Annotated in this window: 49 protein-coding genes (2 of these 49 cut by a window edge); 23 read left to right on the forward strand and 26 right to left on the reverse strand. The window is 65.8% G+C overall.

The window, feature by feature from the left end; translation table 11 throughout:
• Positions 1–3,499, forward strand: partial view of a DEAD/DEAH box helicase gene (locus tag M1D93_RS18190; RefSeq protein WP_461172854.1) — the 3' portion only. Its footprint begins 47 nt before the window's first position; the window shows 3,499 of its 3,546 coding nt (coding positions 48–3,546); its start codon lies off the left edge, out of view; it ends in the stop codon at positions 3,497–3,499.
• Positions 3,500–3,566: 67 nt separating this feature from the next.
• Positions 3,567–4,586, forward strand: coding sequence for a family 43 glycosylhydrolase (locus M1D93_RS18195; protein WP_461172855.1), 1,020 nt, complete (start codon positions 3,567–3,569; stop codon positions 4,584–4,586).
• Between the two features lie 136 nt (positions 4,587–4,722).
• On the opposite strand, the gene M1D93_RS18200 is transcribed toward M1D93_RS18195, so the two are convergent.
• The 8 genes from M1D93_RS18200 to glnT all read right to left on the reverse strand — a co-directional run bounded on the left by M1D93_RS18200 (position 4,723) and on the right by glnT (position 14,018).
• Positions 4,723–6,012, reverse strand: a complete 1,290-nt coding sequence (locus M1D93_RS18200; protein ID WP_461172856.1) for an ammonium transporter — start codon at positions 6,010–6,012, stop codon at positions 4,723–4,725.
• Positions 6,013–6,269: 257 nt separating this feature from the next.
• Positions 6,270–6,962 (reverse strand): helix-turn-helix domain-containing protein, encoded by a 693-nt coding sequence (locus M1D93_RS18205; protein WP_461172857.1) that lies wholly within the window; start codon positions 6,960–6,962, stop codon positions 6,270–6,272.
• A 78-nt stretch (positions 6,963–7,040) separates the two neighbouring features.
• The gene (locus tag M1D93_RS18210) at positions 7,041–8,294 is read right to left on the reverse strand and encodes an allantoate amidohydrolase (protein ID WP_461175061.1); all 1,254 of its coding nucleotides are present in this window, start codon (positions 8,292–8,294) and stop codon (positions 7,041–7,043) included.
• Between the two features lie 89 nt (positions 8,295–8,383).
• A complete protein-coding gene (locus M1D93_RS18215) occupies positions 8,384–9,541 on the reverse strand; it encodes an FAD-dependent oxidoreductase (RefSeq protein WP_461172858.1) in 1,158 nt (385 codons plus the stop codon).
• A complete protein-coding gene (locus M1D93_RS18220; RefSeq protein WP_461172859.1) occupies positions 9,541–10,926 on the reverse strand; it encodes an FMN-binding glutamate synthase family protein in 1,386 nt (461 codons plus the stop codon). The genes M1D93_RS18215 and M1D93_RS18220 overlap by 1 nt, the downstream gene beginning before the upstream one ends.
• A 9-nt stretch (positions 10,927–10,935) precedes the next feature.
• Positions 10,936–11,658: a GltB/FmdC/FwdC-like GXGXG domain-containing protein gene (locus M1D93_RS18225; protein WP_461172860.1), complete on the reverse strand. Its 723-nt coding sequence runs from the start codon at positions 11,656–11,658 to the stop codon at positions 10,936–10,938.
• Positions 11,646–12,554 (reverse strand): class II glutamine amidotransferase domain-containing protein, encoded by a 909-nt coding sequence (locus tag M1D93_RS18230; RefSeq protein WP_461172861.1) that lies wholly within the window; start codon positions 12,552–12,554, stop codon positions 11,646–11,648. Before M1D93_RS18230 ends, M1D93_RS18225 begins: the two co-directional genes overlap by 13 nt.
• A 54-nt stretch (positions 12,555–12,608) precedes the next feature.
• Positions 12,609–14,018: a type III glutamate--ammonia ligase gene (gene glnT / locus M1D93_RS18235; protein WP_461172862.1), complete on the reverse strand. Its 1,410-nt coding sequence runs from the start codon at positions 14,016–14,018 to the stop codon at positions 12,609–12,611.
• Between the two features lie 270 nt (positions 14,019–14,288).
• Here glnT and M1D93_RS18240 point away from each other — a divergent pair, with 270 nt between their 5' ends.
• Positions 14,289–15,422 (forward strand): Gfo/Idh/MocA family protein, encoded by a 1,134-nt coding sequence (locus tag M1D93_RS18240; protein WP_461172863.1) that lies wholly within the window; start codon positions 14,289–14,291, stop codon positions 15,420–15,422.
• Entirely contained in the window at positions 15,422–16,171 is a 750-nt protein-coding gene (locus tag M1D93_RS18245) for a ThuA domain-containing protein (RefSeq protein ID WP_461172864.1), read from the forward strand. Before M1D93_RS18240 ends, M1D93_RS18245 begins: the two co-directional genes overlap by 1 nt.
• Positions 16,172–16,234: 63 nt before the next feature.
• Here M1D93_RS18245 and M1D93_RS18250 read toward each other — a convergent pair whose 3' ends face one another.
• Entirely contained in the window at positions 16,235–16,627 is a 393-nt protein-coding gene (locus M1D93_RS18250; protein WP_461175062.1) for a hypothetical protein, read from the reverse strand.
• 121 nt (positions 16,628–16,748) lie between these two features.
• The gene (locus M1D93_RS18255; RefSeq protein ID WP_461172865.1) at positions 16,749–18,707 is read right to left on the reverse strand and encodes a primary-amine oxidase; all 1,959 of its coding nucleotides are present in this window, start codon (positions 18,705–18,707) and stop codon (positions 16,749–16,751) included.
• 126 nt (positions 18,708–18,833) lie between these two features.
• Between M1D93_RS18255 and M1D93_RS18260 the strand changes: the two genes are divergently transcribed.
• The 3 genes from M1D93_RS18260 (at position 18,834) to M1D93_RS18270 (ending at position 21,658) form a co-directional block, all read left to right on the forward strand.
• Complete coding sequence (locus tag M1D93_RS18260; RefSeq protein ID WP_461172866.1) at positions 18,834–19,436, forward strand: TetR/AcrR family transcriptional regulator; 603 nt, start codon at positions 18,834–18,836, stop codon at positions 19,434–19,436.
• Between the two features lie 8 nt (positions 19,437–19,444).
• Positions 19,445–20,563: a D-TA family PLP-dependent enzyme gene (locus M1D93_RS18265; RefSeq protein WP_461172867.1), complete on the forward strand. Its 1,119-nt coding sequence runs from the start codon at positions 19,445–19,447 to the stop codon at positions 20,561–20,563.
• 138 nt (positions 20,564–20,701) lie between these two features.
• Positions 20,702–21,658: an AraC-like ligand-binding domain-containing protein gene (locus tag M1D93_RS18270; protein WP_461172868.1), complete on the forward strand. Its 957-nt coding sequence runs from the start codon at positions 20,702–20,704 to the stop codon at positions 21,656–21,658.
• A gap of 42 nt (positions 21,659–21,700) precedes the next feature.
• Here the strand turns inward: M1D93_RS18270 and gdhA are convergent, their stop codons facing one another.
• Entirely contained in the window at positions 21,701–23,038 is a 1,338-nt protein-coding gene (gdhA, locus tag M1D93_RS18275) for an NADP-specific glutamate dehydrogenase (protein WP_461172869.1), read from the reverse strand.
• A 201-nt stretch (positions 23,039–23,239) separates the two neighbouring features.
• Here gdhA and M1D93_RS18280 point away from each other — a divergent pair, with 201 nt between their 5' ends.
• A complete protein-coding gene (locus M1D93_RS18280; RefSeq protein ID WP_461172870.1) occupies positions 23,240–23,911 on the forward strand; it encodes an AmiS/UreI family transporter in 672 nt (223 codons plus the stop codon).
• Here M1D93_RS18280 and M1D93_RS18285 read toward each other — a convergent pair.
• On the reverse strand, positions 23,908–25,383 hold the full coding sequence (locus M1D93_RS18285) for an APC family permease (RefSeq protein ID WP_461172871.1): 1,476 nt from the start codon (positions 25,381–25,383) through the stop codon (positions 23,908–23,910). The genes M1D93_RS18280 and M1D93_RS18285 overlap by 4 nt on opposite strands.
• Before the next feature lie 296 nt (positions 25,384–25,679).
• Here M1D93_RS18285 and M1D93_RS18290 point away from each other — a divergent pair, with 296 nt between their 5' ends.
• Both M1D93_RS18290 and M1D93_RS18295 read left to right on the forward strand, forming a co-directional pair.
• The gene (locus M1D93_RS18290) at positions 25,680–27,575 is read left to right on the forward strand and encodes an amylosucrase (protein WP_461172872.1); all 1,896 of its coding nucleotides are present in this window, start codon (positions 25,680–25,682) and stop codon (positions 27,573–27,575) included.
• Between the two features lie 100 nt (positions 27,576–27,675).
• Positions 27,676–28,533, forward strand: a complete 858-nt coding sequence (locus M1D93_RS18295; protein WP_461172873.1) for a prephenate dehydratase — start codon at positions 27,676–27,678, stop codon at positions 28,531–28,533.
• On the opposite strand, the gene M1D93_RS18300 is transcribed toward M1D93_RS18295, so the two are convergent.
• Positions 28,515–30,425, reverse strand: a complete 1,911-nt coding sequence (locus M1D93_RS18300) for an FAD-binding monooxygenase (RefSeq protein WP_461172874.1) — start codon at positions 30,423–30,425, stop codon at positions 28,515–28,517. The two genes, M1D93_RS18295 and M1D93_RS18300, sit on opposite strands and share 19 nt — an antisense overlap.
• 221 nt (positions 30,426–30,646) lie before the next feature.
• Here M1D93_RS18300 and M1D93_RS18305 point away from each other — a divergent pair, with 221 nt between their 5' ends.
• The 8 genes from M1D93_RS18305 to M1D93_RS18340 all read left to right on the forward strand — a co-directional run bounded on the left by M1D93_RS18305 (position 30,647) and on the right by M1D93_RS18340 (position 40,147).
• Positions 30,647–32,107 carry a fumarylacetoacetate hydrolase family protein gene (locus M1D93_RS18305; protein ID WP_461172875.1) on the forward strand — a complete coding sequence of 487 codons (1,461 nt, stop codon included), beginning with the start codon at positions 30,647–30,649 and terminating at the stop codon, positions 32,105–32,107.
• Entirely contained in the window at positions 32,100–32,780 is a 681-nt protein-coding gene (locus M1D93_RS18310) for a GntR family transcriptional regulator (RefSeq protein WP_461172876.1), read from the forward strand. Before M1D93_RS18305 ends, M1D93_RS18310 begins: the two co-directional genes overlap by 8 nt.
• Before the next feature lie 14 nt (positions 32,781–32,794).
• Positions 32,795–34,333, forward strand: coding sequence for a 5-carboxymethyl-2-hydroxymuconate semialdehyde dehydrogenase (gene hpaE, locus M1D93_RS18315; RefSeq protein ID WP_461172877.1), 1,539 nt, complete (start codon positions 32,795–32,797; stop codon positions 34,331–34,333).
• A gap of 44 nt (positions 34,334–34,377) precedes the next feature.
• Positions 34,378–35,457: a 3,4-dihydroxyphenylacetate 2,3-dioxygenase gene (hpaD, locus tag M1D93_RS18320; protein ID WP_461172878.1), complete on the forward strand. Its 1,080-nt coding sequence runs from the start codon at positions 34,378–34,380 to the stop codon at positions 35,455–35,457.
• Positions 35,458–35,459: 2 nt separating this feature from the next.
• Positions 35,460–36,245, forward strand: coding sequence for a 2-oxo-hept-4-ene-1,7-dioate hydratase (gene hpaH, locus M1D93_RS18325; protein ID WP_461172879.1), 786 nt, complete (start codon positions 35,460–35,462; stop codon positions 36,243–36,245).
• A complete protein-coding gene (locus tag M1D93_RS18330) occupies positions 36,230–37,033 on the forward strand; it encodes an HpcH/HpaI aldolase family protein (RefSeq protein ID WP_461172880.1) in 804 nt (267 codons plus the stop codon). Before hpaH ends, M1D93_RS18330 begins: the two co-directional genes overlap by 16 nt.
• A gap of 29 nt (positions 37,034–37,062) precedes the next feature.
• Positions 37,063–38,568: an NAD-dependent succinate-semialdehyde dehydrogenase gene (locus tag M1D93_RS18335; protein WP_461172881.1), complete on the forward strand. Its 1,506-nt coding sequence runs from the start codon at positions 37,063–37,065 to the stop codon at positions 38,566–38,568.
• Between the two features lie 169 nt (positions 38,569–38,737).
• Complete coding sequence (locus M1D93_RS18340) at positions 38,738–40,147, forward strand: aldehyde dehydrogenase family protein (RefSeq protein ID WP_461172882.1); 1,410 nt, start codon at positions 38,738–38,740, stop codon at positions 40,145–40,147.
• Positions 40,148–40,204: 57 nt separating this feature from the next.
• Here the strand turns inward: M1D93_RS18340 and M1D93_RS18345 are convergent, their stop codons facing one another.
• From M1D93_RS18345 to M1D93_RS18400, 12 genes are all read right to left on the reverse strand, one after another.
• The gene (locus M1D93_RS18345; RefSeq protein ID WP_461175063.1) at positions 40,205–40,591 is read right to left on the reverse strand and encodes a hypothetical protein; all 387 of its coding nucleotides are present in this window, start codon (positions 40,589–40,591) and stop codon (positions 40,205–40,207) included.
• A 167-nt stretch (positions 40,592–40,758) separates the two neighbouring features.
• Positions 40,759–41,451, reverse strand: coding sequence for an urea ABC transporter ATP-binding subunit UrtE (gene urtE / locus M1D93_RS18350; RefSeq protein ID WP_461172883.1), 693 nt, complete (start codon positions 41,449–41,451; stop codon positions 40,759–40,761).
• Positions 41,444–42,253 (reverse strand): urea ABC transporter ATP-binding protein UrtD, encoded by an 810-nt coding sequence (urtD, locus tag M1D93_RS18355; RefSeq protein WP_461172884.1) that lies wholly within the window; start codon positions 42,251–42,253, stop codon positions 41,444–41,446. The genes urtE and urtD overlap by 8 nt, the downstream gene beginning before the upstream one ends.
• A complete protein-coding gene (urtC, locus tag M1D93_RS18360; RefSeq protein ID WP_461172885.1) occupies positions 42,250–43,410 on the reverse strand; it encodes an urea ABC transporter permease subunit UrtC in 1,161 nt (386 codons plus the stop codon). Before urtC ends, urtD begins: the two co-directional genes overlap by 4 nt.
• Positions 43,407–44,291, reverse strand: coding sequence for an urea ABC transporter permease subunit UrtB (gene urtB, locus M1D93_RS18365; protein WP_461172886.1), 885 nt, complete (start codon positions 44,289–44,291; stop codon positions 43,407–43,409). Before urtB ends, urtC begins: the two co-directional genes overlap by 4 nt.
• A gap of 35 nt (positions 44,292–44,326) precedes the next feature.
• Positions 44,327–45,592, reverse strand: coding sequence for an urea ABC transporter substrate-binding protein (urtA, locus tag M1D93_RS18370; protein WP_461172887.1), 1,266 nt, complete (start codon positions 45,590–45,592; stop codon positions 44,327–44,329).
• Positions 45,593–45,918: 326 nt separating this feature from the next.
• Complete coding sequence (locus M1D93_RS18375) at positions 45,919–46,344, reverse strand: heat shock protein transcriptional repressor HspR (RefSeq protein ID WP_387547714.1); 426 nt, start codon at positions 46,342–46,344, stop codon at positions 45,919–45,921.
• 14 nt (positions 46,345–46,358) lie between these two features.
• Complete coding sequence (locus M1D93_RS18380) at positions 46,359–47,330, reverse strand: DnaJ C-terminal domain-containing protein (RefSeq protein ID WP_461172888.1); 972 nt, start codon at positions 47,328–47,330, stop codon at positions 46,359–46,361.
• A 281-nt stretch (positions 47,331–47,611) separates the two neighbouring features.
• Positions 47,612–48,304, reverse strand: a complete 693-nt coding sequence (locus M1D93_RS18385) for a nucleotide exchange factor GrpE (RefSeq protein ID WP_461172889.1) — start codon at positions 48,302–48,304, stop codon at positions 47,612–47,614.
• Between the two features lie 2 nt (positions 48,305–48,306).
• Positions 48,307–50,184, reverse strand: a complete 1,878-nt coding sequence (gene dnaK, locus M1D93_RS18390; RefSeq protein WP_461172890.1) for a molecular chaperone DnaK — start codon at positions 50,182–50,184, stop codon at positions 48,307–48,309.
• Between the two features lie 241 nt (positions 50,185–50,425).
• A complete protein-coding gene (locus tag M1D93_RS18395) occupies positions 50,426–50,722 on the reverse strand; it encodes a hypothetical protein (protein ID WP_461172891.1) in 297 nt (98 codons plus the stop codon).
• Positions 50,723–50,802: 80 nt separating this feature from the next.
• Positions 50,803–51,540, reverse strand: a complete 738-nt coding sequence (locus tag M1D93_RS18400) for a TetR/AcrR family transcriptional regulator (RefSeq protein ID WP_461172892.1) — start codon at positions 51,538–51,540, stop codon at positions 50,803–50,805.
• A 125-nt stretch (positions 51,541–51,665) separates the two neighbouring features.
• Between M1D93_RS18400 and M1D93_RS18405 the strand changes: the two genes are divergently transcribed.
• A complete protein-coding gene (locus M1D93_RS18405; RefSeq protein ID WP_461172893.1) occupies positions 51,666–52,595 on the forward strand; it encodes an NAD-dependent epimerase/dehydratase family protein in 930 nt (309 codons plus the stop codon).
• Here M1D93_RS18405 and M1D93_RS18410 read toward each other — a convergent pair.
• On the reverse strand, positions 52,592–54,814 hold the full coding sequence (locus tag M1D93_RS18410) for an MMPL family transporter (RefSeq protein ID WP_461172894.1): 2,223 nt from the start codon (positions 54,812–54,814) through the stop codon (positions 52,592–52,594). The genes M1D93_RS18405 and M1D93_RS18410 overlap by 4 nt on opposite strands.
• A gap of 233 nt (positions 54,815–55,047) precedes the next feature.
• On the opposite strand from M1D93_RS18410, the gene M1D93_RS18415 reads away from it, so the two are divergent.
• The 4 genes from M1D93_RS18415 to M1D93_RS18430 form a co-directional block, all read left to right on the forward strand.
• On the forward strand, positions 55,048–55,554 hold the full coding sequence (locus M1D93_RS18415; protein WP_461175064.1) for a MarR family winged helix-turn-helix transcriptional regulator: 507 nt from the start codon (positions 55,048–55,050) through the stop codon (positions 55,552–55,554).
• Positions 55,555–55,574: 20 nt separating this feature from the next.
• On the forward strand, positions 55,575–56,393 hold the full coding sequence (locus tag M1D93_RS18420; RefSeq protein ID WP_461172895.1) for a methyltransferase domain-containing protein: 819 nt from the start codon (positions 55,575–55,577) through the stop codon (positions 56,391–56,393).
• A 177-nt stretch (positions 56,394–56,570) separates the two neighbouring features.
• Positions 56,571–57,194, forward strand: coding sequence for a LysE family transporter (locus M1D93_RS18425; RefSeq protein ID WP_461172896.1), 624 nt, complete (start codon positions 56,571–56,573; stop codon positions 57,192–57,194).
• A gap of 127 nt (positions 57,195–57,321) precedes the next feature.
• On the forward strand, positions 57,322–57,671 hold the 5' portion of the coding sequence (locus M1D93_RS18430) for a low molecular weight protein-tyrosine-phosphatase (RefSeq protein ID WP_461172897.1). It continues 184 nt past the right edge of the window; the window shows 350 of its 534 coding nt (coding positions 1–350); the start codon lies at positions 57,322–57,324; the stop codon falls past the right edge of the window.

Genomic DNA, 57,671 nt, shown 5'->3' on the forward strand with positions numbered 1-57,671 from the left:
CGCCATCAACGACCGGTCCCTGGCGGCCGGGCTGGCCTATGCCATGGGAAGCCGCGTCTCCGGAATCTCGTTCGACGCCGCCACCGGCCTCATGCTGGGAAAGGTCCGCGGCGGCGCTGACCTGCCGTATTCCACCACAGCCAAGCTGGTCCGCAAGGGGGGCGGCTGGAGCTGCACCGTGGGCGTGTGCAGCTGCCCGGTCCGGAAGGACTGCAAGCACGTGGCGGCACTGCTCTTCGCGGCAGAGGACAACCCCGCCACCCGTGTCCAGCTGCTGTCACCGGCCACCGCCACCCAGGTATCGCGCGAACCATCCGGTGCCGTTTCCGACTGGGAACGCGCCCTCAGCCCGCTGATCTCCCAGCCCGGTGCCGCTCCTTCGAGCAACGGCGTCCCCCTGGCGCTCCAGTTCGAGATCGAGGAACCTGCGCCGCACTTCTCCTACACAGGACGCCGCGATCCGCTCCGCAGCGTCCGCCAGCTCAAGGCGCGCCCGGTGATCATGGGTGCCAAGGGCAAGTGGATCCGCGGCGACGTCTCCTGGAACACCCTGAACTACCTGAATTTTCGCCGCGAGTGCAACGAGTCGCATGTGGAGTGGATGCAGGAGTTCCTGGCTGGGCACTCCGCCGCGGCCAGCCGCATGCACAACTCCTCGGGCCTCTGGCTGGGCCTGAACACCTACTCGGGAAAAAACCTCTGGGGCCTGCTGGGCGACGCCCGGAAGATCGGCCTGGCACTGGTCCACTCGCGCGGCACCGAGCCGGTGCGGCTCGCGGAGTCCCCCGCCGCCGTCGGCCTTAACCTGAGCCGTTACGGCTCCCCTGTTACTGACCCTTCCGCTGCGGATCCGGGCACCACCGCCACCCGTCAAACGTCCGACGGCGGGCTGGAGCTTGCGCCCAGGGTCACCGTTGAGGGGGTGGAGGTGGACCCGGCGTCGATCGGGACCATCGGCCGCCCGGCGCACGGAATTTTTGTCACGTCCGACGGCGGGCCGCTGGCGCCGGGATCCTTGCCGGGCGAAGCCTTGCCCGGCGTAGGCGAGGCTCCCGCCGGCGACGCGGTCATCACGCTGGCGCCACTGGAAAGCGGCCTGAGCGAGGAGCTGCTGTCATTTGTGACTGCCGGCAGCACGCTGCACATTCCTGCCAAGGACGAGTCCCGCTTCCTCACCGGCTTCTACCCCAAACTCAAGCAAACGGCCCGGGTCACTGCCCGCGACGAGTCCGTTGAGCTCCCCACCCTGGCTGTTCCCACACTCTCCCTGCTGGCGAACTACGGCGCGGACCACCGGGTGCGGCTGCACTGGGAATGGCACTACAAGACCGGAAACCTGGTCACCGCCCAGCCGCTGTGGCGCCACCCCGGCGACCATGGCTACCGCGACGACACCGCCGAAGCCCGGATCCTTGAGAGCATCGGCCAGCCGTGGGACGTGGTGCCCGCACTGGGTGAATCCGCCACCGGCGGCTGGGGCACTCCCCGGCTCGCGGCATCCGTGGAGCTGAAGGGCCTGGACACGCTCGCGTTTACCGAGGAAGTGTTGCCGCGCCTGCGTCAGGCCCCCGACGTCGACGTGGACACCGTGGGCGACATCGCCGACTACCGCGAGGCTGAGGAAGCGCCGGTGGTTTCCATCTCCACCAAAGCCACTGAGCAGCGCGACTGGTTTGACCTCGGCATCCAGATCTCCCTCGAGGGCCAGCCGGTGTCCTTCGCCGCGGTGTTCTCCGCGCTTGCCGCAGGGCAAACCAGGATGCTGCTGCCCAGCGGCGCCTACTTCTCCCTGGACCTGCCCGAACTGCACCAGCTGCGGGCGCTGATCGAGGAAGCCCGCTCCCTGCAGGACAACAAGGACGCGCCCCTGCAGATCAGCCGCTTCCAGGCAGGACTGTGGGACGAGCTGGCCCAGCTGGGGATCGTGGACGAGCAGGCTGCGGCCTGGCGCTCGGCTGTTGGCGGCCTGCTCGAGGGCGGCGTGGACGGCCTGCCGCTGCCCGCCACCCTGAACGCGGAGCTGCGCCCCTACCAGCTGGAGGGCTTCAACTGGCTCACCTTCCTGTACCGGCACAGCCTTGGCGGGATCCTTGCGGATGACATGGGCCTGGGCAAGACTGTGCAGGCCCTCGCCCTGATGTGCGCGGCAAAGGAACTGGCTCTGGCCGGTGCTGGAAGCAGCACCGCGTCCGACGGCGCCGGCCCCGCCGGAAATAGCCCCGCCGAGGCTGGCGCAGCAGCAGGCCAGCCCGACGCCGTCGCTCCCTTTTTGGTGGTTGCCCCCACCAGCGTTGTGGGCAACTGGGCCCTGGAAGCGGCGCGGTTCGCTCCCGGTTTGAAGGTCCAGGCCGTCGGTGAGACGTTCGGAAAGAGCGGGCAGGACGTGGCTGCGGCACTGGCCGGGGCCGACATCGTGATCACCTCCTACGCCCTGTTCCGCATCGACTACGACGCCTACGCCTCACGCGAGTGGTCCGGCCTAGTGCTGGACGAGGCCCAGTTTGTGAAAAACCACCAGTCCAAGGCGTACCAGTGCGCCCGCAAACTGCCGGCGGCCTTCAAACTCGCCATCACGGGCACACCGCTGGAAAACAACCTCATGGAATTCTGGGCGCTGACGTCCATCGTTGCCCCGGGGCTGTTTTCCAGTCCCAAGCGTTTCGCCGAGTACTACCAGAAGCCGGTGGAGAAAAACGGCGACAAGGGGCAACTGGACAAGCTCCGCCGTCGGGTCCGTCCGCTGATGATGCGCCGTACCAAGGACCAGGTCATCAAGGACCTCCCGCCGAAGCAGGAGCAGATCCTGGAAGTGGTGTTGAACCCCCGGCACCAGAAGGTGTACCAGACCCACCTGCAGCGCGAACGGCAGAAGATCCTGGGGCTGATCGAGGATGTCAACAAGAACCGCTTCACCATCTTCCAGTCGCTGACCCTGCTGCGGCAGCTCAGCCTCGACGCCTCGCTGGTGGATCCCGCGCTGTCGTCGGTCCGCTCGAGCAAGCTGGACGTGCTGTTCGAGCAGCTTGAGGACCTGGTGGCGGAAGGCCACCGGGCCCTGATCTTCAGCCAGTTCACCGGGTTCCTGGGGAAGGTCCGGGAGCGGCTGGACGAGGAGAAGATCGAGTACTGCTACCTCGACGGCGGCACCCGCAACCGTGCCGACGTGGTCAGCGAGTTCAAGAACGGCAGCGCGCCGGTGTTCCTGATTTCGCTGAAGGCCGGCGGGTTTGGGTTGAACCTCACCGAGGCCGATTACGTGTTCCTGCTGGATCCCTGGTGGAACCCGGCTTCCGAGGCGCAGGCGGTGGACCGCACCCACCGGATCGGGCAAGCGCGGAACGTGATGGTTTACCGGCTCGTCGCCAAGGACACCATCGAGGAGAAGGTCATGGCGCTCAAGGCCCGCAAGTCGCAGTTGTTCGCCGACGTGATGGAAGGCGACGCCCTGGCCGGTGGCGCCATTACCGCCGAAGACCTGGCAGGGCTGTTCCAGGAGTAGCGCCAGGAGATTTGCCGAGCGCTGTGGCGTTAGCGCTTCATCCCCTACCGCATATGCTGGACACGACGTGAAGATTACAACGTTGGAGAAGCGTGTGCCACAACAGCAAATAAACGCCCTCACGCCCCTGCGTGCGGACGCCTTTACGACTCCTTACCGCGACCCCGTCTGGGACGGGCCCACCGACCCGGTCCTGGTTCCGGACCACCTCACCGGCGAGTGGGTGCTGTTCTACACCCAGCGGCGTGCCACGGCACCGGGGCTGACCGGCGTCGAGTGGGTGCATGGCACGGGGATCGGTGTTGCGAGGTCCTCCGACGGCGGACGGAACTGGACGTACCAAGGCACCGTGGAGGGACTGGTCCCTCCGGAAACGGAACTGCCCGCTACTCTCTGGGCTCCCGACGTCGTACGCATCGGTGACCAGTGGATCATGTACCTGACGGTGCTTGGCGGAGTGCGGACGGACTGGACCGGCACAGCTTCCATCGTCCAGTTCGCCAGCCGCGATCTGGAGACCTGGGAGTACCTTGGCGCAGTCGATCTGGATTCCCCGCGGGTCATTGACGCCGCCGTCGCCGTTTGCGGAGACGGCCGGTACCGCCTCTGGTACAAGGACGAAGCCCGCGGCTCCAACACGTACAGCGCCGTCAGCGACAGGCCGCAGGACCCGTCGTCGTGGGTCCTTGAAGGACTCACCATCCCCGGCCGCCCGCATGAAGGGCCGAAGGTTTTCCAGCTCGAGGGAACCTACTGGATGATCGTTGACGAATGGCGCGGCCAGGTCATCTACCGCTCGGAAAACGCGGCTGGCCACTGGATCCGGCAGGAACACCTGGGCGGGCTCATCCTGACGCAACCGGAGCACGTGGACGGAAGGCCCGTCGTCGGACGCCATGCGGACGTGGTTCCGCTAGCAGCCTGGGAAGACGGGACGGAACGCGCCCTGCTGGTCTACTTCACCCACCCGCATTGGGGCGGCGAAGACATCGACACCATGGCACCTGACCCCAGGACCCGCCTCAGCCACGTCCGGGCGGCTGTCCTGGAAGTCAGTGGCGGCAACCTGGTCTGTACCGAGCCCTGACTCCAGGAATCCTTTGGGCCATGACAAAGGGCCAAACCCTGGAACTATAAGCCGGCTGCTGCCGGCACCGGTCCAGGGTTTGGCCCTCTGCCTGACTCGTATTCCGGGCGCTCCACCCGGAAATCCTCAATACCCGCTAGGTTCGCTGCGGGGAACCGAGCTCCACCGGATCTTCGTCCGTCAGGTACGCCAGCTCGGAGTGGGCGGCGAGGTCGATGCCCCGCATCTCGTCCTCCGGATGGATGCGCAGGCCGATTGTCTTGTCCAGGATCTTCGCCAGGACCCAGGTGACGCCGAAAGAGTACGCCAGCACAGTGACGGTTGCGAGGGCCTGGACGCCCAGGAGTTCAACGCCGCCGCCATAGAACAGTCCGTTGACGGCGTTGGGTGCGGCGTCGGTGGCAAACAGGCCGATCAGCAGGGTGCCGAGGATGCCGCCCACCAGGTGGACGCCTACGACGTCGAGCGAATCGTCGTAGCCCAGGCGGAACTTCAGTTCGATGGCCAGGGAGCAGACGGCCCCGGCAATGGCGCCGATGGCCACGGCGCCGAGGGGGCTGACTGCACCGCAGGCGGGCGTGATGGCGACCAGTGCCGAGATCAGGCCGGACGCGGCGCCCATGCTTGAGGCTGCCCCACGGCGGAAACGCTCAACGAGTGCCCAGGCGAGGAGGCCCGCCGCGGCAGCAACAGCAGTGTTGAGGAAAACCACCGACGCCGACTGGCCGGCAGAGAGCGCGGAGCCGGCGTTGAACCCGAACCAGCCCACCCACAGCAGCCCGGCGCCGATAAGCACCAGCGGCCGGCTGTGTGGCTTTGCGTGTTCCACTTTGGGCCAGCCGGAGCTCTTGCCCAGGACGAGCGCCAAAGCCAGGGCAGCGGCCCCGGCGTTCATGTGAACAGCGGTGCCACCGGCGAAGTCGATGGCCTTGATGCCGCTCGCGATCCAGCCGCCGGTGACGCTGCCGTCAGCGGAGGAGAAGGCGAACACCCAGTGCGCGATGGGGAAGTAGACGATGGTGGCCCAAATGCCCGCGAACAGCATCCAGGCGCCGAACTTCATCCGCCCGGCTGCTGCCCCGGCAACCAGGGCAGTGGTGACGCAGGCGAAGAACAGCTGGAACGCGGCGAAGAGGGCCACGGGGATGGAAGCGTCCTCATCTGCGGCGAGCAGCTGCCCCATACCAGGGAACTCGGTGACGTCCCCGATGAGCCCCAGGCCGCCCACCGAGTTCCCAAAGGCCAGTGAGTAACCAAAGAGCGCCCAGAGGACGGCCACCAGGCTGGCTCCGCCGAAGCACATCATCATCATGTTCAAAATGCGGCGCGACCCCACCATTCCCCCGTAAAACAAGGCAAGGGCGGGGATCATCATACAAACCAGCGCGGAACTGGCCAGAATCCAAGCGACATTTCCCGAATCCATGGGAAACCCCTTTCGTGATGCGAAGAGAGAACGGAAATCGCCCGTTGGAGCCACTCCGGAGGAGGGACGCGGAGTCAGTACCACGTTCATCGGAGGGCAGCTATTGCCGTCTAATTCCAACTGTATGGCCGCCGTTGTGGGGTGGGTTTCCGGTGTGTTAAATGATGGTTTCGTTCATCCACCCGCGAGTTTCAGGCGTCACGCTGATTCCAGGTGGCACGAGGCACGGGGCCGGGGGCAAGGAGGCCCGGGCGGAACTACTTGGCGGAGACGGCCAGGAACTTGATGGGCAGGTCGAGCAGCTCCAGGGGGCCATGCGGGCCCTCGCCGTCCAGCAGCAGCGAATCCCCCGGTTCCATGGCGTACTCGTAGGAACCGTGGCCGTACACCATTTTCCCGGACAGCATGTAGATGAATTCCGTTCCCGGGTGCTGGAACAGGGGAAAGACATCCGAGGCATCGGTCAGCGTCACCAGGGTGGGTTCCAGCGCGTCCGTCCGGCCCTTGAGGGTTCCCAGGACCCGGTACTCGTGGCCGTGCTGGGTGCCGCTCCGGACGGTCAGGCTCCCCTCGCCGCTTTTCGTGAACGTAGCATCCCTGTCCGTGTCTGCGCCCCGGAACAGCGCGGTGACGGGGATCTTGAGGCCGTCGGACAGCCTCTGCAGCGTGGTGAGTGAACAGGAGGTGGTGGCCGTTTCGATCCTTGAGATCATGGCCTTGGACAGGCCAGTACGGGCAGCAAGCTCCGCGGAGGACAGACCGCTGGCGGTGCGGTAGTGCCGGACCTGCCGGGCAATGACCTGCTCCAGTTTCCCCGGAACGGCTGCCTCGTCCGGCGATTCACCGGCGCTGGTTCCGGCTCCCGAGGGCGTTCCGACGGCGGCGCTCACCTGGGCATCGTCCGCTGCGGCGTCCCCCGGGTCCGTTCCCTCCGGCGCATGATTGGTCATAGGAGCCATCATAGGTGCGGCCGCTTCGGCTGCCGCGGGCCGTCCGGCCCGTGAAGCGACGACGCCGTAGCCCGCGGCCTATCCGACAACCCGCGCCTCGCCCAGCAGCCCGGCCAGCGAGTCCGCGAGCGCCACGGCGCCCGTCTCCGCGTCCCAGTCCTCCACCAGCTCATCGGGCGAGTGCGAGACGCCGGTGGGGTTGCGGACAAACAGCATCGCAGTGGGGATCCGGGAACTAAGGACGCCGGCGTCGTGCCCTGCCCCGGTGTCCAGGACAGGCGCAGCCGGCAGAAGGGCCTGCAGCCGGTCCCGCAGCCCGCCGTCGAAATGCACAGTAGGGCTGAGAGATTCCATGGCGAGGCTGGACGTGCACCCCTCTTCTGCTGCCATCAGCTGGGCGTTCAGCCCGATGGCTTCCACCAGCGCGGCCGTGACGGAGTCGTCCGGGTGCCTGACGTCAATCCACAGATCCACCCGGGAGGCGATCACGTTGGTCCCCCCTGGTACCGGCTGCAGCCGGCCCACGGTGGCCCTGGCGTCACGGTACTTCCGCGCCGTGTCCCGGATTCCCACCATGACCTTGGCCGCCGCGATCATGGGGTCCTTGCGGTGCTTCATCAGGGTGGTGCCGGCGTGGTTTCCCTCGCCGGAAATGGTCAGTTTCCACCGGCCGTGGCCCAGGATCGAGGACCCGATGCCCACTGGCTCGTGCAGATCAATCAGTCCCCGGCCCTGCTCGACATGCAGTTCGACGAAGAGGCCGAGCTGCTGGAGGGTTTTGTAATCCGCGCCGATCAGCCGGGGGTCCTGGCCGTTCGCCGCGGCGACGTCGGCGTAGGTGTTGCCGTCCGGGTCCTTGAGCCGGCGCGCCTTGTCCGGGTCAAGCTCCCCGGTGAGAAGGCGGGAACCGAGGCACGCCACCCCAAAACGCGAGCCTTCCTCTTCGGGGAAGACGGCAATGGCAAGGGGCCGCCGGGGCCGGAACCGGCGGGCTTTCAGGAGGTCGACGGCGATCAGCGCCGATGCGATCCCCAGCGGCCCGTCGTACCCACCGCCGCCGGGGACGGAGTCGAGGTGGCTGCCGGTGACCACGGCGTCCTTCCGGATGCCGGTAGCGGTGTCCCACCAGGCCCAGATGATTCCGTTGTTGTCAGTGTGGACGTCCAGTCCCCGCCGGCCCGCCTGCTCGACAAACCAGCTGCGCAGCTCCGTTTCGGCGCCGGAGAACACCGGCCGCGAGTAGCCTCCGCGGGTCCGGTCCCTTCCGACGCCGGAAATTTCCCCCAGCAGGCTGCTCACCGAGGCCGCTGCAGGCTCTGTGGCGGCGGGCACGGCAGGGGTTCTCTGGAGCGCCAGGGTGGCGGGAGGCAGCGAAGCGGTCACGGAAATTCCTTAGTCGGGTTGGTGCGTGGAGGGTGTGTTCAGCGGCTGCCGGCAGATACCGTCGCCGACCGGAAGCGTTCCGGGACGGTGGCGGTGCCGGTGGCCAGGTCCGCGGCCCACTGGCCGATGAGCGGCGCGAACTTGGCGCCGTGTCCCGAGCAGGGCGACACGACCGTGAGGTTGCCGATGCGGTCGATGAGGAAATCTTCATGGGGCGTGTTGGTGAAGAGACAGGTGGTTTCGGCGTACGGTTCGGGGTCCAGTCCGGGGAGGTAACGCTGCACGTAGTCCACCACCCGACGGCGGTTGGCCGGGTCCACTTCACCGGTTTGCTTCGCCGCGGAAGGTATAAGCCTGCCGCCGTTGTACTCCGCTACCTTCTGGCCCGCAAAGCCCGCGTCCCGTCCGCCGGGAAGCCCGTAGGCCTGAATGTCCCCGGCTTTATGGATGAACGTAGGCCACTGGCTGGCACTTTCCGGATCCCGGTACTTGAAGTGGAACGCCTGCTCCTGCCGGACGGTGATCTCCGGAAGCCCGGCCACGAAGCCCGACGGAAGGGACAGCTGCCCCAGCAGTTCGGGCAGCCAGCCGCCCGCGCTGATGACCACGTTTCCGGCGTCGACCGTTTCCCCGGTGCCGGAGTGCAGACGGTAACCTGCGCGCGTTCGCTCCACGCGGTTCAGCTCCCAGCCGGTCAGCAATACGGCGCCCTTCTCGACGGCGAGGGCCACCATGGCGTTGACAGCACTTTCGGCGTCGATAACTCCGGCGCCGGGATGCCACAGGACCTCGGTGTCAAAGGCGATCTGCGGCCAACGTGCCCGGGCTTCGGAAGCGGACAGGAGTTCGTGCTCGATGCCTTCGCCGGAAAGCACGGATGCCAGCAGCCGGGGGTTGCGGTCCGGGCCGTAGTCCACGGCGCCGAAAGGAGTGATCAGGTCAGTACCGCTGGCCAGGGCGAGCCCGTCCCACAGCTTTTTGGATTCCAGCACTGCCCGTGTGTAGAAGGCGTCCGGATAGGCATAGCGGAAGATCCTGGCGGAGCCGTGGGAACTGCCGTCGTGCGCGGCCGGGGTGCTGCGTTCCAGGAGGCTGACCTGGTGGCCCCGAGCCGCGAGCTGCCAGGCAGTGGCGGCGCCGGCCAGCCCGGCGCCCACCACCACATAGTCCGACGGATCCGAAAGAGGGTCAGGCATCAGAAGCTTCCCTGGCCCGCGCCCGGAATCCAACTGGTGCCCGCCAGCGGCACCCGGGCCATGGCCGAGGCTTCGATGGTCAGCGCCACCAGGTCTTCGGGTTCCAGGTTGTGCAGGTGCGATTTTCCGCAGGCCCGGGCAATGGTCTGGGCCTCCATCGTCAGCACGCGGAGGTAGTTGGCCAGGCGCTTGCCCGCAGCTACCGGGTCCAGCCTGGAAGAGAGCTCCGGGTCCTGGGTGGTGATCCCGGCGGGGTCGCGGCCGTCCTGGAAGTCGTCGTAGAACCCGGCGGCGGAGCCCAGCGCGGAGTATTCGGCGGCGTAGCGGGGATCGTTGTCCCCGAGGGCGATCAGCGCGGCCGTGCCGATGGCCACCGCGTCCGCGCCCAGTGCCATGGCCTTGGCGACGTCGGCTCCGGTGCGGATGCCGCCGGAGACGATGAGCTGGACCTTCCGGTGCACACCGAGTTCCTGCAGTGCCTGGACGGCCTGCGGGATCGCGGCGAGGGTGGGGATGCCGACGTTTTCGATGAACACCTGCTGTGTAGCGGCGGTGCCTCCCTGCATGCCGTCCACCACGACGACGTCGGCGCCGGACTTCACCGCCAGGGCCGTGTCGTAGTACGGGCGGGAGGCGCCGATCTTGACATAGATGGGCGTTTTCCAGTCGGTGATTTCGCGCAGTTCGCCGATCTTGATTTCCAGGTCGTCCGGGCCGGTCCAGTCCGGGTGGCGGCTGGCGGAGCGCTGGTCGATGCCCACCGGGAGGGTGCGCATCCCGGCGACACGTTCGGTGATCTTCTGGCCCAGCAGCATTCCGCCGCCGCCGGGCTTGGCACCCTGGCCCAGCACGATCTCGATCGCGTCCGCCTTGCGCAGGTCATCGGGGTTCATGCCGTAGCGGGAGGGAAGGTACTGGTACACGAGGTGCTTGGACTGGCCGCGCTCCTCGGGCGTCATGCCGCCGTCGCCCGTGGTGGTGGAGGTGCCCACTTCGGAGGCGCCGCGGCCCAGCGCCTCCTTGGCGTTGGCGGACAGGGCACCGAAGCTCATGCCGGCGATGGTTACCGGGGTCTGCAGGTGCAGCGGGCGGGTGGCGTGCCGGTCGCCGAGGACGACGTCGGTATCGCACTTTTCGCGGTAGCCCTCCAGCGGGTAGCGGGACATGGAGGCGCCGAGGAAGAGCAGGTCATCGAAGTGCGGAACCTTGCGTTTGGCGCCCCAGCCGCGGATGTCGTAGATGCCGGTGGCGGCGGCGCGTTGGATGTCGGCGATGGTGGCGCGGTCGAAGGTGGCGGACTCGCGCAGGCCCAATTCGGCGATGTTTTGGGGCGCGGCGTTCTGCGCGGGCGCTTCAGTGGGGACCGGTACGGAGGTGATGGTCATGGGTGGCTCCTAGTACGACGTCGAGTTGTCGACGTGGAAGTGGTAGAGGTTCCGGGCTGAGCCGTAGCGCTTGAAATCGGCAGGGTTGTCCGTCCGGCCGGCGGCGGCCAGCAGCTCGGCGAGTTCGGCACGATGCTCTTCGCGCAGCGGCTTTTCGATGCAGTCGGCGCCGAGGGAGGCCACCGTGCCCTTGACGTAGATGCGCGCCTCGTAGATGGAGTCGCCAAGGGCGTCCCCGGCGTCGCCGCAGACCACCAGCCGTCCTGCCTGGGCCATAAAGGCGGACATGTGGCCGATGTTGCCGCCCACCACAATGTCCACGCCCTTCATCGAGATGCCGCAGCGGGCTCCGGCGTTGCCGTCGATGACCACCAGGCCGCCGTGGCCGGTCGCCGCGGCGGACTGGGAGGCGTCGCCGGTGACGTGGACCCTGCCGGACATGATGTTTTCGGCGAGCCCGACGCCGGCATTGCCGTTGATGGTCACGTCGCCTTTTTGGTGCATCCCGGCTGCGTAATATCCGGCGTGGCCTTCGATTGTCACCTTGATGTCCGCGTCAATGCCGACGGCCAGGCTGTGCTTGCCGCCGGGGTTGGTGACAGTCCAGGGCTGCCCGTCAATGGCGTTGTGGATGGCCTGGTTGAGTTCCCGGACGGTGTTGGCGGCCAGGTCAACAGTGGTTTCCGTAAGCGCGTCAACGGTGGGGGCTTCGGGGGCTGTCAGAGTGACCATGTGTAGACCTTTCCGGGTTCCGGTTCAAAGATGCGGGCGTTGTTGATGCCGGGCAGGCCGGCCAGGGCACGGTATTCGGAGGCCATGGCCACGTAGTCGTCGGTTTCGGCGATGATGGCCGGCTTGCAGGCGATGGGATCGCGGACCACGGCCATGCTGTCCGCCGTGGTGACCACCAAGGTGTAGAAGCCGTCCAGGACCTTGCCCAGGTTCACCAGCGCTTCCTCCAGGGTGTCGCCCTGCTTCAGCCGGGAGGCTACGTAGCGGGCGCCCACTTCGGTGTCGTTCTCGGAGTCGAACACCACCCCTTCGCGTTTCAGGTCGCGACGCACTGTGGCGTGGTTGGAGAAGGAGCCGTTGTGGACCAGGCACAGGTCGTCGGCTACGGAAAACGGGTGTGAGCCGCCGGCGGTGACCGCAGATTCGGTCGCCATCCGGGTGTGGGACAGCCCTTGGCTTCCGGCCATCGCCTCAAGTCCGTGCTCGGCGGCGATCTCCATGGGATGGCCCACGCTCTTCATGACCGCCACGTGCTCGCCGCGTCCGATGATGGTGGCGGTGGGCACGGTTTCGCTGACTGCTTTCACCAGCAGGTCGGTCCCGACGGCGGCGCTCACCAGGGTGGTATCGCCCACCACCTGCACGGCTGCTGCCGCGTCGGCTGGAAGCAGGGCCGCGACGCCTGCGGTGATGGCCGCCGTCGTCATTCCCTGGCTTCTGCCCAGGAGGCTAAGCGTGGACGTTCCCTCCTTCACCAGTCCGGGGGTGTTGTAGACGGCGAGGCCGGCGGAATCCGGACCGCGGTCAACAATCTGGCAGAGCATGGAGGACAGCAGGCTGCCCATCCGGGGATGCAGCGAGGGGTTGCGCAGCTGCAGCGCGGCGATTCCGCACATGGTGGTCCTTTACGTGGTATCGGGGTTGGAAGTAGTGGTCAGATGGACGCTGAGTCAGATGGACGTCAAATACGCGCGGATTTCCCAGTCGCTGACCTGGTTGTGCCAGCTCAGGAATTCCTCTTCCTTGGCGTCCGCGTAGTACGTGCCGATTGCCGCGTCCCCGCTGAGGCTGGCCAGGATCACGGGGTCCTTCCGCAGCGCTTCCACCGCATGGAGCAGCGTGGCCGGCAGGAAGTGCGCGTCCGGTTTGGACTCCCCCGGGCCCGACGGCAGACCGGGGTCGCGCGACTTCTCCACACCGTCCAGCCCGGCAGCGATGGCGGTGGCGATGGCCAGGTAGGGGTTGGCGGAACCGTCACCGGACCGGAGTTCGATCCGCTTGTTGTCCGGGACCCGGATCATGTGGGTGCGGTCGTTGCCGCCGAAGGAGGCCTTCCGTGGCGACCAGGTGGCGCCCGAGGAGCTGGTGGTGGCGCCCGTGCGCTTGTAGGAGTTAACTGTTGGGGCAAGGAACGCCTGGAGTGCTGGTGCGTGGTCCAGGATGCCGGCGATGAATGAATAGGCGAGGCTGGAGATCCCAAGGCCGCGGCCGTCGTCGTCCGCTTTGTTCTGGTTGGCCGGAAACAGCGCTTCGGTTCCGGACCAGAGGGACAGGTGGAAGTGCAGGCCGGTGCCGGTGCGGTCCGTGAAGGGCTTCGGCATAAACGTGGCGGTCATGCCGCGCTGTTCGGCCAGGATGTTCAGGATGTAGCGGAGGGTGACAACCCGGTCCGCCGTGGTGAGCGCATCCGCGTAGTTGAAATTCTGCTCGAACTGGCCGGCGGCGTCCTCGTGGTCGTTGGCGTAGTTGCCCCAACCCAGGCCGTTCATCGCCTCCGAAATGGAGGTGAGGTGGTCATACATGCGGGTGACGCCGCGAGCGTCGTAGCAGGGGCGGGGCGAATCGTCCCGGTCATCGGCGGTACTCAGCGTCCCGTCGTCGTTCTTTTTCACCAGGAAGTACTCCACCTCCGCCCCCACCTTGGCCTGCATCCCCTTTTCGGCGAGCTGGGCCAGGGTGTTCTTGAGGATCACCCGCGGAGCGTACGGCCAGGGCTTGCCGTCAACGTGCGGGTCGCAGTGGATGATGGCCAGGCCCTCCTTGATGAAGGGAACCGGGGTGAAGGATGCGAGATCAGGAACGGCGATCAGGTCCGGGTCCTGCGGCTGCTGACCCATCAGGCCAGCGGCATAACCGGCGAAACCCATGGCCCCGTTTTCGAGCTCGTCGGCGGCTTCCACCGGGACCAGCTTCGCGCACGGCTTGCCGGTCATGTCCACAAAGGTCGCAAGGAGGAAGCGGACGTCGTGGGCTTTTGCGATGTCCCGCAGGCTGATGGTGGGGCTTTCGGGCCGGGGTACAGCTTGCTGGTCCTGGGCCAATGCCGGGGTGGTTACAGCAGGGGTTGCGACACTCGTCATCGGAACGTTCCTGTCAGTTCGTGTTAGCTACTAGTAAACCTTGTTGCATAACAGTAGTCAGACCAACATTTCCGGCGTTACACCGAACTGTTAATTACTTGTTTCGTGGACGTGGAAAACCCTCTAGCGCTGGGCCCCGATGATTTAAGCCGCAGTTCCAAGTCCCGTGAGTGGCAGGCAGCTATGCTGTTGAAACCCGCCGCGGCAGCGTACGGCGTGGACACGCCAGCTTCGAATCCTTCCCCCGCCTCCCAGAGATAAGGAAGATCAGTGAACAAGGACCAGCCCTCAGCGCAGGGCGCCGCTTCCCCTGAGAACCGACCTGCACAAGAACTGAGGGTGGGCGTCGTCGGCATTGGCTGGGCGGGACAGCAGCACCTCAAGGCCTACGATGCGCTGCCAGGCGTCCGCATCGTGTCGCTGGCAGGAATGGAACAGGACCTGCGCGAGTCACTGCAGGCTGAATACTCCATTCCGCATGCCTTCGCGGAGTGGGAAGAGATGCTGGAGCATGGCGGCCTGGACGCCGTCAGCGTGGCAGTGCCAACCTTCCTGCACGCACCCATCGCCGTGGCCGCCCTGGAACGTGGAATCCATGTACTGAGCGAGAAGCCCATCGCGCGCAACGCCGTCGAAGGCCAGGCCATGGTGGACGCGGCCCGCAAAGCCGGACGCGTCCTGGACGTCGCGTTCAACCACCGCCGCCGCGGGGACATCCAGGCTCTGAAGGGTGTCATTGACGACGGCGGGCTGGGCCGGCCGTACTACGCCAAGGCATCCTGGCTGCGCCGCTCCGGCATCCCGACACTGGGCAGCTGGTTCACCAACCCTGAGCTCGCAGGCGGCGGGCCGCTGGCGGACATCGGCGTCCACGCGCTCGATTACGCGCTGCACCTTCTCGGCGAGCCCAAAGTGGTGGCCGTTTCCGCCGCCACCCACTCGGAGCTGGGCCCGCAGGGGCGGGGCGGCGGCAGCGAGTACTCAGCACTGGCCTCCAGCCACGCGTTTGAGGTGGAAGACTTCGCGTCCGCATTCCTCCGGCTTGAAGGCGGCGGGACCCTACTGATCGAGGCGAGCTGGGCCACCTACCGGGAAACGGACGACCTGCTGGACTTCACGGTCTACGGGACGGACGGCGGCGCCGAACTGAAGGTGCAGGGCGCCCCATTTCCGCCCGTCGGCCAGCTTCGGGTGTTCACGGAAAAGGACGGCGAGAGCGCCGATTACGTGCCGCCGGCATTGCCGGGCCGCGCGCACGACGGCGTGGTGGAAGATTTCGTTACGGCGGTGCGCGGCGGCAAGGATGTCTGGGGCGAGCACGATGGATCCCTGGCCCTTTACCGGGCACAGATTATCGACGCGTGCTATCAGTCCGCGCGGGAGCAAAAGGAGGTTCGTCTCTAATGAACGGCAAACTGAGGATCCGGGTCTGGAACGAGGGCGTCCATGAAGCCATCAACGAGCCGTCCCATATCGGGGAGATCTACCCTGACGGCATCCACGGCGCCATCGCCGCAGGGCTCCGCTCCTACTACCCCGAGGCAGAGATCACAACGGCGGTCCTGGCCACCGACGACGAACACGGCCTTGACGAGGAGGTTCTTGCGGAGACGGACGTCCTGCTCTGGTGGGGACACATGGCCCATCACGAGGTGAGCGACGCCGTCGTCGAACGCGTCCACCGCCACGTCCTGGGCGGGATGGGGCTGATCGTGCTCCATTCGGGGCACTTCGCGAAGGTCTTCACCAAGCTGCTGGGCACCAGCTGCTCGCTTGCGTGGCGGAACGACGGCGAGCGCGAGCTGGTATGGACCGTCAAGCCCTCGCACCCCATTGCCGAAGGCGTGGACAGCCCGATCGTTATCCCCGAGCAGGAGATGTACGGCGAGCTGTTCGACATCCCGGACCCGGACGACCTGATCTTCATCAGCTCCTTCGCCGGCGGCGAAGTATTCCGATCCGGCGTCACGTTCACCCGGGGCAAGGGCCGCATCTTTTATTTCAGCCCCGGCGACCAGGAATACCCCGTGTACCACCACCCGCAGATCCAGCGGGTCCTGGCCAACGGTGTGCGCTGGGCCGCCCAGCCGGAGCTGCACCGTTCGATGCCGGAAGTGACCAACCCTGCGCGGGACTGGTTCAGCGGGACGTAGCGCCTGCCCAACCAGGTAGCGCCAGGTGTCGTTTTGGGCCGCCGAAACGACACCTGGCGCTACCTACATGGGCTGACGAAGGTGCCGGAGCCGCGCCACCAGGGTGGCGGCGAGCAGGGCGGTGGCAAGTTCCAGGCCAATCACCAGCAGCAGTTGGGTGTTCCCGGTCGCCTGTGCAGCGGACGACGCCGGCCTGCCGCCGTGGGCGTGTCCGGCACCTCCCGCGCCGAGCAGCAGCACCGTGTGCAAGGCGACCATCAACAGCGCCGAAAGAGTCACCTGATGCAGGGCGCCCACCCGGCTGTGCCGCCAGATATGGACACTGCACGGCACACAGACCGCCGCCATCGCCACCATCAGAACGCCCAGCCAGACACCGTGGTGGCCGGCGGCGGCCACCCACAGGTGCGCAACGCAGGACACGGCGGTGACCACCGCGGCCAGCCGGGGATGCAGGACCGAACCGCCGGCACGGACGCAGCCGGCCGCCGTCGTACGCTTCCCCGCCCCAGCAGGGCCCGGGCCAGCAGGGCCCGGTCCAGCCGCACCCGAGCAGGACGCCGCACCTGCCGCGAGGTTAGTGGCAGCAGCCACCGGTGGTTTCCTCACGATGGCAGGAGGCAGCCTGCTGGTTCGGGTTGGCAGGCACATCCAGCACAGGGCTGCGGTCGAAGAACCCCTCGGGCCGTAGCTTGAAGCCCACGGTGTCCACGGGCATGATGGGCCAGTCCTCCACCCGCGGGAAGTGGGTGAGGCCGAAGGTGTGCCACACCACGATGTCCTGGCTGTCGATGTCACGGTCCTGCGCCACATAGGCGGGCAACCCTGCTCCGCCGGAGTGCTGGTTGACGAAGTCGCCGGTGGGGTAGCGCTCGTCCTCGGCGTAGCGGGTGATCCACAGGTCCTTGGTGGCGAAGGCTGCGCGCCTGGCAATGGAGGAGCCCGGGTCCGCCAGCAGGGTGGGCTGGTTCTGCGAGTGCAGCTTGTACCCCACGGGCTCGCCCAGCCGGTTGCGGGATTCGGGGTTGGAGATGATCCAGGTCCTGCCGGCGCGGGTGTCTGCTTCCCGGACCGCTTCCGATTCTCGCGCCAGCAGGGTCCGCTTGCGCGAGAACGCGTTGCCGCGTTCGTTGCCGGGGCCCATGGCCTGCCGGACGACGTCTTCTTCTTCCACGCGGTTGGTGAATCCATCGATGGCCATGTCCAGCCGGGCGCTGAACAGGTGCTGGTGGAAGGGCGCGCCCAGTCCGGGGGCGAGCTGGGAGATGTTGTCCGAGCCGCCCTCCGGGAACGCCGAGGTGAAGACGACGCCGGTGGCCTTGGCTTCGAACTCGATGGTGCCGTCCAAATACAGGTACCAGTAGAAGCCGTAATCGTAGTTGCCGATGGTGGTGAAGAAGGAGATCACCAGGCGGCGGTTGCGGCGGGTGTAGTTGATCCCGGTCCAGAGGTCCGAGTGCTTGGAGAGGATGCCCCAGTCCTCCTCGTGCATGCAGATGCCGTTGCGGATTTCGCGCGGGTTGCCGAAGGCGTCCGAGATGACGGGGCTGAGGTAGGTGATGTCGCCCAGGCAGTCGCAGCCCAGCTCCAGGGAGTTGGCGTATTGGCCCACCAGGTATTCGCCGGTGTCAAAGTAGTTCTGCCAGGACCGGATGGGCGACGGGTCGCCATAAGGAACCACCATCTCGGCGATCGAGGCGCGGTTGATGATGGGCCGCCTGCGGCCGCCGTCGCGGAAGGCGAGGTTGTGCAGGACCACGCCTTCGCGGACATCAAAGCCGACGTCAACGCTCCACTTTTCCCACTCCACGTGGTTGCCGCCGGTGACGGTAAAGCTGGGCCCTTCGGGCTGCGTGATGCTGATGGGCTTTTGGGTGGTGCGGAGCGGCCCCGTCAGTTCCGGATCGGTGTAGTTGCCGTGCTCGGCCGGAATGGGCATCACGCCGAGGTCGATGACCTGCGTAACTTCCTTGTTCACCACATCCACGTAGGCCACCAGCCCGTCCACAGGGTGTGCCCAGGCACTGTCCTCGGGGAAGTCCTGCACAAAGGCCAGGCCACGGAGGATCCGGCACCCCTTTTCGTCGGCGTACTCAAACACCCCGGCGGACAGCGGGGCCACCCGGACGGTGGCCACGTCGAGGTTCCGGGCGGCAAGAGCGTCCAGCCAGCGCTGATCGGTAGCCAGCAGCGCTTCCACCACCTCGAACTCCTCCTCGAGGACGGGAAGTTCGCCGGTAACGGCGGTATCCAGAACGACGGCGGATTCCACCTTTTGGTGCGTGAGGGAAACGATGGCGTCGGTTGGCGCAGCCCCGGAGACGTCGTGGATAAAGATGCGGAAGCGCCGGTCCTGCGGCTGGTTGAGGCCCTCTTCAAGCCTCGCCGCCGGAACTGGGTCCAACAGGCCCAGGTAGGCAATGCGGTGCTGCGGCTCCAAAAGGCCTTCGGACTGCAGGATGGAGCGGACTTCAAGGATCTCCGCGGCACTGGCGAGGCTGAATGCTGATGCGGTGTCTACGGGTGCAAGCGTCATGGATGAAACCTTTGATCGGACCACTGTTCGGGTCACCGGTTTATTTTCTATAGGTGTAGAGAATAAGCTCTACGTAAGATGGCTCACAAGGGTTTGGGCAAAAGTGATTTTCGGGGAGCAGCTGCGGTGCCAAAGATTGTTGACCATAACGAGCGGCGCCTGGAGCTGGTGGATGCCACCTGGCGGATCATCGCCCGGAACGGACTCGAAGGCGCCACCATGCGCGAAATCGCCATGGAGGCAGGCTTCGCCAACGGCGCCCTGAAGCCTTACTTTCCCACCAAGGACACGTTGCTGGAATTCGCCTTCAGCCACGTGTTCAACCGGACCAACCAGCGGATCACCCAGGTCACCGCGGGGCAGACCGGCCTGGCAGCGCTGCGGGCCTTTTGCCTTGAGGTGCTGCCCCTCGATGAGGAGCGCATCAACGAGGCAAGGATTGTGATCCCCTTCTGGCAGAAAGCCGTCAACGATCCCCAAAAGGCCGCGATCCACCAGCAGTCCATGGACGAGTGGCTCACCACCATCCGGCGCTACCTCAAAGAGGCGCGGGACGCCGGCGACGTCAGTACCGCCGTCGACGACAATGCCCTGGCAGGCCAGCTCCTGAATATGCTGCTCGGCGCCCAGATTGAAGCCGCCCTCGCTCCGGCCGGACGGACGGGCTTTGGACACGACCGCCAACTGGAGGGCTACCTGGCCCTGCTGACCCAACCGACTGCCCGATGAACGCAGCGATGAATACTGAGAGTGCCGACGCGCCGATACCCGCCGCCGTCGATACGCCCGAAATCCTGGTGGACGTCGACATCCTGGACCGGAACATCGCACGGATGGCCCAGGCCGTGAAGGCAAAAGGGCTCGCCCTGCGCCCGCATGCCAAGACCCACAAGATACCGGAGATCGCGGCACGGCAACTCGCGGCGGGGGCAGTGGGGCTGACCGTGGCCACCATCGGTGAGGCGGAGGTGTTCGCCGCGTCCGGGGTGCAGGACCTCTTCATCGCCTACCCCCTTTTGCTGTCACCGCAGAAGGCGGACCGGCTGCGTCGGCTGGCCGCAATAGCGAAGATTTCGGTGGGCGTGGACTCCCAAGCCGGTGCGGCCGCACTGGGCGCAGGCCTGCGCGATGCGGCCGGAAGCGTCGGAGTGCTGGTGGAGATTGACAGCGGCCACCACCGCAGCGGCGTCCGGCCGGAAGGGGCAGCAGCCGTTGCACGGGCAGCGTCAGAAGCCGGACTCCAGGTTGCAGGGGTTTTCACCTTTCCCGGCCACAGCTATGCGCCCGGGATGCCGGTGGAGGCGGCGGCGCAGGAACAAGAGGCCCTGCACCAGGCAGCAGAAACACTGAGCGCGGCAGGCTTCGAGGCAGCCGTGCGAAGCGGAGGATCCACCCCGACGGCACTCCTCACCGAGGGCTCGTCTGCCACCGAAGTCCGGCCCGGCGTCTACGTGTTCGGCGATGCCCAGCAGCTGGAACTGGGCCGCTGCACGCTTGACGACATCGCCTTAACGGTTGCGGCAACGGTCGTCAGCCACCACAGCACCGCTCCCGGCGCCCCGCCGCGGTTTATCCTCGATGCCGGAAGCAAGATCCTGGGCAGCGACCGGCCGGCCTGGGCCAGCGGATTCGGGCGGCTGATGGACCACCCGGATGCGAGGATCACGGCACTGTCCGAGCATCACGCCACGGTGGAATGGCACGGGGACGGCACGCCACCGCCCGTTGGCACGAAGCTGCGGGTCATTCCCAACCACGTCTGCCTTGCGATGAACCTCGTGGATGACGTGGCGGTGGTCAGCCAGGGCAAGCTCGTGGACCGCTGGGGCGTGGCCGCCAGGGGGAAGAACAAATAACCGGCCGACGGCCGACTGGGAATTCTTTTTTCGCCAAGTGTTGAAAAAAGATCCCGGCCAGGGCTAGTCTCTTAGGACTGTGTTCCACGACACAGTTCTTGGGGAATGCCAGATGGCCGTCCGTCGACAGGAACATCCATGCCAGCAGCGACAGCAGCCGCCAGCCAGCACGTCACCACCAGCGTTGCCCGGACCTTTAACGACTGGCGGCACCTCGTGGCCGACTCCTTCGTGCCGCTCACGGCCCTCACCTCGGACGTGGAGGGCTTCCGCGGACAGCTGCGCTCGCGGGTCCTGGACCGGATGTCCATCGTGGAAGTCACTGCCACCTCCCACGAGGTCCACCGTACGCCCGCACTGATTGCCCAGGCAGGAGAGCGCTACTTCAAACTCAACCTCCAGCTTGAGGGCACCGGCCTCCTGATCCAGGACAACCGGGAGGCACTTCTCGAGCCCGGCGACCTGGCCATCTACGACACCAACCGCCCCTACACCCTGGCCTTTGCGGAACAGGCCCGGATGATGGTGGTGATGTTTCCCTGCGACGCCCTTACCCTGCCCACGGATTACGTCGGCCAGCTCGCCGCCGTAAGGATGGCCGGCGGCACTGGCCTGAGCGGGATCGTGGGGCAGTTCATCCGGCAGCTCTCCGAAAACCTTGACGTCCTGGGCGGTCCCAGTGGTTCCCGACTGGCCACCAATGCCCTGGACCTGGTGTCCACCATGCTGCACGCTGAGATGGACATTGCGCCGGACCGGATGAAACCGCAGGCCCTGCTGGCCGTGTCCGTACGCGAGTACATCGAGGCCAACCTGTCCGATCCGTTGCTGTCCCCGGCGAGCATCGCGGCTGCCCACTTCATTTCCACCAGGCACCTGCACAACGTCTTCCACGAGTCCGGCACCACCGTCGCCAGCTGGATCCGGAGCCAGCGCCTTGACGGCGCACGCCGCGACCTGCGCGATCCGCTGCATGCCGGGAAGTCGGTGGGCACAGTGGCCGCCCGCTGGGGATTCCTCGATGCGGCCCACTTCAGCCGCACCTTCCGCGACGCCTTCGGCCTGTCCCCCACCGACTGGCGCCGCCAGGCCTGAGCCCAGACCGGCGGACACTGATGCCCGACGCCGGGTGCCGGCTTAGATCAGACCCTGCGCGAGCATGGCGTCGGCCACCTTGACGAAGCCCCCGATGTTGGCGCCGAGGACGTAGTCCCCGGGTGCACCGTACTCCTCGGCCGTGGCGGCACACACGCCATGGATGCCCACCATGATGTCCGTGAGCCGCTGCTCCGTATGTACGAAGGACCAGGAATCGCGGCTGGCATTCTGCTGCATCTCCAGGGCCGAGGTGGCTACTCCACCGGCGTTCGCTGCCTTGCCGGGTGCGAACAGGACGCCCGACCGCTGGAAGACCGAGACGGCGTCGGGAGTGCTAGGCATATTGGCGCCCTCACCCACGGCGAGCAGGCCGCCCCGCACCAGGGCCGCGGCAGCATCGCCGTCGAGCTCGTTTTGCGTTGCACACGGCAGCGCCACAGTAGCGCCGGCATCCCAGACGGAGCCGCCGTCAACGTACGTCGCGCCCGGCTTGCGGACGCCATACTCCTTGAGCCGGGCGCGCTCCACCTCCTTGATCTGGCGCAGGAGCGGAACGTCGACCCCGGCTTCGTCAATGACGTAGCCCGAGGAGTCCGAGCAGGCAACCACCGTGGCGCCCAGCGCCTGGGCTTTCGCGATGGCGTTGATGGCCACATTGCCGGAGCCGGAGACCACCACGCGCTGCCCGTCGAAGGAGAGTCCGCGGGTTTTGAGCATCTCATTGGTGAAGATGACCGTGCCGAACCCGGTTGCCTCCGGCCGCACCAGGGACCCACCCCAGGAGATGCCCTTGCCGGTGAGGACGCCGGATTCGTAGCGGTTGGTGATGCGCTTGTACTGGCCGAAGAGGTAGCCGATTTCGCGTCCGCCCACGCCGATGTCGCCGGCCGGGACATCGGTGTACTCGCCGATGTGGCGGTAGAGCTCGGTCATAAAGGACTGGCAGAAACGCATCACCTCCGCATCGCTGCGGCCGCGCGGGTCGAAGTCGGAGCCGCCCTTGCCGCCGCCGATGGGCATGCCGGTCAGTGCGTTTTTGAAGATCTGCTCAAAGCCGAGGAATTTGACGATGCCCAGGTTCACCGAGGGGTGGAACCTCAGTCCGCCCTTGTAGGGGCCCAGCGCGGAGTTGAATTCCACCCGGAAGCCGCGGTTGATCTGCACCCGGCCGCGGTCGTCGGTCCAGGGGACGCGGAAGATGATTTGCCGCTCCGGTTCGCAGAGCCGTTCAAGGATGGCCGCTTCTAGGAACTCCGGATGGCGGTCGTGGACCGGGCCGAGGCTTTCGAAGACCTCCGTGATGGCCTGGTGGAATTCCGCTTCACCGGGGTTTCTGGCCAGGACTGTATCCCTGATGGCCTCCAGCCGAGCATCCATTGGTTTTTCCTTACGTGGCCGGGCAAGGGACGGCCCACGAGGAGGCGGCACTGTCCCAAAGGTTTACGTTTCAACTTATCCGATTACGACTATGAACTGTTAGGCGGGCCTCGCCGCTTCAGCTAATCTCCGTATTGTGACAGCAAAATTTCACCTTATGAAATCCGTCCCTGCTACACCTTTGCGCTGTGGGGTGGCGTGATGCCGTACATCTGCCTCCTCCTTTCCGGAGCCGCACTGCTGGTCAACGGCCTGGCCACACTGGGGCACCTGCCCCGCCGCGACGCAGCCGTGCTGAGTCTGGCGGTGGGCATCGTCCAACTGGTGCTCGGCGTCGTCGTCCTGTCCCCGGGCACCTCCACAGCCGGCGCGCTGACCGCCGCGGGCATGTTCCTGTTCGGCCTGACGTACGTCTATGTGGGCCTGGACTGCCTGCTGGACCTCGGCTCGAAGGGCCTGGGGTGGTTCTGCGGCATGGTGGCCTTTGTTGGGCTGCTCCTGGCGGCGGCGTGGCTTGCCGAAGATCCCGCTCTGGCCGTTCTCTGGCTGTGCTGGTCCGTGCTGTGGGCGCTCTTGTTTGCCTCGATGGCGTTGGGGTTGACGCGGGTGGACCTGTTCACGGGCTGGGCCCTGGTGCTCACCAGCCAGGCCACCGCCACCGTCCCTGCTTTCCTGGGGCTGGCCGGGCTGTGGCCTCGCAGCCCTCCGCACGCCGCCGCTGCAGCTGTCCTGCTGGCTGGGTTGTTCGTCGCTGCCGGCATCCTGGCGCGCCGGACCATGGCCGCACGTGGAGCGGCCCGGTCCAATGCGGCTGCACCGGACCAGGCCGTCCCTGGAGCACTCGCCGATGCCGGCGAGGAAGTTGCGCGCTAGGCGGCATGCCCCAGAGTGCCAAACCGCTGCCGCCGTTCAATCCGGAACTCCACCAGGACACCGGCGGCGAACATCACCGGGACAGCCACCAGCAGGGCCGCGGCCGTCTCTGCGCTGCCGCCAATCAGAGCGGTGAAGTTGCTGACCACCAGGGACAGCACCCACGCCAGCAGCAGCGTAGCGAGGGCGGGCGCCAGGCGGGTCTGCCAGATCTGGCCTTCCAGGCGTTCGCGCCGGAAGAATCCCACCACGGCTACTGAGCAGAGAATGTACAGCACCAGGAGTGCAGCAACAGCGAGTCCGCTGAACCAGGAAAACAGGGTCAGGATGGGATCCAGCCCCAGCAAGGCGAAGGGAACCACCAGCACGACGGCGGTGGCTGTCTGGATCCGGGCGGCTGCGGCGGGGGCACGGTGGCGGTTGGTCCTGGCCAGGACGGCGGGCATGGAGCCTTGGAGTGCCAGGGAGTGGAGGTACCGGTTGATGCCGTTGTGGAAGGCGATAATGCCGGCCAGCAGGGACGTCACCAGCAGGATGCCCGTGGCAACGCCGGCCCACGGACCGAAGAGTTCCACCATGGGAGCCAGCACGAAGCTTGTGGAGTCGCCCGATTCAAGGGCTGCGCCGGCAGCGTCCATGACCTGGCCCGGACCGTAGTAGCTCACCAGCATCCAGGAGATAAAGGAGAAGAAGACGGCGATCACGGCCACTGAAAGGTAGGTGGCCCGCGCTACAGTGCGGTGCGCATCCTTGGCCTCCGCCGAATAGATCGCGGTGGACTCGAAGCCGAACATGGAGGCCACGGCAAACATGATGGCCACGCCGGGGGCGCCGGCCGCGATGGCTCCGGGCGAGAAGGACGCAGCAGCACTGATGCCCTCGGGGCCGCCGCCGCTGAACAGCACCGTGAAGCCGAACATCAGCAGGACGGCCACTTCGAGCCCCACCAGGAGGGCCAGGACCCTGGCACCGAGTTCGATGTTGAGCGAGCCCAGTACCTGCACTCCCGCCATCGTGGCCAGTGCAAGCAGCCACCAGGGAACACTGACGCCAACGGACCCCAACAGCCCGGAGAAGGCCGCCCCATAGAGCCCGTACATCGCAGCCTGCACCGTGCTGTACGCCAGGAGTGCCAGCCAGGCCGCCCCGGCTCCGGCTTTCCGGCCAAAGGCCGCCGTTACATAGGCGTAAAACGCGCCGTTAGCCTGGATTCGGCGGCTCATGGCCACGAACCCCACGGCGAAAATGACAATGACGACGCCGACAATCAAGTAGGCGCCCGGGGCGCCGGCGCCGTTGCCAAGCGCGGCAGCCAAGGGGGAAGCACCGGCGATTCCGGTTAGAGGCGCCTGCGCCGACAGCACAAAGAACAGGATGCCCATGACGCCGATGCTGCCGGAGCGGAGGGCAGTGGAATGCTCCTTCGCGGGCTTTGCGTCATCAGTCCGGGACTCGGAATTCGAAATACTCATTGGATCCTTCTTAACGGTCATGAGCGCTGGGGAAAGGGTGCGGCTTCATCAGTCCTGCACCATTGGATTCAGCATGGCATCGGGCATGCCCAACGGGTTTGTCATGCAGCGATCAGTTGTTGCACTTGAGCGCAACGCGGCTGTCGGAGCGTGTGTCAGGGGTGCTTGCCCGCCAGCAGGAAGTGCACCAAGTCCTGCTGCACCGGACCGGCGCCGCCACCTGACCTGTGCCGCCGTGGCATACTGCCGTAACCAGACACTGCCGGATCCGCCGGCCGGAGGCGGGAAGGGGTCCAATGCAGGAATTCGCCAGTGTGGACGACGCGGCGTGGCAGCACGTCGTCGATGCCATTGCCGATGCGGACATCGGCGCAGGAACTGACTTCGAGCGGCGGTTCGAGCTGCACTTTCCGGACCTCCTGCGGCTCTTCCATTCGTTGTACGGTTACCGCCGGGACTGGCTGGACCAGCTGAGCGCACTGGTCCTGCAGTGCGCCCGCTCCTGGCAGGACCGCCCGGCAGGGTTGCAGGCCATCGACACCGAGCGGGAGGCGAACCCCGGCTGGTTCCAGGCCAACAACATGCTGGGCGGCGTTTGCTACGTCGACCGGTACGCCAGAAACCTGGAAGGAGTCCGGAGCCGCATCCCGTACTTCAAGGAACTCGGCCTCACCTACCTGCACCTCATGCCGCTGTTTTTGGCGCCCGAGCCCCACTCCGACGGCGGCTACGCCGTCTCCAGCTACCGCGAGGTCAACCCGAAACTGGGCACCATGGAACAGCTCCGCGACCTGGCGGCCGAGCTGAGGGCCAACGGCATCAGCCTGGTGGTTGACTTCATCTTCAACCACACCTCCGACGAACACGAGTGGGCCCGGCGCGCTGCCGCCGGCGATCCCAAGTTCAGCGACTACTACTGGATCTTTCCGGACCGCAGCATGCCGGACGCCTTCGAACAGAACGTGCGGGAAATCTTCCCCGAGAACCACCCGGGGTCCTTCATCCACATGGAGGACGGCCGCTGGGTCTGGGCCACATTCCACACCTACCAATGGGACCTGAACTACTCCAATCCGGACGTTTTCCGCGCCATGGCCGGCGAAATGCTGTTCCTGGCCAACCAGGGCGTGGACATCCTGCGCATGGACGCCGTGGCCTTCATCTGGAAACAGCTGGGCACCCCCTGCGAAAACCTTCCAGAAGCCCACACACTGCTGCAGGCATTCAATGCGGTGTGCCGGCTGGCGGCGCCATCGCTGCTGTTCAAGTCAGAGGCCATCGTGCACCCTGACGAGGTGGCCCGCTACATCGACCCCGCCGAATGCCAGATTTCCTACAATCCCCTGCAAATGGCCCTGATCTGGGAATCCCTTGCAACCCGCGATGTCTCGCTCCTGGCGCAGGCACTCGAGCGCCGGCACAGCATCCCGGATAACACGTCCTGGGTGAACTACGTCCGCAGCCACGACGACATTGGCTGGACCTTCGCCGATGAGGATGCTGCCGGACTGGGCATCAACGGCTTCGACCACCGCCGCTTCCTAAACTCCTTCTACGTCAACCGATTCCCCGGCAGCTTTGCCCGCGGGGTCCCCTTCCAGGACAACCCCAAGACAGGTGACTGCAGGATTTCAGGCACGACCGCGTCCCTGTGCGGCATGGAGGTGGACCCGGATGAGGCGGTGGAGCGGATCCTCCTGGCCCACTCGGTTGCCTTCAGCACCGGCGGCATTCCGCTGCTGTACCTGGGCGACGAGGTGGGCCAGGTCAACGACTACAGCTACGCCTCCGAGCCGGGGCACGAGGCGGACAGCCGCTGGGTCCACCGGCCGTACTACCCGGTGGAGCAGTACGCCCGCCGCCATGATCCTTCCACTCCCGAAGGCGCCGTTTATGCGGGATTGAAAAGAATGATCGAGGTCCGGGCGAGCACTCCTGAACTGGCCGGCACCCGGCTGCTGGATTTCGCCACCCACAACCGGGGCGTGCTTGCCTACCAGCGCCCTGGGGCGCAATCCTGGATCCTGGCACTGGCCAACTTCAGCGACCAGCCCCAGTCCCTGCCTGCCGAAACCTTCTCCGGATACGCAAGCGCCGCCGTCGACCTTCTCTCCGAAGCCGGGCTGAAACTGGACGAGGGCGTCACGCTCCTGCCGCGCCAGTATCTCTGGCTGCGTGTCACCCCCGCGTAATCCCAACTAAGTAGCGCCAAGTGTCGTTTTGACCGCCCAAAACGACACTTAGCGCTACCCAGTTGGGCGGGCGGGCGCGGGGCGTGAAACCATACGGATCATGGCCTCCAAGATTGCGTACCAGGGTGAACCCGGCGCCAACTCCAATATCGCGTGCCAGCAGATGTTCCCGGACATGGAAAGCGTGCCCTGCGCGAGCTTCGAGGATGCGTTTGAACTCGTCTCAAGCGGCGAGGCGGACCTGGCCATGATCCCCATCGAGAACTCGATTGCCGGCCGGGTAGCGGACATCCACATCCTGCTGCCCCAGTCCAACCTGCAGATTGTGGGCGAGTACTTCCTGCCCATTCACTTTGACCTTCTGGGCATCCCGGGCAGCACCATCGAGGACGCCACCGAGGTACACAGCCACATCCATGCCCTCGGCCAGTGCCGGAAGCTGATCCGCGAGCACGGCCTCAAGCCCGTGATCGCCGGCGACACTGCGGGGTCGGCCCGCGAAGTGAGCGAATGGAACGATCCCCGGAAACTCTCCCTCGCTCCCCCGCTGGCTGCGCAGATTTATGGCCTCGAAGTGCTGGCGTCACGGGTGGAGGACGATCCTTCCAACACCACCCGCTTTGTGGTCCTGGCCCGGGAAACGGCGCTGCCGGCCCGTGATGAACTGCCCGGACCGGCGGTCACCAGCTTTGTGTTCCGCGTCCGCAACGTCCCGTCCGCCCTGTACAAGGCGCTGGGCGGGTTCGCGACGAACGGCGTGAACATGACGCGCCTGGAAAGCTACATGGTGGGCAACGAGTTCGCGGCCACCATGTTTATGGCCGACGTCGAAGGCCACCCCGAGGACCTGCCGCTGAAGCTGGCCCTCGAGGAGCTGGACTTCTTCACCACCGAGGTGCGGATCCTTGGCGTCTATGCAGCCGCGGAGTACAGGACTGCTCAGACCGTCAGCGGCTGATCCGAGGACCGGCGCGGCTTCAGCAGGGCAGAGAAGAACCCGCCAAGCTCGGCCGTTGCGGTCAGCGGCAGGACGTTCGCCACGTACTGGTCCGGGCGGACCACCACCACCACACCGCCGCGGTCCAGGCCACGGAGTTCGAAGATGTCGGCGCCGGGATCGGTAGCGTACACCTTCTCGTAGTCCGTCAGTTGGAACGGCCCCACGGAAGGCTTGAAGACGGCAGGAACCATTCCGATGTCCACACCGGTGTGAGGCTGCTGGTAAATGACCTTCACGTCGAACCAGGCGTCCGGATCAGCGTCCGACGGCGTCGCGGCCAGCGGCGAGTCCGGCGACTTCGCGATCCACTCGGCGAAGTCCGCCACAGCTGAGTTCGAACCGGCAGGGGCTGCGTCCGCGAAGACGTAGATGCGCCACCGCCCGTCGGCCGTGGCGTGGTGGCCGAGGTGCATGGGGTTCGTGTCGCCAACCCGCACCACGGGCGCGGACTTGAAGCGTTTACCCACCGGGAAACCCGCCGCCAGCGCCTGGTGCTTGGCGGGGGCCACCAGCATGGACGGTGCATACTCGGTCATAAATCCGGCCGGGAACTCGGCAGTGCGTACGTAGAAGTCCTCGAGGTCCGAAGGGTTTTCGAACTCCTCGGGCTTCTTGGCCATCATGGTGGACCATTCCTTGTCGAAGTCGATGAGGTTCTTCGCCACCACCTGGCGCTCGGCGGAGTAGGTGGAAAGCAGGCTTTCCGGGCTGCGCCCCTCGAGCACGTGCCCCAGCTTCCAGGCGATGTTGAAGCCGTCCTGCATGGACACATTCATGCCCTGGCCGGCTTTGGCGCTGTGGGTGTGGCAGGCGTCGCCGGTAATGAACACCCGCGGGGTCCTGGTGCCGCGGTCCTCCGGCAGGACGTCGTCGAACCTGTCCGTGAGCCGGTGGCCCACTTCGTAGACGCTGTGCCACGCGACGTTGCGTACGTCCAGAGTGTAGGGGTGGAGGATTTCATTGGCCTTGTGGATGATCTGCTCGATAGTGGTGTTGCGTACGGCGTGATGCGTCGCGGGATCCACCTCGCCCAGGTCCACATACATCCGGAACAAGTGTCCGCCTTCCCGCGGGATCAGCAGGATGCTGCCCTTTTCGCCCTGGATGGCGCACTTGGTGCGGATATCGGGGAAGTCGGTGACGGCGAGAGTATCCATGACGCCCCAGGCATGGTTGGCCTGGTCTCCGGCGAGCGTGCAGCCAATCGCTGCGCGCACCTTGCTCCGCGCGCCGTCCGCACCCACCACATATTTGGCGCGCACCACGCGTTCCTGCCCCTCATTCGGACCGGAGGTGTGCAGGAGCGTCACGGTGACAGGGTATTTCCCACCGTCCTCAACGCTGAGCGACTGGAACTCGTACCCGAAGTCTGGCTTCAGCCGGGTAGGTGAGTTGGCGGCGTATTCGGCAAAGTAATCCAGGACGCGGGCCTGGTTGACGATGAGGTGGGGGAACTCGCTGATGCCGGTGGGGTCATCAGGAGTGCGGGCCGTCCGGATGATGCGGCTGCGGTCCGAGGGATCCGGCTTCCAGAACGCCATCTCGGTGATGCGGTAGGCCTCAGCAATGATGCGCTCCGCGAAGCCGAAGGCCTGGAAGGTTTCGACGCTGCGCGCCTGGATGCCGTCGGCCTGTCCGATGGCAAGCCGGCCGGGGCGGCGCTCAATGATCCGTGTGGTGATATTCGGGAACATCGAAAGCTGGGCCGCAGCCACCATTCCCGCAGGTCCGGTACCGACAATCAGCACATCGATGTCCTCCGGGAGTTCCTCGGGGCGGGTGAGCCCAACGCCGGCCGCAGGCTTTACCCGCGGGTCTCCGGATACGTAACCGTGGTGGTGAAACTGCACGGGAATCCTCACTTCGTTGTGTGGCCGGTGGGCCGGGAAGGTGTGTTCGATAATAGAATTTCAGTTTCCATATGAGAAAACCACGCTGTGGAGCAACACTGTACGCCAGGTGTGATGCGGACGACAAGAGCGTCAGATTCGCCGCCAACAAGGGGTTGACAAGCAGTAGCGCGGAGGGTGAAGGTGATCGTATACGATTTCGTACTTCACAAGGAGTTGCTTTGGAGCAGGTCAACGAGGACATCCTCGCAGCGGCACGGAAGGTGATCGCGGTGCACATAAACTACCCCAGCCGCGCTGCACAGAGGGGACGCACACCGGCCCAGCCGTCCTACTTCCTGAAGCCGTCCTCGTCGCTCTCCCTGACCGGAGACGCCGTCGAACGCCCTGCGGATTGTGAACTTCTCGGCTACGAAGGCGAGATCGCCCTGATCATCGGCAAGGCCGCCCGCCGCGTAAGCATGGAGGACGCGTGGAGCCACGTGGCCGCCGTCACTGCCAGCAACGACCTCGGGGTGTACGACCTGCGCTGGGCGGACAAGGGCTCCAACCTCCGGTCGAAGGGCGGCGACGGGTTCACCCCGGTGGGCCCGGCACTGATCCCGGCAGACGCCGTCGACCCCGGCGGCCTGCGCATCCGCACCTGGCACAACGGCGAACTCGTCCAGGACGACACCACGGAGGACCTGCTCTTCCCGTTCGCCCGGCTGGTGGCCGACCTGTCCCAGCTCCTCACGCTCGAAGAGGGGGACATCATCCTCACTGGCACCCCCGCCGGCGCCTCCGTCGCCGAACCCGGGGACGTCCTCGAAGTGGAGGTCTCCGGCGGTAGCCTCACCACGGGCCGGCTGGTCACCCGGGTGGAGGAAGGCACGACGCCGTTCGCCGACTTTGGTGCCGGGCCCAAGGTTGATGACCTGCAACGGGAGGAGGCGTGGGGTTCGCGCGAAGCCGCCGGACTGCCCGCCGTCGAGCCCGGCCTCTCCCCCGAACTGAAGGCCAAGCTGAAAAGCGTCGCTACGGCCACCCTGTCCTCCCAAATGCGCAAGCGCGGCCTGAATAACGTGAGCATCGACGGTCTGCAGGCCACACGGCCGGACCGCCGCGTGGTGGGACTGGCCCGCACCCTGCGCTACGTTCCCAACCGCGAGGACCTGTTCAAAACCCACGGCGGCGGGTTCAACGCCCAAAAGCGCGCCATTGACTCCGTCAAGGAGGGCGAAATCCTGGTCATGGAAGCCCGCGGCGAAAAAGGTACCGGAACCGTCGGTGACATCCTGGCCCTGCGCGCCCAGGTCCGCGGCGCCGCTGCCATCATCACCGACGGCGGCGTCCGCGATTACACCGCCGTGGCCGGGCTGGACATGCCCACCTACTTCGCCAACCCGCACCCGGCCGTGCTGGGCCGCCGCCACATCCCCTGGGACACGGACATCACCATCGCCTGCGGCGGTGCCACCGTCCAGCCCGGCGACATCATCGTGGCCGACTCCGACGGCATCCTGGTCATTCCGCCGGCCATCGCCGAAGAACTCGTGGACGACTGCATCGCGCAGGAACAGGAAGAAACCTTCATTTTCGAGATGGTCAAGCAGGGCAACAGCGTGGACGGCCTCTACCCCATGAACGCAGAGTGGCAGGCCAAATACAGGGAATGGAAGGAAGGCACCGCGAATGACTGAAACAGTGACGGAGCTTTCCGCCGCGGCCCCCGCCGGCAGCAAGTCCGAACAGGCGTACCAGGCCGTCAAGGCGCGGATCATTGAGGGTACCTACACTCCCGGTTACCGGCTGGTCCTGGGCAGCATTGCCAAGGACCTCGGGTTCAGCGTGGTCCCGGTCCGGGAAGCCATCCGCCGGCTCGAGGCCGAAGGCTTGGTGACGTTCGAACGCAACGTCGGCGCCACCGTGGCCGGGATCGACCCCACCGAATACCTTTACACCATGCAGACCCTGAGCATCGTGGAAGGCGCCGCCACTGCACTGTCCGCGCCGCTCATCGATTCGGTGGCCATTGCCCGGGCCCGCGCCGTGAACGAGGAGATGCGCGAGTGCCTGGACCACTTTGACCCCGTCCGCTTCACCCGGCTCAACCAGGACTTCCACAGCGTCCTGTTCGAGCACTGCCCCAACCCGCACATCCTGGACCTCGTGCACCGCGGCTGGAACCGGCTCGCCTCCCTCCGGTCCTCCACCTTCCGCTTCGTCCCCGGCCGTGCCCGCGACTCCGTGGAGGAGCACGAGGCACTCCTGCGGCTTATCGAAACCGGCGCCGACGCCGACGCCATTGAAAAGGCAGCCCGCCTGCACCGATCCGCCACTCTCGACGCCTACCTCGCCCAAACCAAGCACTAGTAAGGACTTCAACGATGACGACCTCTGCAGAAACCGCTAAGCACTTCGTGCCGCAGGACCTGCCCACCCACATCCAGCACTTCATCAACGGCCAGTTTGTTGACTCCGTGGGCGGCAAGACCTTCGATGTCCTGGACCCGGTGTCCAACCGGAACTACGCCACCGCAGCGGCCGGCCAGAAAGAGGACATCGACCTAGCCGTCGCCGCCGCCCGCCAAGCCTTCGTGAACGGCCCGTGGCCGAAGATGAAGCCCCGCGAACGAGCCCGCGTCCTGAACAAAATCGCCGACGCCGTCGAGGCCCAGGAAGCCCGCCTCGCCGAGCTGGAAACCTTCGACACCGGCCTGCCCATCACCCAGGCCAAGGGCCAGGCACTGCGCGCGGCCGAGAACTTCCGGTTCTTCGCAGACCTGATCGTGGCCCAGTTCGACGACGCCATGAAGGTCCCGGGCTCACAGATCAACTACGTGAACCGCAAGCCGATCGGCGTTGCAGGCCTGATCACCCCCTGGAACACCCCGTTTATGCTCGAGTCCTGGAAGCTCGCCCCGGCCCTGGCCACCGGCAACACCGTGGTCCTCAAGCCCGCGGAGTTCACCCCGCTGTCCGCGTCATTGTGGGCCACCATCTTCAAGGACGCGGGCCTGCCCGACGGCGTCTTCAACCTGGTCAACGGCCTGGGCGAGGAAGCCGGCGACGCCCTGGTCAAGCACCCGGACGTCCCGCTGATCTCCTTCACCGGTGAAACCACCACCGGCCAGACGATCTTCCGCAACGCCGCCGCCAACCTCAAGGGCCTGTCCATGGAGCTCGGCGGCAAGTCCCCGTGCGTCGTTTTCGCCGACGCCGACCTGGACGGCGCCATCGATTCGGCCCTTTTCGGCGTGTTCTCCCTCAACGGTGAGCGTTGCACCGCCGGCTCCCGCATCCTCGTCGAACGCGCCATCTACGACGAGTTCTGCGAGAGGTACGCCGCCCGGGCAAAGAATATCGTTGTGGGTGACCCGCACGATCCGAAGACCCAGGTGGGCGCGCTGGTGCACCCGGAGCACTACGAGAAGGTGGCGTCCTACGTGGAGATCGGCAAGTCCGAAGGCCGGCTCCTCGCCGGCGGCGGCCGCCCCGACCACCTGCCCGAAGGCAACTACATAGCGCCCACGGTGTTTGCCGACGTCGCCCCCGATGCACGGATCTTCCAGGAGGAAATCTTCGGCCCCGTCGTCGCGATCACCCCGTTCGAGAACGACGACGAAGCCCTCGCCCTGGCCAACAACACCAAGTACGGCCTCGCCGCCTACATCTGGACCCAGAACCTGACCCGTGCGCACAACTTCTCCCAGAACGTCGAAGCCGGCATGGTGTGGCTGAACAGCCACAACGTCCGCGACCTGCGCACCCCCTTCGGCGGCGTCAAAGCCTCCGGCCTGGGCCACGAGGGCGGCTACCGCTCCATCGACTTCTACACCGACCAGCAGGCAGTGCACATCACCCTCGGCACCGTCCACACCCCCAAGTTCGGCAGCATCGAAGACTCCGCCGCCAACGAAGGCTAAACCCCTTACTTACCGAAGAACCTGCTCAAAGAAGAGAGACCATCATGACCAGCTTTGTTCCCACCCCTTCTGTCCCGGCCCCGGACATCGTCCGCTGCGCCTACATGGAGATCGTGGTCACCGACCTCGCCAAGTCCCGCGAGTTCTACGTGGATGTTCTGGGCCTGCACGTCACCGTGGAAGACGAAAACGCGATCTACCTGCGTTCCCTGGAGGAGTTCATCCACCACAATCTGGTGCTCCGCAAGGGACCCGTCGCCGCCGTCGCCGCGTTCGCCTACCGGGTTAAGTCCCCTGCCGAGGTGGACGCCGCCGAGGCCTACTACAAGGAACTGGGCTGCCGGACTGAGCGGCGCAAGGACGGGTTCACCAAGGGCGTCGGTGACTCCGTCCGCGTCGAGGACCCGCTGGGCTTCCCCTACGAGTTCTTCTACGACGTGGAGCACGTGGAGCGCCTCACCCAGCGCTACGACCTCTACTCCGCCGGCGAACTGGTCCGCCTGGACCACTTCAACCAGGTCACTCCCGACGTTCCCCGCGGCCGCGCCTACCTCGAGGACCTCGGCTTCCGCGTCTCCGAGGACATCAAGGATGCCGACGGCGTCACCTACGCCGCCTGGATGCACCGCAAGCAGACCGTCCACGACACCGCCCTCACCGGCGGCAACGGCCCCCGCATGCACCACGTCGCGTTCGCCACGCACGAGAAGCACAACATCATCCAGATCTGCGACAAGATGGGCGCCCTGCGCATCAGCGACCGGATCGAACGCGGCCCCGGCCGGCACGGCGTGTCCAACGCGTTCTACCTCTACATCCTGGACCCGGACGGCCACCGCATCGAGATCTACACCCAGGACTACTACACCGGCGACCCCGACAACCCCACCATCACCTGGGACGTCCACGACAACCAGCGCCGCGACTGGTGGGGCAACCCCGTCGTCCCTTCCTGGTACACCGAAGCCTCCCTCGTCCTTGACCTGGACGGCAACCCCCAGCCTGTCATCGAACGTGAGGAGAAGTCCGAGATGGCTGTCACCGTGGGAGCCGACGGCTTCTCCTACACCCGGCCCAGCGAAGCAGCCGGGGCTGAGGGTTTCAAGCTCGGAGCGCAGCTGTAGCCATGCTGGATGCCAAGACGATTGAGGCCATCGCGGACGAACTGCTGGAGGCCGGCCGCACCCGCACCCCCGTACCGCGGCTCACTGCCCGCTACCCGCACATGACCGTGGAGGATTCCTACGCGGTGCAGCAGTTGTGGCGGCGCCGGAACGAGGAAGCCGGCCGAACCCTGGTGGGGCGCAAGATCGGCCTCACGTCCAAAGCGATGCAGGCCGCCACGGGCATCACCGAGCCGGACTACGGTGCCATTTTTGACGATATGGTGCTGGAAACCGGCTGCTCGGTCCAATGGGACCAGTACACTCACCCCCGGGTGGAGGTGGAGCTTGCCTTCGTCCTGAAGGACGGGCTCAAGGGTCCCGGGGTCAGCATCTTCGATGTCCTGAAAGCCACCGACTACGTGGTTCCGGCCCTCGAGATCCTCGACTCCAGGATTGAGATGGAGGGCAGGACCATCGTGGACACCATCTCCGACAACGCCGCCATGGGTGCAATGGTGGTCGGCGGCCGCCCGGTGAAGCCGGACGCCGTGGACCTTCGCTGGGTTTCCGCCATCCTCTACAAGAACCAGGCCGTGGAGGAAACCGGTGTGGCCGCCGGGGTGCTGGACCACCCCGCCAACGGGGTGCACTGGCTGGCCAACAAGATCGCCGCCCACGGCGACTCGCTTAAGGCCGGGGACATCATCCTCGCCGGGTCCTTCACCCGCCCGCTGTGGGTTTACAAGGGTGATACCGTCCACGCTGACTACGGACCCCTGGGGAGTGTCACATGCCGCTTCGAATAGAAGACACCTTCCGCGACGCCCTCGCCGCAGCCAACCGGCCGCTGGCCGGAATGTGGGTCTGCTCCGGTAGCCCCCTCATCGCCGAACTCTGCGCCGGATCGGGGCTGGACTGGCTCCTGGTGGACGCCGAACACAGCCCCAACGGGCTCGAATCCATCCTCGCCCAGCTCCAGGCCATCCACGGCTACCCCGTCCACACCCTGGTCCGCCCGCCCGTGAACGACACCGTGGTGATCAAGCAGTACCTGGACCTGGGCGTGCAGAACCTGCTCATCCCCATGGTCAACTCCGTCGCCGAGGCGGAGGCTGCGGTGGCGGCTACGCGCTACCCGCCGCAGGGCGTCCGCGGGGTGGGCTCCGCCCTGGCCCGGGCTGCCCGCTGGAACCGGGTGCCGGACTACCTGGCCCGGGCGAATGAGACCATCAGCGTCACCGTCCAGATCGAGTCGACGGCGGCAGTGGACGCCGTGGCGGACATCCTGAAAGTGGACGGGGTGGACGCCGTCTTCGTGGGACCCTCCGACCTTGCCGCGTCGATGGGCCTGCTGGGCCAGCAGGAACACCCCGAGGTGCGCGCCGCCGTCGAGCACTGCCTCGCCGCAGCCAAAGCGGCCGGAAAACCGGCGGGCGTCAACGCCTTCAACCCCGACACCGCCCGCCACTACCTGGACAACGGCGCCAACTTCATCCTTGTCGGTGCCGACGTCGCTCTCCTCGCCCGGGGCTCCGAAGCCCTCGCGAAGCAGTACATCCAGGAGCCCGACGGCGACACCCCCGCCAGCTACTGATCCTTCCCTTCCTTAAGGACGCTACTTCTATGACAGTTACTTCTGCGCTGCCCCCTGCCATCTCACCGGAGCGTGAAGCCTCCCTGCTCGCTTCCGTGCCGACCGGCCTGCTGATCGGCGGGCAGTGGCGGGACGCGTCCGACGGCGGCACGTTCGACGTGCACGATCCCGCCACCGGGGAGATGCTCGCCACCCTCGCCTCCGCCACGAGCGACGACGCCATCGCAGCCCTAGACGCCGCCGATGCCGTCCAGGCGTCCTGGGCACGGACCGCACCCCGGGTGCGGGCCGAGATCCTGCGCCGGGCCTTTGACCTGGTGACCGAACGGGCCGAGGACTTCGCGCTGATGATGACCCTGGAAATGGGAAAGCCCCTGGCCGAAGCCCGCGGCGAAGTCACTTACGGCGCTGAATTCCTGCGCTGGTTCTCCGAGGAAACCGTGCGTGACTACGGCCGCTACCTCACAACCCCGGAGGGGAAGAACAAGATCCTGGTCCAGCACAAGCCTGTGGGGCCCTGCCTGCTCATCACGCCGTGGAACTTCCCGCTCGCGATGGCCACCCGCAAAGTAGCCCCCGCCGTCGCCGCCGGCTGCACCATGGTCCTCAAACCCGCCAAACTCACCCCGCTCACGGCCCAGTATTTTGCCCAGACCATGCTCGACGCCGGCCTTCCTGCCGGCGTCCTGAACGTTGTCTCCTCCTCCTCGGCTTCCGGTATTTCCGGGCCGCTGCTGAAGGATTCCCGGCTGCGGAAGGTCTCCTTCACCGGCTCCACCCCCGTCGGCAAACGCCTGATGGCCGACGCAGCACAGAACGTGCTCCGCACCTCCATGGAGCTGGGCGGGAACGCCCCCTTCATCGTGTTCGAGGACGCCGACCTGGACAAGGCCGTCGAAGGGGCAATGGCCGCCAAGATGCGGAACATGGGCGAAGCCTGCACCGCAGCCAACCGCTTCCTCGTCCAGGAATCCGTCGCGGCCGAGTTCACGCGGAAGTTTGCCGCTGCCATGGGCGCCCTGGCCACAGGCCGCGGCACCGATCCCAACACCCAGGTGGGTCCGCTCATCGTGGACGGGGCCCGCGACGACGTCCACGCCCTGGTGAGTGCCGCCGTCGACGCCGGTGCCACCGCCATCACCGGCGGCGGCCCCGTGGACGGGCCCGGCTACTTTTACCAGCCCACCGTCCTCGGCAACGTCCCCAATGACGCAGCGATCCTGGGCCAGGAAATCTTCGGACCCGTCGCCCCGGTCACCACCTTCGCCACGGAGGAGGACGCCATCCGTCTCGCCAACGCCAGCGAATACGGCCTCGCGTCCTACTTCTACAGCAAGGACTTCAACCGGCTCCTGCGGGTGGCCGAGCAGATCGAGTTCGGCATGGTCGGGTTCAACACCGGCGTCATCTCGAATGCCGCAGCACCGTTCGGCGGCGTCAAACAATCAGGCCTGGGCCGCGAAGGTGGATCGGAAGGCATCGCCGAATACACCACCACCCAATACATCGGCATCGCCGACCCCTACACCAACTGACATCCCGCCAGTGTTCCGGACAGCATGCCCTGCGTGATGCTTTGGCGTTCTCTCTGCGCCAACTGTCCTGCGCATAAAGACAAGCCTCCGGCACTCCCGGTCAACCAAACTGGGAGCAACCCGCTACGCCGACCGGCTGGCGCCCTTGCTACTCGAAGTGGAGTATCCCTTGGAAACCTACGATGCACTTCTCGCGTCAATTGCCCCCGCTGCCGGCACCGGCCGGACCATTTTCGACCCCGCGACGGGTGAGGCTGTGGGCGAGGCCCCCGTCCACGGCCTTGATTACCTTGAGTCTGCCGTCGCCGCAGCCGTCGCGGCCCAGCCTGCCTGGGCTGCCCTGGGCCACGACGCCCGGTCCGCTGCGCTCCTGAAAGCGGCCGACGCCGTCGAACGCTCCGCCGAGGAACTCGCCCAGCTGCTCTCCCGCGAGCAGGGAAAACCCCTGAACGGCCCCAACGCACGCTTCGAGGTAGGTGCCTGCGTAGCGTGGCTGCGGGCCACGGCCGGCTTGCCGCTGCAGCCTGAAACCATCGTGGACGACGGCGAGACCCGCGCCGAACTGCACTACCGGCCCGTCGGCGTCGTGGGTGCAATCGGCCCATGGAACTGGCCCATGATGATCGCCGTCTGGCAGCTCGCCCCGGCCCTGCGGATGGGCAACGCCGTTGTGGTCAAGCCTTCCGGCAACACCCCACTCTCCGTCCTGGCCCTGGTCAAGGTCCTCAACGAGGAACTGCCGGAGGGCATCCTGGCGGTGGTTTCCTGCGGCCGCGAGGTCGGCGCCCGGCTCACTGACCACCCCGCCATCGGCAAGATCATGTTCACCGGCTCCACCGCCGGCGGCCGCGCCATCATCAAGTCCTCCGCGGACACCGTCAAGCGGCTCACCCTGGAACTGGGCGGGAACGACGCCGGCATAGTCCTGCCCGACGCCGACCCCAAAGCCATCGCCGAAGACCTCTTCTGGGGCGCATTCCTGAACACCGGCCAAACCTGCGCGGCGCTGAAGCGCCTCTACGTCCACGACGAAGTCTACGACGCTGTCTGCGAGGAACTCGTGGCCGTCGCCCGGCAGATGCCGATGGGCAACGGCCTCGACGAGAACAACGTCCTGGGTCCGCTGCAGAACAAGGCACAGTTCGACGTCGTCGCCAACCTCGTGGAGGCGGCCAAGGCTTCCGGCGCACGCGTCCTGCTCGGCGGAAACCCGGACACCACCCAGCCCGGCTACTTCTATCCCACCACCTTGGTGGCGGACATCGACAACAACAACCCGCTGGTAGCCGAGGAACAATTCGGGCCCGCCCTGCCCATCATCCGCTACAGCAGCATTGACGAAGCCGTGGAGAAGGCCAACGGGCTCGACGTCGGCCTCGGCGCCTCGGTCTGGTCCCCCAACCTGGAAGCAGCCCGCGGCGTCGCGGCCCGTATCCAGGCCGGCACCGTCTGGATCAACAGGCACGGCGCCGTGGACCCCCGCATCCCCTTCGGCGGCGCCAAGCAGTCCGGCTACGGTGTCGAATTCGGCGTCGAAGGCCTCAAGGCCCTCGGCATACCCCAGGTCATCAACGGCTGAACCCCAGCCCGCCGTCGCTGCCCCAAGGGCCTGCGCCCCAGGCCTTGGGCAGCGCCCCTACCCCATGGCAGGGGCGGCGGCGGTCTGGCCCGCGAACTGTCGGCGGGCCCACCGGGCGAACTTCTTGCCCTTGCCCTTCCACCAGTTGTCCTCGTCCTTGTCGTGGTGCAGCCGGAAGATGATGGCCATGAGCACGAACATGCCCATCACCACATCGACCCAGGACGCCAGCACCAGGGCAATCAGGACGGTCACACCGTTGGCGATGATCGACGGGACGGCCAGCGTCCGGAAAACCGTGCTGGCCAGGTAGCGCCGGTGTGACCGCGGTACGGACAGGGCGCGCACCATGTCGAAGCACACGCACACCACCACAACGGTTTGTCCCAGCACCAGCAGCATCTGGCCGGGAATCGAGCCGCTGAATGAGGCGACCGCTTCCATCCCCGGGCTCACAGCCCAGCCTTGCTACGCGGATGAAACATAAAAACCCCCAGAAACTTGGAACCACTGCTGCTGATCCAGCAGTGGTTCCATTCAAGTTTCCGGGGCCCGTACCGTCACGAGTAGTGAGTACTCATATTTTCCGGATCGGTGTTGGTTCCCGGTGCTCAAATCAGCAGCGCCTTGCGGACGTCAGCCGCGGATCCGGCGCCGCCTGCCCCTGAGGATGAGACCCTTCCGGCCGAGAGGACGTAGTAGCTGTCCGCGGCCTGCAGGGCAAAGCCGATGTGCTGCTCCACCAGGAGGATGCTCATCCCGTTGCGCTGGGAAAGCTTGATGATGGTCGCTTCTATCTCGGCCACGACGTTTGGCTGGATGCCTTCGGTGGGTTCGTCGAGGATCAGCAGGCGCGGGTCCGTGATGAGTGCGCGGGCGATGGCCAGCTGCTGCCGCTGCCCGCCCGAGAGCAGCCCGGCCCGCCGCGCCAACAATGGCCGGAGCGCCGGAAACATGTCCAGGGCCTCCGCCACGCGCCCGGCGGCGTTCTTCCGCCCGTCCGCCACCAGCTGCAGGTTCTCCAGGACGGAAAGCTGCCCGAACGACTGTTGGCCCTGCGGCACATACGCCATTCCACGGTCCACCCGCCGGTGCGGGCGGAGTGCCGAGATGTCCTCCCCGTCCAGGGTGATGCGCCCCGCGGTGGGTTTGAGGAGTCCGACGACGGCGCGCAGCAGCGTTGTTTTGCCGGCGCCATTGTGCCCCAGGACGGAGACAACGGCGCCATCCGGGACGGTCAGGCTGACTCCGGAGATTACCTGCGTACGGCCGTAACCAGTCTGCAGTTTTTCAATTTCAAGCATCGGTAGCCTCCACTTCCGAGGACCCGAGGTAAACGTCCTGCACCTTTTTGTCCGCCTGCACCTGAGCCACACTCCCCTCACTGAGGACCTTGCCCGCAGCCAGGACAGTGACCGACGTCGCGAACTCCCGGACGAAGTCCATGTCGTGCTCGATCACCAAGGTGATGCGGCTGGCGGCAATGCGGCGCAGCAGCTCCCCGGTTTCCGCGCGCTCATCCTGGCTCATTCCGGCGATTGGCTCGTCCAGGAGGAGGACATCCGAATTCTGGACCAGGAGCATGCCGATCTCCAGCCATTGCTTTTGTCCGTGGGCGAGGATTCCTGCCTTCTTCCCTGCTGCACCCTCCAGCCCGATGATCTCCAGTGCCTCTTCCACCGCCGCGTCCACGGTCTTTCGGCGCCGGAGCAACCGAAGCGGCCCGCGCCCGGAACCGGCAGCGATGTCAAGGTTCTGAAGTACGGAAAGATTTTCAAACACACTCGCGGTCTGGAACGTGCGGCCCACCCCGAGCCGGGCGATCTGATGCACTTTGCGTCCGAGGATTTCCGTGCCGGTGTGGTTCACCGATCCCGTGGCAGGTACCAGCCCGGTGATCGCATCGATCACCGTGGTCTTCCCTGCGCCGTTGGGTCCGATCAGGAACCGCAGGTCGCCCTGGATCACGTCCAGATTGACGTTGTCCACGGCAAGGAATCCGTCAAAGGAGACCGACAGGTCCCGGATTTCGAGGTATTTCGGCCGGCCGTGGCGCAGCCCTCCGGCCCGCGGCTCTCCTTCAGGGAGCAGAGTGGGTGTGGTCATCTGCGGGCCTCCTCAGGCATGGTGGCGTTCTCTTCGGGTTCCGGCGACGGGGCCAGGGAGGACGGCGCCGGGGTTGCCGGCGCCGCCGGCGTTGATGCTGCTGTCCGGAGTCTGCGCCGCCTGCCCAACAGCGCCGGCAGGGAGGCCAGCCCGCCCGGCATGAACCCGATGACCAGGACAAACAACAGGCCCTGGAAGTACACCCAAAAGGAGGGGAAGGTGGAGGACAGGGCGGATTGGGCGGCGGCGACGCTGACAGCGCCAAGGACTGGCCCCAGGAGGGTGGCACGGCCGCCGATTGCCACACCGATCAGGAAGGCAATGGAAGGGATCACGCCGACATCCGCCGGGGAGATAATTCCGACGAGCGGGACGAACAACGCGCCTGCAATGCCTGCCAGCACAGCGGCAACCACGTACGTGACAGTTTTGATGGTGGCCGGGTCGTAGCCCAGGAAGCGGACCCGTTCCTCCTGGTCCCGGACCGCAACCAGCAGTTCGCCGAACCGGCTGTGCATCAGCTGCCGGGCAAGGGCTATGGACAGCAGAAGGACTACCGCCGCGATCAGGTACAGCATCACCTTGTTGTTCGGGTCCTTCAGGTCGAAACCGAAAAATGACCGGAACCCGCTGAGCCCGTTTGAACCACCGGTGGTGGCCTGCTGGCCGATCAGGAATACTGCGAACGCAGCCGCCAGCGCCTGGCTGAGAATTGCGAAATAGGCACCTTTAACACGGCGTTTGAAGACCGCCAGGCCAAGGACAAGGGCCACCAGCCCCGGTATCAGGACCACTGCCAGCAGCGTTACAGCGGGGCTCCGAAACGGTTCCCACCAGCCCGGCACCTCGCCGCTGCCGTAAAGGGACATAAAGTCCGGCACCCCGGAGCCGCCGAAGAGCGAGGCGTCCGCCAGCTTCATGTGCATGGCCATGATGTAAGCGCCAAGTCCGAAGAACACCCCCTGGCCCAGCGTCAGCATGCCGCCGCGTCCCCATGCCAGGCCGATGCCGACTGCCACGATCGCAAAGCAGAGGAACTTCCCCAACAGGCCCAGGCTGAAGACCGGAAGCACCGCGGGTGCAACTCCCAGCAGAAGGACCGCGCCAAGGCCGAATCCGGCCGCAGTACCAATTGGTCCGCGCAATGGGCCCCTCATGCCAGGCTCCTCGTCTTGAGGCTGAAGATGCCCTGTGGCCGAACCTGGAGGAACACCACGATCACGATCAGGATGAGGACCTTGCCGATACTGGCCGTGGTCGAGTACTCGAAGACAGACTGCAGCACGCCCAGTGCGAACGCCGCGATGACAGCCCCCTTGATCTGGCCAATGCCGCCGGCCACTACCACCAGGAAGGCATCCACAATGTAATTGGTGCCGAGGTATGGGCTTGTGGAACCTATGAGGGTGACGGCCACACCGGCTACTCCGGCCAGGCCGGAACCGATAAAGAACGTCAGCTGGTCGCTGCGCCGGGTTGAGACGCCGCTGGTTTCTGCCAGGTCCCTGTTCAGCACAACCGCCCGGATGCGGCGGCCCAGCGGCGTGGACCTGAGGAGAAGGACCAGGCCGGCCAGGCACACCAGCGAGAGCGCCAGGATAAAGAGCCGGGTCAGCGGGATCGGCGCACCCAGCACCTCGATGTTTCCCTGCAGCCAGGCCGGTGCGCGCACGTCCACGCTGGGAGCACCGAAAATGTCCCGCGCTGCCTGCTGCAAAATGAGCGCCACCCCGAAGGTGACCAGGAGCGTGTCCAGGGGCCGGTGGTACATGCGGCGCAACAGCACCGCCTCGAGCACCAGCCCCAGGACACCACCCACCAGGAAACCGGCCGGAACAGAAACCAGCAGTGAAACGCCGGCGTCGGAGATGGCCTGCTGGACCACGAAGGCCGTGTAAGCCCCGGCCATCATGAACTCGCCGTGGGCCAGGTTGATGACCCCCATTTGGCCGAAGGTCAACGACAGTCCCAGTGCTGCCAGGAGCAGCACGGAGCCGAGGCTGAGTCCGGCGAACATCTGCCCTATCAGGAGTTCCATTCCAGCAGGCCTTTCCTCGATGTTTCCGGCTGCCGTTACTTGGCCAGGTCCTTGGCCCAGTCGTACGAGGCCAGGAACGGATCCGGTTCAACTGCCTCGGGTGAGGACCAGACCGTGTCGATGAGCCCCGCCGAATTGATCTTCCCGATCCGGGGGGTCTTGGTGATGTGGTTGTTTTCCCCGTTGACCGTCACCAGGCCTTCGGGTGCTTCGAATGTCACGCCGTCCGCGGCGGCCTGCACCTTGTCCACCTCAAAGGAGCCGGCCTTCTCCACCATGGCTTTCCAGAGGTACAGCGACGTGTAGGCGGCTTCCATGGGGTCGCTCGTCACGCGCTCAGCGCCGAACTTCGCTTTGAAGGCGGCGACGAACTTCTTGTTGGCCGGGGTATCGAGGGTCTGGTAGTAGTCCCAGGCGGTCAGCTGCCCTTCCACATTGTCCAGGCCGACGCCGGGGACTTCCTCCTCGGCGATGGAAACAGAAACCACGGGCATGGTGTCAGCCGTCAGGCCAACGCTCTTGTACTGGCGGAAAAAGGCCACATTGCTGTCGCCGTTGAGGGTGTTGAAGACTGCGTCGGCTTTGGAGTCCCGGACTTTGTTGACGATGGTGGAAAATTCCGTGGAGCCGAGCGGGGTGTATTCCTCGCCGAGGATTTCGATGCCCTTGGCGGCAGCGTACGCCTGGATGATCTTGTTCGCCGTTCGTGGGAAGACGTAATCGCTGCCCACCAGGAAGAGGGATTTGGTTCCCTGCTCGGCCAGGTAATCCAGGGCTGGAATGATCTGCTGGTTGGTGGTGGCACCGGTGTAGAAGATGTTCTTCGAAGATTCCAGGCCTTCATACTGCACCGGATAGAACAGCAGTGCGTCGTTGGCTTCGAACACGGGGAGCATGGCTTTGCGGCTCGACGAGGTCCAGCCACCAAAAACGGCGGCAGTGCAATCCTGTTGGATCAGCTTTCCGGCGCGCTCGGCAAACTTCGTCGGTTCGCTGGCGCCGTCCTCACTGACCACCTGGAGCTGTTTGCCCAGGACGCCGCCGGAAGCATTTATTTCCTCGGCAGCCAGGGTCAGGGAGTCGAAGACCGTGCTCTCGCTGATGGCCATGGTGCCGGAAAGGGAGTTGATGAAGCCTACTTTGATGCTGCTGCCCGACGTGTCCACACAGGACGTGCCGGTGCTGGCGGTGGAGCCTCCGGATGCCGGATCCGCAATTTGGCTGCCACAGCCTGCCAGGACTGTGGCCATGGCGGCCGCCGCCAGGGGAAGGAAAGCGCGTTTGTTAACCGAAACCCTCATGTGTACCTGCTTCTCACTCCGCCGCTGCGTGGGCAGCGGCTCGCCTCCGAGGTCCTGGGAAGTGACCCCTTGCGAGAAATGTAGGAGCGGTTTGTTTCGGTAGCTGCGACAGTTGGTTTCGAGCCCATTTCGTCCCGGCTCCGAGTGCCGGCCGGACGCAAGGTGCGCTGTAGAAAGTGCCCATAAAACCCGGGAGAAGCCGGGAAATGAAAGTTAACTTACGGGAAACGTGGAACGGGCGTAACGTTGCCCGCTGGCCGGACATAAACCAGCGCGCAGCCCCATAAGCACACGCTCTGACCTGCGGCTACACCAAGCGGCGGGAGCTACTGTCCGATCGCGCGGGGCCGCCAGAGCACCACGGCCTGCGAGCGGGGACGGGGGCGCTGGCCGCGTGCCAGGCTCACCACATCTCCCGCTGCGCCTGCAGCGAAGATCCGTGAATCGAAAGGCTGCGGGCGCCGGCTGAGTTCCTCAGCCAGCTCCGAAACCCGGCGCTGCAGGGCAGCCACCTGGTTTTCGAGTTCCAGGATCCGCTTGATGCCTTCCAGCGAGACGCCTTCCTGGGACAACCGCTGCACCTCGCGCAGCATGTTGATGTCCCGCTGGGAGTAGCGGCGGGACTTCCCGGGCGCGCGGCTGGGCGAGACGATGCCCAGCCGGTCGTACTGCCGGAGTGTCTGGGGGTGCATGTCCGCCAGTTCAGCCGCCACCGAGATCACGAAGATCGGCTGGTCTGAGTTGATGTCCACGGCTCACCCCGCTGCTAAAGCCGGGCCTTGGCGGCCAGGCCCTCTCGGACGTCAGCTCCGGCCGTGGCATCGGCAAACGCCTTGACCGCGGCTTCGGCTTCCTTGTTCAGGTTCTTGGGAACGGCGACGTCGATGGTCACCAGCAGGTCACCGGTCCCCTTGGACGTCTTCACGCCTTTGCCCTTGACACGGAGGGTACGGCCCGACGGCGTACCGGCCGGAACGCGGACCCGTACCTTTTCGCCCTCGATGGTGGGCACTTCAATGTCGGCGCCCAGGGCAGCCTCGGGGAAGGTGACGGGAACGTGGATGCGCAGGTTGTCGCCGTCGCGCGTGTAGAACTGGTGCGGCTGGACCGAAACGGACACCACCAGGTCACCGTTGCCGGCGGCACCGGGCTGGCCCTTGCCGCGGACGCGGACTTTCTGGCCGTCCTTGATGCCTGGGGGCACGCGGACGTCGATGACCTCGCCGCTGGGTTCCCGCAGCCCGATGGTGGTGCCGCGAATGGAACCGGCGAAGGAAATACTCGTGGAGGCAGTACGGTCAGCGCCCTTCTGCGGCGTCCGCTGGAAACCCGTCTGCCCAAAGCCGCCGCCGAACAGGTCCGCGAACTCCGGCGGGATGCCGCCCGCGGAGGGGTTGAACCCGCCGGCGTGGCGTCCGGTGTTGCCCGTGAACAGGCCGCCGAACATGTCCTCGAACCCGCCGTTCCCTGCACCGGCGCCGCCGGGAGCAAAGCGGGCCCCGCCGCCCATGGCCCGGATGGCGTCATACTGCTGGCGCTCTTCCGGATCGGAAAGTACAGAATAAGCCTCGGAGATGTCCTTGAACTTCTTCTCGGAAGCAGAGTTCCCCGAGTTCGTATCAGGGTGGTGCTGCCTGGCCAGCTTCCGATAAGCCTTCTTAATGTCGGCGTCGGAAGCGTCCTTGGCGATACCAAGGATCGCGTAAAAGTCCTTGTCCACCCAATCCTGGCTAGCCAATGGCGTTTCCTTTCTCGTTCAAACCTAAGTGCTCGGCGCTAGTGACGCTCCGCTGGATAGGGGGCCGTGCCCGCTCCGCGGTGCCCGCCACGCCGCGGCCCCCTATCCAGCTGCGCTTCGCTTGTCCCACCTTAGGCGAGACAACCGCCGAGCGACGGACGGATAAGGGGGCCCGGGAGTGGCATCGGGCCTGCCGGAGCTGGGTGGCCAAGGATCGCAGATCCTTGCCACCCAGCGGAGGGGCGGGGCCCCCTTATCCGTTCGGCGCGACTCTCAGCGGACTAAGCCGGAACGGCCACGATGACCTGCGCGGCCCGGAGGACGCGGTCGCCTGACTTGTAGCCGGAGCGGAGTACCTGGCTGACGGTGTCAACTTCGATGTCCTCGCCGGGCTGCTGGATGAGGGCCTCGTGGATCGTGGGATCGAACTCCACGCCGGTCTCATCGATGCGTGCCAGGCCGTAGGTCTTCAGCGCGTTCTCCAGCTTGGTGGCGATCGCGGCGAAGGGGCCGTCGGCGAGGTCGCCGTGCTGCCGGGCGGCGTCGACGTCGTCCAGGACCGGAAGCAGGGAGTTCAGGACGCCGATGACGGCCATCTCCCCTGCCACGGCGCGGTCGCGTTCCACGCGCTTGCGGTAGTTGACGTACTCAGCCTGCAACCGGAGGAGGTCGTTCTTCAGCTCGGCCGCCTCAGTGGTGGCTGAGCCTGCCGGAACCCCCTGGGCCACGGATTCCTCGGCCGGCACGTCGATGCCGTTGAGGATCTCCTCGGCCTGGGCCAGCGCGTCGCCGTCGGAATCCGTTGCCTCGGAACCGGCGCCCGGGGCGGACTGGCCGCCCTCCTGGTGCCGGGCCTGCCCGGTCACCGGGTCAACCTTGCGGTTGTCCCGGATGACGGGTTCCTGGTGGCCGTTGACCTGCTGCTCCTGGCCCGCGGATGAGATGTGCTCTTCCTCGTTACCGTGGTGCGGCATGGCTACTTCTTCGCTTCGTCTTCGTCGATGATCTCGGCGTCGACGATGTCCTCGTCAGCAGCCTTCTCGCCGCCCGCGGCACCGGCGGCACCTTCAGCACCTGCGGCACCGGTGGCGCCGTTGGGGGAACCGGCCTGGGCGTAGATGGCCTCGCCCAGCTTGCCCTGGGAAGCCTGCAGCTTCTCGAAGGCGGCCTTTACAGCGGCGTCGTCCGTGCCTTCGAGGGCCTTCTTGAGGTCGTCGACGTCGGTCTGGACCTCGGTCTTGACCTCTTCGGGCAGCTTGTCGGCGTTGTCGGCGATGAGCTTGTCCACGGAGTAGGCGAGCTGCTCTGCCGTGTTGCGGGTGTCGGTGGCCTCGCGGCGTGCCTTGTCCTCGGCTGCGTGCTCCTCGGCATCCTTGACCATGCGGTCGATGTCTTCCTTGGAGAGGCTGGAACCGCCCGTGATGGTCATGGACTGTTCCTTGCCGGTGCCCTTGTCCTTGGCGGAGACGTGCACGATGCCGTTGGCGTCGATGTCGAACGTCACCTCAACCTGCGGGACGCCGCGCGGGGCCGGGGCGATGCCGGTCAGCTCGAACGTGCCCAGCGGCTTGTTGTCGCGGGTGAACTCGCGCTCGCCCTGGAAGACCTGGATGGCCACGGACGGCTGGTTGTCATCAGCGGTGGTGAAGGTCTCGGACCGCTTGGTGGGGATGGCGGTGTTGCGCTCGATCAGGTGCGTCATGACGCCGCCCTTGGTTTCGATGCCGAGGGACAGCGGGGTGACGTCAATCAGGAGGACGTCCTTGCGCTCACCCTTCAGCACGCCGGCCTGGAGGGCTGCGCCAACGGCCACAACCTCATCCGGGTTGACGCCCTTGTTCGGCTCCTTGCCGCCGGCGAGTTCCTTCACCAGCTCGGAGACTGCGGGCATACGGGTGGAGCCACCCACCAGGACGATGTGGTTGATGTCGGAGAGCTTGATGCCGGCTTCCTTGATCACGTCGTGGAACGGCTTCTTGGTGCGCTCCAGCAGGTCCTTGGTGAGGTCCTGGAACTTGGCGCGGGTCAGCTGCTCGTCCAGGTGGACCGGGCCGTCAGGGGTGACGGACAGGTACTGGAGGGAAACGTTGGTGCTGGTGGAGGAGGACAGTTCCTTCTTCGCCTGCTCGGCTGCTTCGCGGAGGCGCTGCAGGGCGATCTTGTCCTTGGACAGGTCGATGCCCTTGACCTTGAGCTGGTTCAGCAGGTAGTCAACCACCCGCTGGTCCCAGTCGTCGCCGCCCAGGCGGTTGTCACCGGCGGTGGCGCGGACCTGGATGGTGGAGAAGTTGTCTTCGTCCTTGCCGACTTCCAGCAGGGAGACGTCGAAGGTACCGCCGCCGAGGTCGAAGACCAAAATGAGTTCGTCTTCCTTGCCCTTGTCCAGGCCGTAGGCCAGTGCGGCCGCGGTGGGCTCGTTGACGATGCGGAGGACGTTCAGGCCCGCGATTTCGCCGGCTTCCTTGGTGGCCTGGCGCTCGGCGTCGTTGAAGTACGCCGGAACGGTGATCACAGCGTCGGTGACCTTTTCACCCAGGTAGGACTCGGCGTCGTTCTTCAGCTTCATGAGGATACGCGCGGAAATTTCCTGCGGGGTGTACTTCTTCTCGTCGATGCCCACGGTCCAGCCAGTACCCATGTGGCGCTTGACGGAGGCGATGGTGCGGTCGATGTTGTTGACGGCCTGGCGCTTGGCGATCTCGCCAACCAGGACCTCGCCGGACTTGGAGAATGCAACGACCGACGGCGTGGTGCGGCCACCCTCGGCGTTGGCAATAACGGTGGGCTCGCCACCTTCGAGAACGGAGACGACGGAGTTGGTGGTTCCGAGGTCGATACCTACTGCACGTGACATGTGTTGCTTCCTTCTTTCCTTGGAAACTTACTGGCGCCCTGATGATTGAGCGTTCTGCACTCAACTTTACTCAGGGCGCCAGCGATGTCAATCCAAGTTGAGCGCAGTACGCTCAACTTGGTTCAAGGCAGTTGTGATTTGGCTTGGAGCTCCGCAGGAGGCTGGGCTTGAGCAGCAGACGACGACGGCCCGCCGTTTCGCTGCTGGAGAACTGCGCTGCAGGGCTGCTGGCCTTACGGCGCTATCTGTCGCTGTCCCGGTCGCCGTGAAGGGGTCCCCGCTCCTCGGATGTGGTGTTAACCTGCCCGTCGGTAAGCCCCTCACGGATGCTGTCCGTTTCATGCGCCGTACCGGCAGTACCGGCGTCCCCGTAGTCGCCGTCCTCGTATTCACCCTCTTCGAGGTTCCCGGCAGGGTCCCCTACAGTGCCGGCATCACCGTAGTCACCGGATACGTACTGCCCACCCTCGCCCTCCAGCCCGGGGGCGCTGTTTCCCCTGCGGGGCTGCTCGGCTGCGGATTCCTGGTTCTCACTCATGGTGCATCTCTCCTTTGAGTTCCGCGTCCATGCGGGCGCATTTGCAGTCTATCCAGCAGGCGTTTTCGCCAACAGGGCTTTTATTCGGCCGCGCTCACCAAGCCGGCAACCTCCGCCAGGACGTTGAGGTGGTGGTCGAAAAGTTCCTCTGGAGCAGAAAATGTGTCTGGTCCGTATTGGTTGAAGACCTCGAAACTCACGGCGCCAAAGAGCGCGCTCCACACCAAAACCCCCCTCGCCACCAGTTCTTCAGCCATCTCCAACCTGAATGCTGAGCGAATGGCGGCAAGGTCCGCGCCCAGGGCTGCCGGGACGCCGACTGTTGCTGACGCGGGGACGGCCAGGCGGCCAGCCCGGGAGGCCGCGTCGAGAATCCCTACCAGAGCCACGATGACGCGGGTGCCGGGGCCCGTGGTCCGCTCCGCGGGAGCCTCGTAGCCTGGCACCGGACTGCCGAAAAGAAGGGCATAACGGGCAGGTTCCCGCAACGCCCACGTTCTGACGGCTCGGCCCAATGCGAGAAAGCGGCCCCGGTGGTCGCTTTCGGAAGCCGCTGCCAGCGCCGCATCAACAACGTCACCCAACTCCTCATACCCGTCGATCAGCAGCAGCGTCAGGAGTTCGTCGCGGCTCTCCACGTAGCGGTAGACGGCGGAGGACACCACGCCCAGATCCCTGGCCACGGCACGCAGGGAAAGGGCGGCCGCCCCATGGACAGCTAGGTGCTTCCGGCCCAGGCGGACGATGTCCGCCACCGTCTGGGCCCTTGCCCGCTGGCGCGGCGCTTGCCTCACTGTTTCCTTATCCGGTCCAGTCACGGTTCCAGCATTGCACAAGAAAGAGCAGCGGCAACAAAAGAGAGCACCGCTCTTGACATTGAGTGCGCGCGAGTCGATTCTTATTGGGAGAGCAGTGCTCTCATTAGGGCCAACCAGGAGGAAAAATGTCGAATCTGTATGTGGTGACCGGAGCGGGACCGGTGGGCTGGACCGTGGCCGAACAACTCGCCGGGCAGGGACATCGGGTGCGGCTCCTGACGCGATCGGGCAGCGGGCCGGAGCACCCCCAGGTGGAGCGGATAGTGGGCGATGCGAAGGATCCTGCGCAGCTGTCCACCGCCCTCGCGGGGGCAAGCGCGATCTTCCACTGCATCCACGGGTCGGCCTACAGGGCCTCAGCCTGGCGGGCGGAACTGCCCGCCGTGGAGCAGGCGGTGCTGGCTGCAGCGGCCGAGGCCGGCGCCGTCGTCGTATTCCCGGAAAGCCTCTACGCCTACAGCGAGCCGGACCGGCTGATGACTGAAGCCGGCCCAAGGACGGCAACGGGCGGCAAACGCGGTGTCCGGACACAGTTGCTCCAGGCGCGTGCCGAAGCGAAGGCACCAACGGTCAGCGTGGTCGCAAGTGATTTTTACGGCCCGCGCGTCCGGATGGCGCACGCCGGCGAGCGCATGGTCCCGGCGATCCTGGCAGGAAAACGCCTGCAGGTGATGGGCAGCGCCAGCCAGCCGCATTCCTTTACCTACGTTCCTGACCTTGCGGCAGCCATGATTGCTGCCGCCCGGACTCCGTCGGCTTGGAACCGGGTGTGGCATGCCCCCACCGGCCCGGCCCTCAGCCAGCGGCAACTGGCGGGCGCCATTGCCCGGGCGGCCGCCGCGGATACGCCAAAGGTCGGAGTGCTTCCGGGGTGGATGCTTCGGGCGGCAAAGCCGTTTTCCGCCGACGCCCGCGAGCTGGCGGAGATGCTGTACCAGTTCGAGCGCCCGTTTGTGATGGACTCTGCAGCCAGTGAAGCAGCCCTCGGAGTGCACCCCACGCCCCTCGCCGAGGCTGCTGCCGCCACCGTGGACTGGTGGCGGCGGCAGAACTAGCGGACGGCGGCGGAGTGGCGTCCGGGCTCGGCAGTTCCGGCCGGGTCTTCAGGGTTGGCGCCGGGCTCCACGGGTGCGCCCTTCCCGGGACGGCCCAGCTTCCCCGGCCACCAGATCCGCGGACCGATGTCGTACGCCAGGGCGGGCACCAGCAGCGAGCGCACCAGGACGGTGTCCAGCAGCACCCCGAAAGCGACGATGAATGCCAGCTGCACCAGGAACATGATGGGAATGACACCCAGGGCGGCAAACGTCGCAGCGAGCACCACACCGGCGGAGGTGATCACACCGCCGGTGACGCCAAGGCCGCGAAGAATGCCGGGGCGGGTGCCATGCTTCAGGGACTCCTCCCGCACGCGGCTCATCAGGAAGATGTTGTAGTCCACGCCGAGTGCCACCAGGAATACAAAGCCGAACAGGGGCACCGTGGCGTCCGCGCCGGGGAAACCCAGGACATTGTTGAACACAAACGCCGAGACACCCATGGCAGCCGCGTAGGAGAGGACCACCGAGAGCACCAGCAGGACCGGTGCAACCACGGAGCGAAGCAGCAGCATCAGGATAAAGAGGATGACCACCAGGACCACCGGGATGATGATCACCAGGTCCCGCTGGGCAGTGGTGTTGGTATCCAGCGCTGTGGCGGTCACACCTCCTACCAGCGCGGCGGGGTCCACGGCCTTTACCTCCGCACGCAGGGCCTTCACAGCGTCCTCCGCTTGGAGCGAATCGGCGGCCGAGTTCAACGTGGCATTGATCAGCACCTTGCCGTCGCGGACGTCCGGAGCGCTGGGGGCGCCGGGGGCTCCGGTAATGGGCACGGAACCCTGCGCCAACAGGTAGGCCTCGCCCACGCCGTCGGCCGCTTTCACGGTGTCCAGCACTTCCTCCGCCTTGCCTTGATCCACCACCACGACGGCGGGGCTACCGCTGCCGGCGTCGAAATGGCGCGCCAGTGCGTCCTGGCCGTCCACGGCGTTGGACGCCGTGAGGATAACGTCAGTCTGCGGAACCCCGTTGGCCTTGAGCTGAAGGACGCCGGCGGAACCGGCCAGCAGAAGCAGGACGGACGCGACCCAGACCATGCGGGGCCGACGCGAAACCAGTGAGCCGGTGGCACGCCACAACCCCTTCTGGCCTTCCAGACCGGTGACGAGCTCCGGGTCGCGCTGGTCCGCGGGGGAAAGTTTCGGGCGGAAGGGCCAGAACGCCGCGCGCCCCAGGAGCGCCATCAGGGCGGGCAGCAGGGTCAGGGCAGCGAACAGGGAGCAGAGGATGCCGGCAGCTGCCACGGGACCCAGCGCCTTGTTGGAGTTCAGGTCCGAGAACAGCAGGCACAGCAGCGCGATGATCACGGTGGCGCCGGAGGCGAGGATGGGCTCGAAGGAGGCCTTCCACGCCGTCAGCACGGCGGCGGTGCGGTTGGCGGTGTGGGTCAGGGCTTCGCGGAACCTGGCCACAAACAGCAGCGCATAGTCCGTGGCGGCACCGATCACCAGGATGGACAGGATGCCCTGGCTTTGGCCGTTCAGCTGAATCCAACCGGCCTTGGCCATGCCGAAGACCAGCAGGATGGCCGCGCACAAGGCGAAGACGGAGGTCAGGAGCACCATGATGGGCAGCAGGAGGGACCTGTAGACAATCAGCAGGATCACGAAAACCGCTGCCAGCGCCACCAAAAGGAGGATGCCGTCAATGCCGGCGAAGGCCGCTGTCAGGTCAGCCGCAAGACCGGCAGGACCCGTCACATAGGTCCGCATTCCCTCGGGCGCTGCCTCGGCAACAGTGTCCCGCAACTCCTGGACAGCGTCTTTGACTTCAATCGACGAGTCGATAGGGGCGATGAACTGGACTGCCTTGCCGTCTTCCGAGGGAATGGGACCAATCACCGCACTGCCCAACTCCAGGCCCTCCAGCTCCGTCTTCAGGGACGCAACCTCGCCCAGCCGGGCCGGGGTGAGGCTCTCGTCGCTCTCCAGGACGATCACACCCGGAACCTCATCAGAGTCCCGGAACTTCGCCTGCCAGTCCTGCGCGGCCGTGGCCTCGGCGCTGGCAGGCAGGAAGGACGCCTGGTCATTGGAAGACACCTCTTCAAGCCGTCCGAAGGTGGGTCCGCCGATCCCCGCGAGCGCCAGCCAGGTCAACACGAGGATTACGGGGAGGAGCCAGCGCAGCCAGAACGGAACGCGTTCCTTGGCGTGGGGATGGGGTTTCATGGTGCCTTCCGAACAGAGAACGGGAGTAGGATTAGTTCCATACTAGAGTATCTCCATCATAGAGATAAGTGCTTTCCTAGCTTTTCTGCAAAGGCCGCGATGAGGATCTGCAAAGGCAGCGATGAAGAGGGGTTGGCGCGGCTGAAGTAATATCCGTCAGTACGGTCCAGCGGCGCCTTCGGCGCCTCAGGCGCGGAAATTGCCGCATGGAGCACAAATTCTTGGAGGAGGACATGGCAGGCGACAAGACCTCCGCTGCCTCCGGCCCTCCAGCCGGCGAGGGGCCACACCCGCTAGTGAGGCTCCTTCAGGAATTCACGCTGGAAGCCAACCGCTATGTGGACAGCGCCGGCGGGCGCAAGGACATGCACCGGACCGACCTGAATGCGCTGGCGGTGATCATGCGCCACACCGCGAGCGGGGGCACGGTCACGCCCGGGCTGCTCCGCAAGGAACTGAACCTCAGTTCCCCTGCCACCACGGCCCTGATCGACAGGCTGGACAGCTCCGGACACGTGGTGCGCGAGCGGGACAGCTCGGATCGAAGGCAGGTGCACCTCCGGATGACGCCCAAGGCGTACCAGGACGGCGGCGCCATCTTCGCTCCCCTCTCCCGCCACATGGGCAGCGCCATGGCCGAATTCAGCCCGGCGGAACTGGAAACAGTGACCCGGTTTATGACGGCAATGGTGGAAGCCACGGTGGCCGCGCGGGAAGAATCGTCCAGCGCACCCGACTAGGTTGGGGGTAGCGTTTGGTTATGAGCGCGCAGCAGCCCGAAGACGACGTCTACACGCACGGCCACCACGAGTCGGTGGTCCGCGCCCATGCCGCCAGGACGGCCGAGAACTCTGCGGCGTTTGTCCTGCCGCACCTCGCGCCCGGTTCTGAAGTGCTCGACGTCGGCTGCGGCCCGGGCAGTATCACCTGCGATTTCGCGGTCCTGGTCAACCCTGGAAAAGTCACCGGCCTGGACAGATCACCGGACATCATCGCCCAAGCCAAAGCCCTCGCCGTCGAGCGGGAAGTTTCCAACGTTGAGTTTGTGGCGGGCAACATCTACGACCTCGACTTCGAAGACGAGACGTTCGACGTCGTGCACGCCCACCAGGTGCTTCAACACCTCACCGACCCGGTGGAGGCGCTGCGGGAGATGCGCAGAGTGGCAAAGCCGGGCGGCATCGTTGCGGTTCGTGACGCCGATTTCCATGGCATGAGCTGGTACCCGGCCATCCCCGAACTGGACGAGTGGATGGAGCTGTACCAGCGGATCGCGCGCAGGAACGGGGCGGAGCCCGACGCCGGCCGGCGGCTGGTGAGCTGGGCACAGTCGGCCGGCTTCACCGACGTCGCCCCCACCAGCAGCAACTGGCTCTACGCGACGGGGCAGCAGCGCCGCTGGCAGGCCCGCGTGTGGGGTGAACGCGTGCTGCACTCCGCTTTCGCAGAGCAGGCACTGGAGTATGGCTTCGCCAACCCCGCCGACCTCGCCAGGATCTCCGCGGGCTGGCACCGCTGGGGATCCACCGACGACGGCTGGTTCCTGATCCCCAACGGCGAGGTCATCGCCCGGGCCTAGGGACGATCCTTTAGGGCCACTGGTCTCCACATGGACTGGGACCATAAGGACCCCTTTGACCGCATGCTCGCTGCCCAGGCGATGGTGGAGGTTTCACCCTCATCACCGCGGATGACGACCTGCAGGCTTTCGGACCTGTGGCGACCCTTTGGTGGGAACTGCCACTAAACTTGGCTGGTGCAATTCTCCCTTTGGCTCGCCCTGGCGGGCGCCGGCGCCTTCATCAGTTTCACGCCCGGCGCCGGAGCCATCAACACCATGAGCAACTCCTTAACCGCCGGTTTCCGCCGCTCCATCTGGGGCATCTTGGGACAGCAGGCAGCACTGGTGGTGCACATCGTGGTTGTGGCACTGGGTGTGGGCGTACTGGTCGCGAGTTCGCCAGTGGCCTTCAACGTCATCCGCTATGCCGGAGCCGCATATCTTGTCTATCTGGGTATCAGGCAGTTCCTCAGCAAGCCGGACCTTGGCCAAGAGAAGGTTGCCGGCCTGGGGAACGAGCCAGCGCGGTCCATCTTCCGGCGCGGACTATGGGTGAACCTGCTGAATCCCAAGGCAATTGTCTTCTTCCTCGCGTTTATGCCCCAGTTCATCCAGCCGGACCAGCCCCTCCTGGCCCAGTACGCAGTGCTGACCGCAACAGTCGTCGCCATCGACATCCTGGTGATGTGGTTCTTCTTTGCAGCCGCGGCGAGGTCTTTTGAACGCTTTACCCACAGTGCCCGCGGCCAACTGGTCCTTAACCGCTCATTTGGCCTCTTGTTTGTGGCCGTGGGCATCCTGCTGGCCTTCCTCCACTGACCAGCCTTAGGCGTTTCGGGAGTTCCCATCACGTCATGTGACGGCCCCGCACACATTCTTTACAAATCGGTCAACCTTTGTGAACCTACCGCTAGCCAACATGGCCATTAGCACGCATGCTTAGTAAATGAACTCAACGTCGAGCCCATACCGAGTAATCGCCGTCTGCACCGGGAACATCTGCCGGTCCCCCATGGCCGAGCTGATGCTCGCCGCAGCGCTCGAACGCGAGGGGCTGGAGAGCCTGATAACCGTGGACTCCGCGGGCACCACAGGGTATGAGGCAGGCCGCCCGATAGACCCGCGGGCCGCACGGCGTTTGGGTGCCACGAAGCTCATCTCGGGCAAGCACGTCGCCCGGCAGTGGCAACCGGCCTGGTTCCGTGAACGGGACCTGATCCTGGCACTCGACATCGACCACTACGCGTGGCTGAGTGAGTCCGCCCCTGACGATGAGTCCAGGAACAAGATCCGCAT

Source organism: Arthrobacter sp. Z1-9 (assembly GCF_054792695.1).

Bases quoted from the DNA above. Each gene is read 5' to 3' on its own strand.
- hpaE (WP_461172877.1), top strand. From the start codon at position 32,795: ATGACGACCTCTGCAGAAACCGCTAAGCACTTCGTGCCGCAGGACCTG.
- urtE (WP_461172883.1), bottom strand. From the start codon at position 41,451: ATGCTTGAAATTGAAAAACTGCAGACTGGTTACGGCCGTACGCAGGTA.
- M1D93_RS18420 (WP_461172895.1), top strand. From the start codon at position 55,575: ATGAGCGCGCAGCAGCCCGAAGACGACGTCTACACGCACGGCCACCAC.
- urtA (WP_461172887.1), bottom strand. From the start codon at position 45,592: ATGAGGGTTTCGGTTAACAAACGCGCTTTCCTTCCCCTGGCGGCGGCC.
- M1D93_RS18285 (WP_461172871.1), bottom strand. From the start codon at position 25,383: ATGAGTATTTCGAATTCCGAGTCCCGGACTGATGACGCAAAGCCCGCG.
- M1D93_RS18330 (WP_461172880.1), top strand. From the start codon at position 36,230: ATGCCGCTTCGAATAGAAGACACCTTCCGCGACGCCCTCGCCGCAGCC.
- M1D93_RS18405 (WP_461172893.1), top strand. From the start codon at position 51,666: ATGTCGAATCTGTATGTGGTGACCGGAGCGGGACCGGTGGGCTGGACC.
- M1D93_RS18205 (WP_461172857.1), bottom strand. From the start codon at position 6,962: ATGACCAATCATGCGCCGGAGGGAACGGACCCGGGGGACGCCGCAGCG.
- hpaD (WP_461172878.1), top strand. From the start codon at position 34,378: ATGACCAGCTTTGTTCCCACCCCTTCTGTCCCGGCCCCGGACATCGTC.
- urtD (WP_461172884.1), bottom strand. From the start codon at position 42,253: ATGACCACACCCACTCTGCTCCCTGAAGGAGAGCCGCGGGCCGGAGGG.
- M1D93_RS18335 (WP_461172881.1), top strand. From the start codon at position 37,063: ATGACAGTTACTTCTGCGCTGCCCCCTGCCATCTCACCGGAGCGTGAA.
- M1D93_RS18345 (WP_461175063.1), bottom strand. From the start codon at position 40,591: ATGGAAGCGGTCGCCTCATTCAGCGGCTCGATTCCCGGCCAGATGCTG.
- hpaH (WP_461172879.1), top strand. From the start codon at position 35,460: ATGCTGGATGCCAAGACGATTGAGGCCATCGCGGACGAACTGCTGGAG.
- M1D93_RS18295 (WP_461172873.1), top strand. From the start codon at position 27,676: ATGGCCTCCAAGATTGCGTACCAGGGTGAACCCGGCGCCAACTCCAAT.
- urtC (WP_461172885.1), bottom strand. From the start codon at position 43,410: ATGAGGGGCCCATTGCGCGGACCAATTGGTACTGCGGCCGGATTCGGC.
- M1D93_RS18290 (WP_461172872.1), top strand. From the start codon at position 25,680: ATGCAGGAATTCGCCAGTGTGGACGACGCGGCGTGGCAGCACGTCGTC.
- M1D93_RS18395 (WP_461172891.1), bottom strand. From the start codon at position 50,722: ATGAGTGAGAACCAGGAATCCGCAGCCGAGCAGCCCCGCAGGGGAAAC.
- M1D93_RS18255 (WP_461172865.1), bottom strand. From the start codon at position 18,707: ATGACGCTTGCACCCGTAGACACCGCATCAGCATTCAGCCTCGCCAGT.
- dnaK (WP_461172890.1), bottom strand. From the start codon at position 50,184: ATGTCACGTGCAGTAGGTATCGACCTCGGAACCACCAACTCCGTCGTC.
- M1D93_RS18415 (WP_461175064.1), top strand. From the start codon at position 55,048: ATGGCAGGCGACAAGACCTCCGCTGCCTCCGGCCCTCCAGCCGGCGAG.
- urtB (WP_461172886.1), bottom strand. From the start codon at position 44,291: ATGGAACTCCTGATAGGGCAGATGTTCGCCGGACTCAGCCTCGGCTCC.
- M1D93_RS18385 (WP_461172889.1), bottom strand. From the start codon at position 48,304: ATGCCGCACCACGGTAACGAGGAAGAGCACATCTCATCCGCGGGCCAG.
- M1D93_RS18245 (WP_461172864.1), top strand. From the start codon at position 15,422: ATGAACGGCAAACTGAGGATCCGGGTCTGGAACGAGGGCGTCCATGAA.
- M1D93_RS18265 (WP_461172867.1), top strand. From the start codon at position 19,445: ATGAATACTGAGAGTGCCGACGCGCCGATACCCGCCGCCGTCGATACG.
- M1D93_RS18230 (WP_461172861.1), bottom strand. From the start codon at position 12,554: ATGTGCGGAATCGCCGCGCTGCAGCTGCGCAACCCCTCGCTGCATCCC.
- M1D93_RS18215 (WP_461172858.1), bottom strand. From the start codon at position 9,541: ATGCCTGACCCTCTTTCGGATCCGTCGGACTATGTGGTGGTGGGCGCC.
- M1D93_RS18280 (WP_461172870.1), top strand. From the start codon at position 23,240: ATGCCGTACATCTGCCTCCTCCTTTCCGGAGCCGCACTGCTGGTCAAC.
- M1D93_RS18225 (WP_461172860.1), bottom strand. From the start codon at position 11,658: ATGGTCACTCTGACAGCCCCCGAAGCCCCCACCGTTGACGCGCTTACG.
- glnT (WP_461172862.1), bottom strand. From the start codon at position 14,018: ATGACGAGTGTCGCAACCCCTGCTGTAACCACCCCGGCATTGGCCCAG.
- M1D93_RS18200 (WP_461172856.1), bottom strand. From the start codon at position 6,012: ATGGATTCGGGAAATGTCGCTTGGATTCTGGCCAGTTCCGCGCTGGTT.
- M1D93_RS18410 (WP_461172894.1), bottom strand. From the start codon at position 54,814: ATGAAACCCCATCCCCACGCCAAGGAACGCGTTCCGTTCTGGCTGCGC.
- M1D93_RS18270 (WP_461172868.1), top strand. From the start codon at position 20,702: ATGCCAGCAGCGACAGCAGCCGCCAGCCAGCACGTCACCACCAGCGTT.
- M1D93_RS18220 (WP_461172859.1), bottom strand. From the start codon at position 10,926: ATGACCATCACCTCCGTACCGGTCCCCACTGAAGCGCCCGCGCAGAAC.
- M1D93_RS18310 (WP_461172876.1), top strand. From the start codon at position 32,100: ATGACTGAAACAGTGACGGAGCTTTCCGCCGCGGCCCCCGCCGGCAGC.
- gdhA (WP_461172869.1), bottom strand. From the start codon at position 23,038: ATGGATGCTCGGCTGGAGGCCATCAGGGATACAGTCCTGGCCAGAAAC.